This window comes from Pseudophaeobacter sp. 1A16562 (assembly GCF_041008785.1).
Classification (GTDB): Bacteria; Pseudomonadota; Alphaproteobacteria; order Rhodobacterales; family Rhodobacteraceae; genus Phycobacter; species Phycobacter gallaeciensis_A.
On record NZ_JAXGFT010000002.1, the window covers coordinates 280174 to 337306 of the forward strand.

Below are 57133 nucleotides of genomic sequence, written 5' to 3' on the forward strand. Positions count from 1 at the left end.
TGGCCGGGTTTCGGGCCAAAGACGCGCGGCGCCTCTGCCAAATAGGGGTTATCGGCCTTGGCTTCGTCCCGGTTCGCCAGAGCGGCGGCGGCGGTCTCGAACATCTGGGCAAGGCCAGGAAAGACATCGCGGAACAGGCCCGAGACGCGCAGAGTCACATCGATGCGGGGGCGGTTCAGCATGGAAAGCGGCAGCACCTCGAAGCCCGAGACCCGTTCAGAGCCTTCATCCCATTTTGGAGCAAGCCCCGCCAGATGCAGCGCCATGGCGAATTCCTCGCCCGCGGTGCGCATGGTGGCCGATCCCCAGAGATCGATCACCAGCCCCCGTGGCCAGTCGCCGTGATCCTGAAGATGGCGGCGCAGCAGCTCTTCCGCCAGCTTGACCCCCTGCGCATGCGCCGCCCGCGAGGGGACCGCCCGTGGATCGGTAGTAAAGAGGTTGCGCCCGGTGGGGATCACGTCCGTGCGCCCGCGAAACGGAGAGCCAGAAGGGCCGGGGGCCACCAACCGCCCAGAAAGCGCATCCATCACCCCGGCGATTTCCTGCGCACCGCACTGGCCGGTGCCAAAGATGTGCAGGCCCTCGCCGTACTGGCTTTCCTTGATGTCGCAGACAAAGGCATCGATGCGGGTGATCGCCTCGGCAGCGGAGCAGTCGGGGGTGAGGCCGAGATCCGCTTCGACACCGGTGCCTTGCGCCTCGGCGCGAATATCTTCGATCAGACGGTCGCGGCGGGCTGGGTCCAGACCATCGGCGGTTGAATACTCATCCAAGAGGCTTTCCAGCCGTGCCATGCCGTCTGGCAGGGTGGTCTGCGCCAGTGGCGGCGGCAGGTGGCCCACGGTAACACCGGCGATGCGCCGTTTGGCCTGAGCGGCCTCGCCGGGATCGTTGACGATGAAAGGATAGATCACCGGCAGGGCACCGATCAGCGCCTCGGGCCAGCAGGTGTCAGACAGGGCGACCGCCTTTCCGGGCAGCCATTCCAGCGTGCCATGGGCGCCAATGTGGAGGACCGCATCAACCTGCTGCTGGAGCCAGAGGTAGAAGGCCACATAGGCATGGCGCGGGGTGCGGTCCAGATCGTGATAGTCATCGACGCGGGTTATGACCTCTCCGCGTTCGGGTTGCAGAGCGACAATGGTCTTGCCTGCCGGGAGGGCCTTCAGGTGAAAGGCGCCGTCGCGCAGGTCCGGGTCATCTTCGGGGGCACCCCAGGCGGCCTGAAGGTCGGCTTGCAGGGATTCGGGCAGTGATTTCAGCGCTGCCTTGTAGTCTTCACAGGGCAGGGAGATGCATTGCTCTCGGAGGCGGACGCCAAGATTGTCTTCAGCCGTGACGCTGTAGCCCTGATCGGCCAGAGCGGTCAGAAGCTGTTCGCAGGAAGCCAGCGCATCAAGGCCCACCGCATGGGCGATGTTGTAGTCGCGCCCCGGGTAGGTGGAAAGCACCAGCGCGAGACGCTTGTCGCGGTTTCCCAGTTGCGCCAGCCGCAGCCAGCCTTCGATCCGGTCCACGGCGGCGCGCACGCGGCCTAGATCGGCGCGGTGGGCAAAGCGCGAATACTGGAGGTCGGGGTCCTTCTTGGCAGGCGCCTTGAAGCTGATTACGCCCGCCATGATACGGCCATCCACCTCGGGCAGGACCACATGCATGGCAAGATCAGCGGGCGACAGGCCCCGCGCCGCCTCGGCCCAGTCCTTGCGCCGCGCGGTGGAGAGCGCCACCTGGAACACCGGGCAGCCCGTTACACTGAGCGGCGAGGGGCGCCCGTCTGAGCCTTGCGCCGAAAAGGCGGTGGCGTTGATGATGGCGGCGGGGGCAAGCCGGGAGAGTTCCGCTCCCAGCCAATCGGCGGCTGCGGGGGCCTTCAGGCTGGCAGCAAAGATGCCATAGGCGGCGTAGCCACGGGCGCGCAGATCCGCGATCAGCGCATCCACCGGGGCGGTGTCTGCCGAAGTCAGGTAAGAGCGGTAGAAACTGACCAGCACCAGCGGCTTGTCCTCTTGGGGGATGTCCGCGATCACGCCCCGATCAGGGTCGTAGTAGCCATAGTCGGGCGTTGTCTTCATCCCCGGAACCGGGCCCGCGTATAGCCCCGCCGCGAGGGCCATCTGCGCAAGGGCCGCCTGCGCTGCAACCGCGCCGCCTGCATCGCAAAGAGCCTGCAAGCGCCGCAGAGTTGAGACGGGCAGGGTGGAAAGTTCATCAAGCCGTGGATCTTCGCGCCCATCGGCGGGCAGGATTGCCAGCGCAATCCCCTTGCGCCGGGCCAGGTCCTGCAGGGTGGCAAGCCCATAGGACCAGTAGCTTTCGCCGCCAATGAGGCGCACCAGAACACCCTTGGCGCCTTCCAGCGTCTGTTCTGCATAGGTGTCCACCGACAGCGGGTGTTTCAGCGCCACCAGATTGGCGAGGCGGCAGGAGGGCAGCTTACCGCCCGCCCGGTGCCAGCCCGCGGCAAAGGCGCCTAGATCGCTGTCGGAAAAGGACAGAACGATCAGGTCAGCTGGATCCTGCCCGACGTCAAAGGGCGTAGCGATTTCTTCAAGGCCGTGGCTTTCGCGGAAGACGACATGCATGGGTCAGCTCCACCCGATCTGATCGGATACGCGGAGGACGGCCCACTGCCGCGGGTGGGGGCAAAGCCCCCGCCCATGGGGGCGGTCGGGGGCTGTCCGGTCTTTCGACCGGACGAGACAGCTGTTTTTACCCCGGTCTTGCACCAAACTCAGGCTCCCAGATCCGCGTGGATGCCCGCGACGTCGATATCGTCGTGTTCGGCAATCACCACCAGCTGGGTCTTGCGCGGCTGGGCGCCCCAGGGTTGGTCGTATTGGGCGCGCAGCCGTTCGCCCACCGCCTGAACCAGCATGCGCATCGGTTTCCCTTCCACCGCGACATAGCCTTTGACGCGCAGAATTTTTCGGTTGCGGGCCATGTTGATGATGCGGTCCTGCAGGTCCTGCGGATCGGAGACTTCGCCCATTTCAACGACGATGCTTTCAAAGTCATCATGCTCGTGATCGTGGTGGCCATCGTGATGGCTGGGGCGGGCCTCCAGATCGTCTTCCGCCGCCGCGCCGATCCCCAGCACCACACGCGGATCGATCACGCCTTCGCTCATCGGCAGGATCGGCAGTTGGCGCGGGGCTTCGGCTTCGATTACGGCACGGGCCTTGGCAAGGCCTTCTTCCCCGGCAAGGTCCGCCTTGGACAGAAGCACGATATCTGCACACGAGATCTGGTCCTCGAAGACTTCGGACAGCGGGGTTTCATGATCCAGACTGTCGTCCGCTTCGCGCTGGGCCTGCACGGCGTCAAGATCCGGGGCGAATTGCCCTGCGGCGACGGCTTCGGCGTCGGCCAGGGCAATGACCCCGTCTACGGTGATGCGCGAGCGGATCGCGGGCCAGTCAAAGGCTTTCAGCAGCGGTTTCGGCAGCGCTAGCCCGGAGGTTTCAATCAGGATATGTTCGGGCGTTTCCGGCAGCGCCATCAGGGCCTCGATCGTGGGAATGAAATCGTCCGCCACGGTGCAGCAGATGCAGCCGTTCGCCAGCTCCACGATATTGTTTTCTGGGCAGTTTTCATCGGCGCAGGATTTCAGGATGTCGCCGTCCACACCCGCGGTGCCGAATTCATTGACCAGTACGGCCAGGCGTTTGCCCTGCGGGTTCTGCATCAGGTGACGGATCAGCGTGGTCTTGCCCGCGCCGAGAAAGCCGGTCACCACGGTGACGGGAATTTTGTTGAGATCGCTCATCGGTTACTCCTCGGATGGGCATTCACCCGGCTGGGGCGCCGGGGGAATGCGGGCGATGGATTGCTTGCGAAAGACCTGCGGGCGCGCACGCCAGGGCACCAGACCGTCGTCGGTCGCGGCATAGGCAGCCGCACCTTGCAGGATGTCATCAACGTGTTGATCGGGATCCAGATCGCCGTAGATGTAGCTCCAGCGCTCGGTGCCGCCGCTCAGCACCATGGAACACCCGCGCTTGCAGGCGGACAGGCATTCGACGCCGCGCACCGAAACCCCGTCGGGCAGGTCGGCGGCGCGCAGCGCCTGCAGCAACAGGGTGCCGGGCCGGGTGGCTTCGGGATCAACGCCTTCGCGCTTGCAGGTGGTGCAGATGGTCAGGGTGACCTCTGGGCTGCCTTTGGGGGGCTGTTCAGCCGTATCCTTCGCCATTGGCGGGCGTCTCCTTGCGTCCTGTCAGACAGACGGGGAGAGGCCAGAGGGGAGCCGTATGGATGAATCGGCTCTCATCCGGTCGCGGCACACCCCGTCCGCCCGTAGATTAAGTCTGTTGGCAGGTCTCCCGGCTTGCGGATCTCAAGGCCGCCGCATTGCTGCGGGGTCTTTGCGGTTCTCCGGCCTTCCCGGTGTTACCCAGTGGCGTGGAGACCTCTCCGGTCACGGTCGCGGGGGCGGCTGTGCTTGGGCCAGATGGCCGTGTCACATTCCCTCTTCGCCTGCTTTCGCAGGAACCAACAAAATCCCCTTGCGCTATTGCGGGCTTCCTTGTCAAGACATGGTGCCAAACTGCAGGAGGGCACTTGGTGACCGAAAAGTCTGATAACGGCATTTCCGAGGAAGAAGCGGCACGGCACGCGTCCAAGATGGCGAAAAAGAAAGCGGCGCGTGACCGCATGATGGCCAATAAGGACGGTGAAAAGGGGCTGATCATCGTCCACACCGGCCCCGGCAAGGGCAAGTCCAGCTCGGGATTCGGCATGATCATGCGCTGCATCGCCCACGGCATGCCATCCGCCGTGGTGCAGTTCATCAAGGGCGCCTGGCAGACCGGCGAACGCACCCTGATCGAGGAGCATTTCGGCGATCTGTGCCAGTTCTACGCGATGGGCGAAGGCTTCACCTGGGAAACGCAGGACAAGGCCCGCGATATCGCGGCGGCCCGCGCAGGTTGGGAAAAGGCCAAGGAAATGATACTGGATGAGCGCAACGCAATGGTTTTGCTCGATGAAATCAATATCGCGCTGCGCTATGAATATCTGGATCTGGATGAGGTTCTGGAGTTTCTGGTTGAGCAGAAACCACCGATGACTCATGTGGTTCTGACCGGACGCAACGCCAAGGAAGAGCTGATCGAGATCGCGGATCTGGTGACCGAGATGGGCCAGATCAAACATCCTTTCCGCGCCGGGATCAAGGCGCAGAAAGGGGTGGAGTTCTAAGACGGCCAGACCATCTGCAGAGGTGTCACCGGGCAGGGAAGCCCACGCCCGGTGCGTTTTGGATTGCCCCGTCGTTACGCGGCAATCTTGTCCTTGATATAGGCATCGACCGCGGCGCGCTCTTCCTCGGTCAGGCGCAGGCCCAGTTTGGTGCGGCGCCACAGGAAATCATCGCCGCTGCGCACCCATTCGTTGGCAATCGCCCAGTCCAACTCCCGCTCGGTGATGGTGGCGCCGAAATCGCGCCCCAGCGCCTGGGCGGATTTCGCATCACCCAGGATCAGCCGCGCTTCGGTGCCATAGGCGCGGATCAGACGCCGAGCCCAATAGGGCGTCAGGAAGGAATAATCCGCTGCAAGGTCCGCCTGCAGCTTGGTCACATCTTTAACCGCGAAATTGCCGCCGGGCAGGGGCACACCTGCTGTCCAGTTGCCGCCGACGCCGGGCAGGGCCTCGGAGATCTTGGCAAGCGCGGCCTCGGCCAGTTTGCGGTAGGTGGTGATCTTGCCGCCAAAGATGTTCAGCAGCGGTGCATTGCCCGTGTCCAGTGACAGCACGTATTCCCGCGTCGCCGCCGTCGCCGAGCTGGCGCCATCGTCATACAGCGGGCGCACACCGGAGTAGGTCCACAGAATGTCGTCGCGGTGCAGCGGCTTTTTGAAATACTGCGAGGCAAAATCGATCAGGTAGTCCTGTTCCTCAGGGGTGCAGGTGGGGGCGGTCTCTGGGTCGGGATGGTCGGCGTCGGTGGTGCCGATCAGAGTGAAATCCTCTTCATAGGGGATGGCAAAGATGATCCGCCCGTCGGTGCCCTGAAAGAAATAGCAGCGCCCGTGGTCGAAGAGTTTCGGAACCACGATATGGCTGCCGCGTACCAGACGCACGCCTTCGCGGCTGTTCTGGCCCAGTTTCTGGTTCAATACCTCCGCAACCCAGGGACCCGCCGCATTGACCAGCATCCGCGACCGACGCGTGAACACTTGTCCCGTCAGACTGTCCTTCAGGTGGATGAGCCAATGATCCTCGGCGCGTTCAGCCGCCAGAACTTTGGTGCGGGTCATGATTTCGGCGCCGCGCGCCTGCGCGTCGCGGGCGTTGAGCACGACAAGCCGGGCATCCTCGATCCAGCAGTCCGAATATTCAAAGGCGGTCTGGAACTTGTCCTTCAGCGGCGCCCCCGCTTCGTCGCGGCTGAGGTCCAGCTTGCGGGTGCCGGGCAGGATGCCGCGCTTGCCCAGCGTGTCATAGAGAAACAGCCCAAGGCGGATCAGCCAGGCCGGGCGGCGGCCCTTCATCCAGGGCATGATCCGCGTCAGCAGGCGGGAGGTCGGCGTTTCACTGTCGAACCGCATCTCCTTGTGAAAGGGCAGCACAAAGCGCATCGGCCAGGAAATATGGGGCATCGCCTTCAGCAAGACCTCGCGCTCGATCAGCGCTTCGCGCACCAGACGGAATTCGAAATATTCCAGATAGCGCAGGCCGCCATGAAACAGTTTGGTCGAGGCCGAGGAAGTGGCCGAGGCCAGATCGTTCATTTCTGCAAGGCTGACCGACAAGCCACGGCCTGCCGCATCGCGGGCAATGCCGCAGCCGTTGATGCCGCCGCCGATGATGAACAGGTCGATGATCTTTTGATCAGTCATTTTCGTTTCTTTCGTTTTGGCTGGCGGTGTCTCCCGCCACGATGATGCGTGTTCCCGCGGCGCGCGCTGCCTCGGCAAAGGCATTGGGCACCGGCGCATCGGTGATCACTACGTCGAGATCCGCCACATCGCAGATCCGCACCGGCGCGGAGCGGTCGAATTTGCTGTGATCGCAGACCAGAACGCGGGTACGTGCGTTTTTCAGGATGGCGCGGGCGACGGAGACCTCGCGACCGTCGTGGTCCATGATGGCGCCATCCGCATCGAGGGCGGAGGCGCCGATAATGGCGAAATCGACCTTGTAGCGGGAAATGAATTCCACGGCGTCTTCGCCGACGATGGCGCCGTCGCTTTGCCGGACCGCGCCGCCAACCAGGATCAGCTCACGCGCCTCGCCACCCATCATCATATTGATAATGTTTATGTTGTTGGAAATGACTGTCAGGCCGCGATGGCCGGATAGGGCACGGGCCACTTGCTCGGTCGAAGTGCCGATATTGAGCGTGATCGAGCAGTCTTCGGGGATGAGTTCTGCGGCCTCGGCTGCCATCGCCAGTTTCCCCGCCGCGTTCAGCTTGCGCCGGTCCGCGTAGGCGCGGGTGGCGGCTGAGCTGACGCGCACCGCGCCGCCATGCACGCGCGACAGCGCGCCGCGCTGCGACAGCTCGCGTAGATCGGTGCGCACGGTCTGCAGCGACACGCCGAACCGCTGTGCCAGATCCTCGACCTCGACGCGATCCTGAGTGTTCAGCAGCTCTATGATTTCGTTCTGACGAGTCGTGGCATCCATGGGCTTTCCTTTCCAAAGCCCATCTAGCGATTCATTTTCGGTTTGTCATCGTTTGTTTTCGAAAAAGTTCGTTTTGCGCGGAGAACAAAATCCACTTGTCGCGCAGGCTTCATCTCGCCCGCCCCGGCGATATGCGGGACGGGGGGAGTTGTTTCAGACTTCAGAGGAGTGTCAGATGACAGGGATCAGGTGGTTGTCCCAGCGCAGCTCGGCCTGGTTCAGGACCGACAGGCGACCCTTGGCGATCTCGACGATCTCACCGCTGCCCGAACTTGCGATGAACCCATCTGCCGATTGGGTCAGGCCGCAGACATCGGGCAGATGATGTTCCGTGGTGAGCGCGCCGCTTGTGGTGTCCATGACCTGCACCACGCCGCCGCGGGGCGAGGTGACAGCCACTTGTCGGCCATCGGTGGAAAAGGCAATGGAGCCGCCGTATCCATTGAGGTTGCGCAGGCGCGGGTCATCGGCGGCCATCAGCCGTGGTGCACTGCCGGGCTTGTGCAGCCCGACGATCGGCACATCTGCACCCAGATCGCCCTGCCACTGCATGGCAAAGGCAACGGTGCCATCCGCCTTCATCGCCAGATGGCGGATCGAATTCTTGTGCAACTGGGGGTCCAGCTCGACCTGCTCGGTCACCTGGCCGTCAAAATCGAGATAGCTGAGGTTGGGCCGCATGGTGGGGATGTTCAGCTTGGCCCGGCCACTGTCGGGATGGGTGTCGATGCCGCCATTTGCGACGACCAGCCCCGTACCATCTGCGCGCAGCATCATGTCATGCGGGCCGACCCCGCCCGAGGCAAAGCTGCCGATGCGGCGGTAGGGTGCGGTGCCATCCCAGACACCAATGATGCCGCGCCCGGCCTCGAAGTGGTTTTCGGTGGTCAGCAGCAGGCTGCCATCGGGTGTGAAGACGCCGTGTCCGTAAAAGTGATGACCTGCCGGAGGCTCCAGCCGGGCCAGTTGCGCGCCGGTGCGGCAGTCGATCACATCGGCAAAGCGGCCGGGGCGGCGGGCAAAGGCCACCGCGATGGGCCGCGTGGGGTGGGCGGTGGCAGCATGGCCGCGGCCGGGCAGGGGGTGGCTGAACAGGAGGGTGCCAAGGTCCGAAAGACCCGCCAGGAAAAAGCTGCCGTCGGCGGCCTTGCCTGCGGACAGATAGGCGGGCGAGCCCAGATCGGCCCAGCTGGCCGCCGGGGCCATCCCCACCGCCAGAAGCCCGGCCAGAAATCCACGTCTTGAGGGCATGTCTTTGGGTCCTTTCTGTTAATCGCCATCCAGGGCGTTGAAACCGGCCTCGACGCCAAGCGCGGGACCAAGATCCTCACCGATGGTTTCGCGCAGTTTCCGGATGTCCTGCTGCACTGCCTCGATCCGCAGCCGCGTGCCCGGCTCTGCAACGCCTGCAAAGGTCGGATCGTCGAGGCGGCTGGCGTGCTCGACCGCAATGTCAAAGGCTGCATCCAGTTCCGCAGCAAGGTCGGCATCTCCGTCGCTGAGGATACGGGCCAGCGGTGCCAGCGCTTCCAGCGCCAGGATCACGTGGTGCTGGGAGCGCCCCGAACGATAGGCTTCGGCGCGTTTCGGGCGCGGCCTGTCGTAGGTGCCCAGCGGCCGTCCCAGCCGCATATCGATCAGGATCTGCAGGCCGGTATCCAGCGCCTTGAACAGTTCCTGTTTGACCTCGGCCTCGGTGCGGTAACGATCACCCGGGTGGCGCATCTTGTCGGCATAGCTGTCGCGCCAGTCCATCCAGATCACATCGGCTGTGGTGGCGATATCTTCTGCAATGGCGCGGGTCAGCTGGCAGCGGTAGTCGGCGCTGCCCAGCTGCTGCATGTCCTCGTCGTAAAGGAGGAATTCCAGCGCATAGAAGCCGCGCGCTGCAATCGATACGCTGGTATAGGCCGCCGCATCCTTGGCAATCGGATCCTCGGCAGTGATCAGCGCCCGCAGCGCCTTTGGCGTTTTGCCCCGGCTGTCCGGCCAGAAGGCGAGCGCAAAGGCGCGGTTATCCCTTTCGGTCGGCCCGAACCGCAGGTGGCTGACCGCGACCCAGGCATCAAAGGCTTCGCCGTAGGCCTGCTGCAACTGGACCGATCCGGGGTCGCAGACCTCAGCGGCTGTCGCGCTCAGTTGCTGGGCCTCCTGCGCCAGTGTTTCGAAGCCCGGCAGAATGTGCTGCTCCAGGGCCTCATCAATCACCTCCGCGCGTGCAGAAAATGGCGTTAGGGTAAGGGTGACGGCAAGGACAGGGGCCAGCAGGCGGGGCAGGATGGGGCGTGTCATAGGCTCTCCAGAAAACGGATAAGATCGGTGCGGTCCTCGGGGGAGAGGGAGACCACGGTGTTGCGGGCATCTTGCGCCTCGCCGCCATGCCACAGGATCGCCTCCAGCAGGCTGCGGGCGCGGCCATCGTGCAGGTAGGTGGCGCGCGGCGACACCTGCTGCGTCAGGCCAACCCCCCAGAGCGGCGCGGTGCGCCATTCCCGCCCGGTGGCGCGGGCTTCGGGGCGGTGATCGGCAAGACCTTCGCCCATGTCATGCAGCAGCAGGTCGCTGTAAGGCCATATCAGCTGGAAACTGTGCTCGGGGCGACTTTTCAGACGATGGGTCACGAATTTGGGCCGGTGGCAGGCGGCGCAGCCGCCGTTGTAGAACAGTTCCTTGCCGCGCAGCACTTGCGCATCGTCCAGGTCGCGGCGGGCGGGTACGGCCAGATTGCGGGCGTAGAAGGTGACCAGATCCATGTTCGGTTGATCGATCTCGGTGCCGCGGGCGTCATCATTTCCGTGCGGTGCTGCGCGGCAATCCGTTTGCCCGGTGGTGCATTCCCCCCAGGGGGCGGGAAACAGCGGCGTCGAAATGCCGATATCCCCGGAAAAGGCGGCAGCGGATTGTTCGTGCACCGTCGGCATGCCCGCCTTGAGGCCAAAGCGGCCCAGCATGATCTGCTGAAACTCTTCGGACCAGACCAGATTGGCCCGACCGGAAATGCCATCTCCGTCGGCGTCGTCCGGATCGGCAGCAGCAAGGATATCGGCGGTGGAGATCGCCTCAAGCAGGCCAAGGCCAATCATCGGCGGCGCCACGCGGGGGGACAGCATGGCGTTGGTGTGCAGCGGGCCGTAGCCCAGATCTTCGGCGCTGTAGACCGGTCTGCGCAGGGTGGCGGTTTCGCCACCGTTCAGATCGACTGTCTCTTCTTCATATCCGATGCCAAGCCGGTATTCCGGGGAAATGCCTGGGGCCGAGAAATCCTGAAGCTGCTGCCCATAGGTGGGGTCGGGGGCCGTGCCGATATAATCCTTGATTGCCTGAACCTGCTCGGGCACCGGACCGGGAATGGAGACGCGCAGAAACATCGCGGTAGAACGGTAATCCGGCCCCGCAGGCACATGGCCGCGCCCATCCTTCAGATGGCAGCGCTGGCAGGAGCGGGCGTTGTAAAGGGGGCCAAGCCCGTCAGAGGCGCGGGTGGAGGAGGGCGAGAACACCCAGATTTTCTTGAACAGCCCATTGCCCAGTTTGAATTCCAGCTCCTGCTCGAAAGACAGGTTAGCGGAGTGTTGGGAAAAGGCCTCATCGTCGCTGCGGGCGCGTGTTGTCGTCGCGCCAGCAGGATGGGTTTCATAGGCTTCGGGAGCCGAAAAATCCGTGGCAGGGGCCGTCACGGCGCGGATGCGCTGGCTGTCCTTGGTGGTGCGGGGGATCACATCCAGATGCGGATCGCCAAGGGGCAGGCTGGTCAGATCCAGCGCCTGTCCCGTGCTGGCTGCGACAAGCGCCGCAGCCAATAGAAGGTTACTCTTCAGCCTCTTCCATCTTGGTGGCGTTGAGTTGTGCATAGTTTTCGGCACCGATCCGCTCGTGCAGGTCCAGCTGTGTCTCAAGAAAGTCGATATGGCCCTCTTCATCGGCCATCAAGGCTTCGAACAGCTTCATGGTTACGTAATCGCCTGCGGTGTCGCAGGCTTCGCGGGCTTCCTTGTAGAGCGCGCGGGCGCTGATTTCGGCCGCAAGATCGCATTCCAGCGTTTCCTTGGGGTTCTGGCCAATGCGCAGCGGGTCCAGTTTCTGCAGGTTGGGATGGCCGCCAAGGAACAGGATCCGTTCGATCAACTTGTCCGCGTGCTGCATCTCTTCGATGCTTTCCTCGCGGCTTTTCTTGGCCATGCTACCCAGCCCCCAGTCTTCCTGCATGCGGAAGTGAAGCCAGTACTGGCTGACAGCGGTCAGTTCATGGCGCAAGGCCTTGTTGAGGTAGTCGATGACGATTGGGTCGCCCTTCATGGCTGTTCTCCTGTCCGAGTGGCTTGCGTAGGTTCTGCAACTGCGCAGGTACACTTACCTTAGCATTGCCGCGCATCGTGTCGAGGAAGAGCGGCATGCATCCGCCACAATCAGCGGCTTTGCCAAGCGCATGGTAGATTTTGCCGGGGGTGATGATCGTCCGGGGATCTGCGGCGCGCATCCAGTCGATGGCGGCGTGAATGTCGTGATCGGTGATCTGTGTGCAGTGGCAGACGATCATGGCCTGGCTCCCTTAGAGGTGGCAAAGGGGATCTCGATTCCTGACATCAGGTATCTGACAAAAATAGTCAGACGGCAAGGGGTAATGCTGACTATTTTTATCGGAGATTGTCCGTGGCACAGTGTGGCTGGCCCAATGGGGGCAGCAGGGCGCATGAAAAAGGGCCGCAGAAACTGCGGCCCAGTCGGGTTCTGTTGCGAAAAGCAGTCAAAACCGAGGGATCGTTCAGCCGCCAAGCGGAATGATAAGGCTCACACCCAGCGTCGTGTCGGCAACGCCGGTGTCTTCGACCTGGGCCAACGCTCCGGACAGGGTCATGCCGTTCTGGAATTCGTAATCGGCGCCAACCGAGATCAGATCGGTGTCGCCTGCGCTGTCCAGATCACGGTGGGCCAGGGTGCCGGACAGGGTCCATTGGCCAATACCATAGGCCGCGTTCAGCGTGGCATAGGTGGCGTCATCCGCGCCGCCGCCAAAGTTGGAGAAGGAGGCAACCTCTGCGAAGACATCAAACCCGTCTGCAAAGGAATGGCCGATGCCGGCGACGAAGCCTTGTTCGTCATCCACATCGCCAGCGCTTGCGCTCAGGTGGCGGGCGCCAATATGGAACCGGGTTGCGCCGACGCTATGCGCCCATTGGATGGCAAAGTTGTCCAGCTCGCCGGTGTTGCCTGCGCCGCCCGCAGCGGCGGTATTACGGCCCCGGTCGAACCAGGCCGAACGGCTGAGACCGGTGTCATCCGCATAGAAGACGCCAAAGGACAGGGTGCCCGCGCCATTGAGTTCTACATCAGTCAGGACACCGATCTGTTCGGCGAGTTCATAATCTTCGGCCAGGGTGCCGCCAAAGAAACCCGCTGCATCGTCCCATGCGGTGCCGAACACGGGGTGGAGTTTACCAATGGAGACGGTGGTTGCTTCGCCGATGCCAAAGCTGAGGCCGATCTCTTCGACATAAAGGCCGATGTCGTCAAAGCTGCGGTCGGCAGTGGCGTCAGTCACGCTTTCGGCGGTGAGGGTCGAGAACAGCGAAACGCCATTGCCGAAGGTATAGGTGCCGGTGGCGGTGATGGTCGCGTAGGTGTCGCGGATTTCGTTCGCGGCCACGTCCGAAGAGATGATCTGCTCGTTGCCGATTTCGATTTCACCTTCCCAGGTGAATTCGGCCTGTGCCGCCGTTGCGGAAAACACGAAAGGGGCGCCGAAAGCCAGCGCCGCAGCCAGAGTCTTGTTCATAGTACTGTCCTGATATTTGGATACCGGGCGGCGTATCTGGCTGCGGTTGTCGGCTGGGCCGCCCGGTGATTTTTTGAGTTATTGGAAGACGGCGCCCGGGTTGTCGAGCGAGTCGGAGCCTTCGAATTCGACGTCGGTCAGTTGCAACGTCGCAACCGCGCGTTCGATCGAACGGGTCTGGTCGATCAGACCGTTCACACCGCCCATCACCAGCGCTTCGCCTGCGGCATTGCCCTGTTCCAGCATCTGGTCATAGGAGAAACCGGCCTCGGCTGCGGTCTTGATCCGGCCAAGCGCCTGCATGGTGTCGGCCAGCTTGCCGCGCAGTTCCGCGTCCAGATCGGCATCGGCTGAGGCAACAAGATCAGACAGTGAGGCGCCGGAGACGAGCTCACCGTTCACCCGCACGTATTCGCCCAGATAGACGTTCTGAATGCCAAGCCCATCGTAATAGTGGCTGTTGTGGGTGTTGTCGGAAAAGCAGTCGTGCTCTTCCTCGGGGTCGTTCAGCATCAGGCCAAGGCGCATCCGCTCACCGGCCTGTTCACCGTAGGAGAGCGATCCCATGCCGGTCAGCATTGCGACGATGCCTGCGCCTTCATCGGCCATCAATTCGGCGCGGGCGGCGCCACCCTCGGCCCATTGTGAGGCCATCCAGTCCAGATCGGAGACCAACAGTTCGGTTGCGGCCTGCAGGTAGGCGCCGCGCCGGTCACAGTTGCCGCCGGTGCAGGTCTCGCCCTTGGCGTAATCGGTCCATGGGCGGTTGCCCGCGCCATGATCGGTGCCATTCAGATCCTGCCCCCAAAGCAGGAATTCGATGGCGTGATAGCCGGTTGCCACGTTGGCCTCGACGCCGTCTGCCTCGTGCAGGGTGTCTTCCAGTAGTGCCGGGGTGATGTCGCTGGTGTCGATGGTCTGGCCTGACAGCTCAAATGCGGGATTCGCGATCACGTTCAGCGCGGCCAGTGCGTTCTCATCTGACGGGCCACCATAGGAGGCATCCACGTAGTCGATCAGCCCTTCATCTAGCGGCCAGGCGTTCACCTTGCCTTCCCAGTCGTCGACGATGGCATTGCCGAACCGGAAGGCTTCGGATTGCTGGTAAGGCACGCGTGCGGCCAGCCAGGCGGTGCGGGCGGCTTGTAGAGCTTCGGCCGAGGGCTCTGCCACCAGCGCATCAACAGCCGCCTTCAGGCGCTGGGCGGTGGTCAGGCTGTCCTGATAGGTCGCCTGGGCGATATTGGCATAGGTGGTCAGAACGGCGCCTTTTTCGGGGGCCGCTGGTGCGGCCATTGCGGCAGAGCCGTCCATGGCGAGGGCTGTGAGAGCGGTTCCGGTGAGAAACAGCGATTTCATCGGGGTTATCCTTGCTTGGTTGGATTGGAAGATGGAGGGGCGCAGGTCGTGCGTAGGCTGTGGCGAGCCTCTGAGGTTATTTCGTGAGGATCAGCTTCCCGGCGCGGGTGATGCGCAGGCTGTAGATCTGGCCGTTCAGCAGGATGCGTGCCTGAATTCCGCCGCGCGTCAGGTCTTCGGCGTGATATGTGGGGAATGCTTCCGTCGTGGCGGTGGTGGCCACGGGTTCAGATGTAATCTGGTTCATGATGAGTGCCCATTTCTGAAATCCGCCCTGTCAAATTCGGCCCGGTCCAGCAGCCATTCCAGGCAGAACCCCGAAAGGCTGCCGGAGCGCGCAAATACTTCGAGCCAGATCTGGGACAGGCTGTCCTGATCGTCAGGTTCGGATGCGGTGGGCGCGGGGCCAGGAGCGATGTTCGACATGATGACGCAATGTGGTTGTCTCGGTTCGTTCGGGCTGGCCTGACAGATCAGGTTGGCTGGATTGCGTTATACCTGATTTATTTACTCACCTTTGTCAATCCGACTTTTTTACTCGGAAATTTGTGCCGGGCGGCTCGCCTTGGTGTGGATTGTTTCCAAAATCTAGGGAAAGGCGCGGTTTTCGTGCGGTCTGTTGCCGTCACGTGTCTGCCGCCCGGCTGCAACATGGCGCCGCGCTGGCTGAGGTTTGCTAAACTTAGGCCGAGTCGCTCAGGTGGCAGCAGACACAATAAAAAGGCCGCCAATTTGGCGGCCTTTGAAATTTGATAGATTGGGCGTTGCTTAGTCGCGGGTGCCCGAGAACCGTTCCTGCCAGTCTTCGCGCTGCTCGTCTGCGATCTTCGCGAACAGAACCTCCGGCACGGTGAAGCCGTGCCCGGCGGGCAGGGCCGAAAGGGCCGCAGCAACATCGGTGGGCCAGCCCATGTCCGAGCTATTCAGTGCTTCCATCAGCTTGGCGCTGGCCTGCGGGATGAAGGGTGCGCTGAGCACGGCATAGAAGCGGATCAGGTTGAGGCCGAGACGCACCTGCGCAGCGGCGCGCTCGGGGTCTTCCTTGAACACCGACCAGGGCGCAGCCGATTGCAGGTATTCGTTGCCCGCAACCCAGATCGCGCGCAGCTCCTGCGCCGATTTGCGCACCTCCATCGCGCCCATCTTCTGCTCGTAGGCGCGCAGGCGGGTAGTCAGCTCTTCGATCAGCGCCGTTTCCTGTTCACCGTATTCGCCGCCCGCCGGAACTTCTTCGCCGAACTTGGAACGGCAGAATTTGGTGATCCGGGAGACGAAGTTGCCCAGAACGTCGGCGAGGTCCTTGTTCACCGATTGCTGGAAGTTCTCCCAGGTGAATTCGGAATCGCTGCTTTCCGGTGCATGGCTCAGCAGCCACCAGCGCCAGTAGTCGGCGGGCAGGATTTCCAGCGCCTGATCCATGAAGACGCCTCGCCCCTGGCTGGTAGAGAACTGACCGCCATCATAGTTCAGGTAGTTGAAGGATTTGAGGTGATCGACCAGCTTCCAAGGCTCGCCCGACCCCAGAATGGTCGCCGGGAAGGACAGGGTGTGGAAGGGGACGTTATCCTTGCCCATGAACTGGACGTATTTCACATCTTCGGCGCCTTTGTCGGTGCGCCACCAGCGTTCCCAGTCGGCGTCCGTTTTGCCATGGGCATCGGCCCATTCCTTGGCGCAGGCGATGTATTCGATGGGGGCATCGAACCAGACATAGAAGACCTTACCTTCCATGCCGGGCCAGTCTTCGTCGCCCTTCTTGACCGGGATGCCCCAGTCAAGATCGCGGGTGATGCCACGGTCCTGCAAGCCGTCGCCATCGTGCAGCCATTTCTTTGCGATGGAGGTCGTCAGGACGGGCCAGTCGGTCTTGCTGTCGATCCAGGCGTCCAGCTGGTCCTTCATGGCGGACTGGCACAGGTACAAGTGCTTGGTCTCGCGCACTTCCAGATCGGTGGAGCCGGAGATGGCCGAGCGCGGATTGATCAGATCGGTGGGATCAAGCTGCTTGGTGCATTCCTCGCACTGATCGCCGCGCGCCTTCTCGAACCCGCAGTTGGGGCAGGTGCCCTCGATATAGCGGTCGGGCAGGAAACGGCCATCGGCGTTGGAATAGACTTGTTTCTCCACCACTTCACGGATTAGCCCGGCCTCGGCCAGCTTGCCCGCGAAATGCTGGGTCAGCGCGTGGTTCTGTGGGCTGGAAGAGCGCCCGAAGTGATCGAAGCTGAGGCAGAACCCCTTGGCGATTTCGGCCTGCACATCGTGCATCTCGGCGCAGTATTCCGCGACCGGCTTGCCTGCCTTGGCGGCGGCCAGCTCAGCCGGGGTGCCATGCTCGTCGGTGGCGCAGAGGAACATTACCTCGTTGCCGCGGCCACGCTGATAACGCGCGTAAAGGTCGGCAGGCAGCTGGCTGCCCACGAGGTTGCCCAGATGTTTGATCCCATTGATGTAAGGGATCGCCGAGGTAATCAGAATGCGTTCCATACCATCCATCCACATGTCGCTTTGCCTGACCCTCTATCGCATGGCGGGGGCGGCGGAAACCCCGCCTGTGCCATTCGCGCGAAATCCAACAGAAGTCGAAACATGTTCAAGGTTTTTCTTGAGTATCAAACGGTCCCCGGCCATCGTACCCTCAGGTTGTACAGGGTGCGGGATTGAAACGGTCAATAACCCTTCCCATATTCATTGTATACTACTGCATACTTTATGATCCTGAGTTGTGAGGTCGGTTTCTACATGCTGCAATTTCTGCTCGACGGAGCTTTTGCCCCGTTCACATTGGCGCTTGCGCTGCTGACCGGCTTGATGGTGCTGGAATTGGTGGCCTTGCTCTTGGGCGGGAGCCTGATCGGCGCTGACAACGATGCAGATCTGGATATCGATGCGGGCGATGTCGGCGACTTCGATCTTGATCTGGATGGTTCGGAACTGGGCGGGGTTGAGGGCATTGATGCTGCGGATCTGGACCTGCCAGATGCAGAACTGGATCTGGAACTGGCACCTGATGCACCTGCAGATGCAGGTGTTTCGACCCCGACAGGCCTGGCATCCTGGCTGGGGCTGGGCCGCATGCCGACGGTGATCTGGCTTGGGGCTATTTTGCTCGGCTTTGGCCTTTCGGGTATGGGCTTGCAGGTGGCGCTGTCCTCGCTCTTTGGGCTGCTTGCCCCGGCTTGGGGCGCAGCCATTCCAGCAGGCGCCTTTGCCTTTTGGTTCGCGCGGGTTTTTGGGGCTGCCTTTGCCCGCGTCTTGCCGCAGACCGAAACCGAGGCACTGTCCGAGCGCAATCTGGGCCGCCGCCGCGGTATTGTCACCCAAGGCACTGCCGCCAGGGGGCGCCCGGCTGAGGTGCGAGTCATGGATGGCTATGGCAATGCCCACTACTTGCGCGCCGAACCTCTGAAAGATGGCGATACCATCGCTCAGGGCACCGAGGTTCTGGTGATCCGGGATCGGCGCAGGGGGAGTTACGTGCTTGTTGCCGTCTCCGAATAAGCTTGACGATAAAATTCTAACTTTTGTCCCACAGGGAGGTTTCTCAATGGAGTTTGAGTTTCTGTTGATTGTTGTTGTTACCGTAATTATTTTTCTTGCCCTGTTCGGGCTTGTTATTGGTCGCCTCTACCGGCGCTCTACCCGCGAGATCAGTCTTGTGAAAACAGGGGCTGGCGGCAAAAAGGTGATCATGGATGGTGGCACGATCGTTGTGCCCCTGTTGCATGAGGTCAGCCCGGTCAACATGAAGACCCTGCGCCTTGAGGTGAAGCGCGACGGCGAGGCGGCATTGATCACCCAGGACCGGATGCGCGTCGATGTGGGGGTGGAATTCTACGTCTCGGTAATGGCCACAACAGAAGGGATCGCCCGTGCGGCTCAGACCCTTGGCAGCCGGACCTTCGATGTGGAGCAGCTGCGAGAAATGATCGAGGGTAAGCTGATCGATGGTTTGCGCGCCGTGGCGGCGCAGATGACCATGGATGGCCTGCATGAGAACCGCGCTGACTTCGTTCAGGAAGTGCAGAATGCGGTTTCCGAGGATCTGCTCAAGAACGGTCTGTCGCTGGAATCCGTTTCCTTGACCGCGCTCGACCAAACCCCGTTCGAGGCGCTGGATGAAAACAACGCCTTTAACGCGGTGGGGATGCGCAGGCTGGCCGAGGTGATCGCGGTCTCGAAAAAGGAACGCGCCCAGATTGATGCAGAGGCGGATGTCGCCGTGCGCCGCGCCGCGATGGAGGCTGAGCGTCAGAAGCTGTTGATCGAACAGGACGAGGAACAGGCCCGGATCGAGCAGAAGCAGAAGGTGGAAACCCTGCGTGTGGCGCAAGAGGCCGAGATCGCTGCCCGCACCGAGGACAGCGTGCGCGAAACCGAACGCGCCCGGATCGCGCGGGAAGAGGCCATTCGCGCCGCCGACATTGAGCGCGAGCGTAAGATCCGTGAGGCCGAAATCTCCAAGGAGCGGGAGTTGGAGGTCGCTGAACAGGAGCGCCAGATCATCATCGCACAGAAATCCGAAGAGGAAAGCCGCGCCCGTGCCTCGGCGGATCTGGCCCGTGCCGAAGCCACCAAGGCAACCGAAGCGGTGGCAACCGCCCGCCAGGTGGCAGAGGCCGAGCGTCAGAAGCAGATCGTTCTGATCGAAGCCACGCGCGAGGCGGAACGTCAGGCCACCGGCATTCGTCTGGCTGCCCAGGCGGAGAAGGAAGCCGCCGCCGACCGCGCCGAAGCGCGCCGTGAAGAGGCGCAGGCCGAAGCCGATGCACTCAACATCCGCGCCGAGGCCAAGAAGAACGACATGCTGGCCGAGGCGGAAGGTAAGCGCGCCATCGTTGAGGCAGACAATGTCCTGTCTGAGGCTCAGATCCGCTTCAAGGTCGATCTCGCCCGGATCGAAGCGATGCCTGCCATCGTGGCGGAAATGGTCAAACCTGCCGAAAAGATCGACTCGATCAAGATCCATCAGGTCGGAGGCATGGGCGTTGGCGCAGGCGGTGCAGGCTCCGTGGCCGCACAGGCGGGTGGCGGCGACAAGCCCGTCGTCAATCAGGCACTCGATTCCATTATGGGCATGGCGGTTCAGATGCCTGCCCTGAAGAAGCTGGGCGAAGAACTGGGCCTGTCCATGGAGGATGGGGTGGCCGGTATCACCAGCGGCGCTTTGGGGGTGTCATCTGAACCTGCCAAAGAGACGGTGGAGGCCGAGGCATCGGCGGCAGAAGAAGCGGCTGATGAGGTGGAGACGCCGCTGGCCTAGATCGCCTGGTTGCACACATTGTATGAAAGGGCCGGATTTTTCCGACCCTTTTTCGCGGGATCTAGCGTTTTTCGCGCGAGCCTTTCATCAACCGTCCGATGGTAAAGGAGGTGCGCGGGGCGTAGACGTAGTTGGTGCGTTCGTCCGGGGTCGGGCGCGAGCGCATGCGCGACAGGCCGAACAGGATCAGCCCGAAATGGCCAACCGCGATAAAGGCAAACAGCGCCTTGGGGCCATAGCCGCTGATCAGTGCGGAGGATACATAAGGCGCAGCGATGGCGCCGAGCGCGTAAAAGAACATCAGCGCGGCAGAGAGTTCGACCCGCTCGTCTGATGTGGCAAAGTCGTTGGCATGGGCCGATGAGACCGAGAACACCGGGAAGGCGGTGAAGCCAAACAACCCTGCCATCATCATGGTGGCCTCGGTGCTTTGACCCGATATGAGGATCGTCAGGCCGCAAGACATAATGGCGGCTGCTGACAGCCAGATCAGCACCCAGCGGCGGTCATATTTGTCCGCAAGCCAGCCCACCGGGTATTGTGCGAGTGCGCCGCCCAGCACGAAGGCCGCAAGGAAAAAGGCAACCTGGTTCAGCTCCAACCCAACTTCGGTGCCGTAGATCGGCCCCACCATCCGGAACGAGGCGGCGCCGATCGCGGCGACGATGACGCCGACAACGGCCAGTGGCGAACAGCGCCAGGCCAGCCCGGGCCGCAGGCGCGGCGCGGCTGGGGTTGCGGGCTGGCTGTTGCGGGTCAGGGTCAGCGGCAAGAGCGCGGCGCAGCAAAGCAGGGCCAGAAGGTTGTAGGAGACGTAAGAGGCCGGTGGCAGTACCGCGATCATCATCTGTGCCGCAAGGGAGGCGATCAGGTCGGCCAGCCGGTAGGTGCCCATGGCCCGGCCACGGCTTTCGTTGGTGACCTTGGCGTTCATCCAGGCTTCTATCACCGTGTAACAACCAGCCACCGACAGCCCGGATGCGATGCGCATCGCGGCCCAGGCCAGCGGCGCTTCGGTGAGGGTGTGTCCGATCAGGCCCATCGCCCCGAGGGCGGTGCATACGGCAAATGCGCGGGAATGGCCCACCGTGCCCATCAGCCGTGGGGCCCACCAGCAGCCGATGAAAAAGCCCAGAAAATGCGCAGACCCCAGTAGACCGATTTCTTGCTTGTCAAAGCCGAGCGTCAGGCCCGAGATCGCATCCAGCGGTCCGACGCCGCCAGCAGAGAGCTGCAACAGAATGACAGAAAGGAACAGGGCGGCAAAGGAAAGGATCAGGCGCATGGTGTTGCCGACTGTGCCAATGCGCGTGGGGATTGCTAGCCCTTTTCGTCAGATCATGTCGTATTCAGCTAACTTTTTTGATTTGCTTCCCGGCTTCTTCCATTGGGGGCGTGGCTCGGCTCTGGCCTTGCTCCTGTCCGGGGGAGGGAGTGGACGTGTCAGGGGCGACAGTTTCAGTCAAAGGGCCGCCCGGAGCCCGTTGTGTCAGCTGCCAGCTGCGCGGGGGCAGGGCGCGGGCGCGCAGCCGGTCCAACTGCCAGATACGATTGCGGTACTGATGCGCGGGGCGCATGGTCCAGCGGCTTTCGATGCCCTGGGCGCCACCCGCGCCGGGCGTCAGCAGCAGCGCCAGCGGCGCGTTTCCGTCCATCGCCAGAGGCCCGCCCGCCGCAGCTGCCATATGCAGGCGCCGTACCGGGGTGATGGCCGGGGGGGCGGGCAGGTCCGCGATGACAAGCGGGGTGGCGCCGCTACGCAGGGCTTCCTCCATGGTCCAGAGAACATCTTCGGATCGGGGGGCTGTCACCCAGAGAAACCGGGACGGATCCGCAAAATCCACCATGCCGTCGGGGTTCAGTTCTGCGGCGTCCCGGGGCGGAGAGATCCACAGCACTGGCCCGGCCATCGCCCCGGCCAGCCAAAGCGCGAAACTGTACCGGGCGCTGCCACAGGCTTCATGCGCTCGACCGCGCTGCAGGGCGATATCCCCGAGCAGGGTGACGCTGGCCTTTCGCTGTCTTTGGCCTGGGGTGGAACCAGAGGCTAGTCCGGTAGGCAGCTGTGGAGGGATGGGGTGAATCGACATGGTTGTCAGATTACAGTGTTCGCCTTTTGTTCTCAATATTGTTTGGCGGGAGTGCAGCAGAAAGGGCAGGGCATGAAGGAGGGGGAATGGGGCAAAAGGAAAGCGACGCGGGAGGGCCGTGTCGCTTTCCTTTTGCCGCTCAGGGCGGGTGATATCCGGCGGTGGGTCAGCTCTCGCGGGGGACGACGGCGCCGCCCTCTTCGGCCCATTTGGTAAATCCGCCTTCCAGATGCATGACCGGGGACAGGCCCATCTCCATCGCCGCGCGTGCGCTCAGCGCCGAACGCCAGGCACTGGCGCAGTAAAACACATAGGTTTTGTCCTGGTTGAAGATGGGCTTGTGATAGGGGCTGTCCGGGTCGATCCAGAATTCAAGCATGCCGCGCGGGCAGGAAAACGCACCGGGGATCATGCCCGAGCGCTGCAGCTCACGAATATCGCGCAGATCGACAAAGACGTAAGACTCGTCCTGGGCTTTCTCTTTGGCGTCCTCCACGGACATGGTGTCAACCATGGCGTTGGCTTCGGCAAGCAAGGCCTTGATGCCTTTGGTGATGTTCTGTGGCATGGAGACTCTCCCTGATTAGATCCGCCGCAGGCTGTTCTATTTTCACACCCTCGGCAAGACCCTCGGATGCGGCAGGCAGCAGGAAAGCGCAGGGAGACATGACGACGCCCCGGCATTCGGAGGTGCCGGGGCGTCCAGAGAAGGGCGCAGGCCCTCTCTTCACTCAGTGCGGGTAGGCCAGCGTTACCATTTAACCGGACACAAGGCGCCGCCGCTTTCCATCCAAGCGTCCAGGCCGCCCTCCAGATGCCGGACCTCGGGAAGGCCCATTTCCAACGCAGCCTTGGCAGCCAAAGCCGATCGCCAGCCATTGTCGCAGTAAAAGACAAACAGCTTTTCTTCGTCAAAGACCTCCTTGTGGTAGGGGCTTTCCTTGTCGATCCAGAATTCCAGCATGCCACGCGGGCAGGAAAACGCGCCAGGGATCACGCCGGTGCGGTAAAGTTCGCGAATGTCGCGCAGGTCCACGAATTGGGAGCGTGCCTGGCTTAGGAGCGCCTGGGCTTCATCGAGCGTCACGTGTTTCACCACGCTGTCCGCTTCGGCGATGAGTTCCTTGTAACTTTTCTTCAGTGGAAATGTCATGGGGTGCTCCTTCAATTCGGGTTATGTTTCAGGGTCTTGTTCCGGGTCCTTACGTGACTTTCGTTCGGGTCGGGCGGTACCTGTTCGCGTTAAGAGTGTGCCTTTTTTGGAGGCAGCGGGTAAAGCGACCAACGGCATAGGGTTGCACTCCTTTGGGTCAGGAGTAGTGTCTTTTGAAACGTTTGAGACAGGGATCGCGCGATATGAAAATGAACCCTCTGGGCCGCACCGGAATGACGGTATCCGAGCTGTGCCTTGGCACCATGACCTTTGGCACCCAAACCAGCGAGGCTGACGCACATACTCAGATCGACATGGCGCTGGCGGCGGGCGTGAACTTTGTCGACACCGCCGAAATGTACCCGGTGAACCCGGTCAGCAAGGAAACCGTCGGCCACAGTGAAGCGATCATCGGCAACTGGAATGAAAAGACCGGACGCCGCAGTGATTACATCCTGGCCACCAAACACTCGGGTGAGGGGCTTGCCGTGGTGCGCGACGGAGAGGCGATCTCGTCAAAGACCATCGCGCCGACCATCGAAGGCTCGCTGAAGCGGCTGAAGACGGATTACATTGATCTCTACCAATTCCACTGGCCCAACCGGGGCAGCTATATGTTCCGCAAGAACTGGAGCTATGATCCCTCGGGCCAGAACCGGGAGGAAACCCTCGCCAATATGCTGGATTGCCTGGAGGCGCTGCAGGCTCAGGTGGACAAGGGCAATATCCGTGCCTTTGGTCTTTCCAACGAAAGCGCCTGGGGCACAGCCCAATGGCTGCGCCTGTCCGAGGAAAAGGGCTATCCGCGCGTGGCCTCGATCCAGAACGAATATTCGCTCCTATGCCGGATGTATGATACGGATCTGGCCGAACTCAGCGTCAACGAAGACGTGGGGCTGATGGCGTTTTCGCCACTGGGAACCGGACTTCTGACCGGGAAATACCAGGGCGGTGCGGTGCCAGAAGGATCACGCAAGACGCTGAATCCAGAGCTTGGCGGGCGCCACTCGCCACGGGTCTACGCCGCCGTTGATGCCTATCTGGAGATCGCAAAGCGCCACGGGCTGGATCCGGTACATATGGCGCTGGCCTGGTGCCGCACGCGGCCCTTCATGGCCTCGGCCATCTTCGGGGCGACCACCGTTGCGCAGCTGGAGCATGCCCTGCAATCAGTCGATGTGACGCTGGATGCGCAGGTGCTGGAGGAGATCGACGCGGCCCACCGCGCCCATCCGATGCCTTACTGATCGGCTAATACCCGAACCAGAGTGCTCCGCGATCCTTCCTCCCGATCATGGGACCGGGACGGCCCGTTTGCTGCACCCTCAGTGGGTGGTGGGACGGTGATCCGGCGCGGCGTGGTCCGCGGTGGAATAGGCCGTGGATTGCGTTTCGTTCCGCTCCTGACGCAGATCCCGGGCCGAGCTGCCATGCGCCAGCCGGAAGGCGCGGGCAAAGCTCGATTGCGAGGTGAATCCGGTGGCCATGGCCACATCCATTAGCGGCAGATCGGTATCGGTCACCAGCCGCCGCGCCTCGGCCAAGCGCAGTTGCAGGTAATGGTCCTGCGGCGTGGTATTAAGGCGCAAGCGGAATTGCTGCTGCAGGCTGCGCGGGCTGGTGCCGAGGCTTTCTGCAATGCGCGCAAGTGGCATCGGATCATCCAACGCTGCTTCCATCAATGCATTGGCCTTGGCCGTCAGCGCGTTGTGCTTGTGTCCGCCAAGGCGGCTTTGCGGGCGGGCCATGCTGGCAGCCCCGTCATAAAGGAACAGACCAGCGACGCGGGCGGCAAATCCGGCGCCATGACGGGCGCTGATGATATGCAGCATCATCTCGATCGCAGGGGTGGCGCCGCCCGAGGTCATCCGTCCGTCGGACACGGTAAAACGGTCGCTGCGGCAATCCACATCCGGGAAACGGGCCGAGAAATTCTCCAGATCCTCCCAATGGGTGGTCGCGGGGTGATCGTTCAGCAGGCCCGCTTCGGCCATCAGCCACGGACCGCCGTCGATGCCTGCAATGGTGGCACCTGTGCCCGCAATGCGGCGCAGCCCGGCCAGCAGGCTGGGGGTGGCGTGGCGCGCCAGCTGGAACCCGGCCACCACAATCATCAGCTCGCATCCTTCGAGCCGGGACAGCGGCGTGGTCGGCACCGTCAGCCCACTCGTCAGCATCGGCGGCTCATCCGTTGCGCTGATATAGTCCCAGTCAAAGGCACAGCGACCGGCCAGCCGGTTGGCCGCGCGCATCGGGTCGACCGCTGCCGCAAAGGACAGCGTGTTGCATTCGTCCAGCACCAGAACCGCGCACTTCAGCGGGCGATGCTCGGGTTGCAGGATGTTTTTCGCGGATTTCATCAAGTCGGATTCGCTTTGCGTAAACTGTTCCCCGGAAGGCTGAGGCACAGTAGAGGTCAACGCAAACAGGAATCTGGGGAGGAGCCTGGGGATAACCCACGGCAAAACCCTGTACATTGAGGGGAAAACGAAAACATGCCTCTGACCATGAACCGCGACGTCTTTATCACCTGCGCCGTGACCGGCTCTGGCGGCAGCCAGGACCGCAGCCCACACGTGCCGCGCTCGCCCAAACAGATCGCCGACAGCGCCATCGCAGCGGCCAAGGCCGGCGCGGCAGTGGTCCACTGCCACGTGCGCGATCCCGAAACCGGCACCCCGAGCCGCGATCTGGGTCTTTACCGCGAAGTCACCGACCGCATTCGCGACAGCGATACCGATGTGGTGCTGAACCTGACCGCCGGCATGGGCGGCGACATCACCTTTGGCGACGTGGAAAACCCGCTGCCGGTCAAGGACGCGGGCACCGATATGATCGGCGCCAGCGAACGCATGGCGCATGTGGCCGAATGCCTGCCGGAAATCTGCACTCTCGATTGCGGCACAATGAACTTTGCCGAGGCCGATTACGTGATGACCAACACCCCCGGCATGCTGCGCGCCATGGGGCAGATGATGACCGATCTAGGCGTGAAGCCCGAGATCGAAGCCTTTGACACAGGCCACCTGTGGTTCGCCAAGGAACTGGTGAAAGAGGGCATTTTGGACAGCCCGGCGCTGGTGCAGCTGTGCATGGGGGTTCCCTGGGGCGCGCCCAACGACCTCAACACCTTCATGGCGATGGTGAATAACGTGCCGGACGACTGGGACTGGTCCGCGTTTTCGCTGGGGCGTGATCAGATGGCCTATGTCGCGGCCTCGGTTCTGGCGGGCGGCAATGTGCGCGTGGGGCTTGAGGATAACCTCTGGCTGGAGAAGGGCGTGTTGGCCGAGAACTGGCAGCTGGTGGAACGCGCAGGCACCATCATCGAGAACATGGGCGCCCGGGTGATCGGCCCCGAAGAGGTCCGCAAGCAGCTCGGCCTGACCAAACGGGCGCCGGTGGCGAAGTGATCCGCCGGGCTCTGACATCCATGGTCTTTTGCGGCGCGGCGCTGTCTTCCGCCGCAGAGGAGGCACCGCTTTGGGAGGGCTACTGGTCCCCCAATGCGGCCTGGTGCGCCCGGGCCGGGGATGTCGGAGAGCAGACGCCTGACTGGTACGGACGCGAAGGGTTATTCGGCCTGGAATGGAGCTGTGACATCGCGGCGGTCCGCGAGACCGGCGTGGGCAACAGCTGGGCTCTGAAACTGCAATGCCTTGATGCGGGATACGCGTACAGCGATGCGCAGATATTCCTGGTGACGCCGGATGATCGGCTGCAGATCATTGATGAAAACGGGTTCGCGGCCGATCTGGTGCGCTGCGCAGCTCCACAAGACTAAACTGATGGGATGGCGTGCACGGCGCGCCCTGTGAAAGCGTAGGCGTGGCCCGCGCAGAGGCACAGCCAAATGCAAATGGAAATGAGAACATGAAAACAGCAGCAATCATTGGCGGTGGCGTGATCGGCGGCGGCTGGGCCGCCCGGTTCCTTCTGAACGGCTGGAACGTACGGGTCTTTGATCCCGACCCCGAGGCGGAGCGCAAGATCACGGATGTGCTGGATAACGCCCGCCGGTCCTTGCCGGGGCTTGGCAATGTGGCCCTGCCTGCCGAAGGCGCGCTGTCTTTCCATCCCACCATTGCCGAGGCGGTTGCTGGCGCTTCCTGGGTGCAGGAAAGCGTGCCTGAGCGGCTGGACCTGAAGCAGAAGGTCTATGGCGAACTTCAGCAGCATGTGGCGCGGGGCGCGGTGATCGGCTCCTCCACCTCTGGCTACAAGCCGTCGCAATTGCAGGAGGGGTTTGACAATGCGGCGCAGATCGTGGTCGCGCATCCCTTTAACCCGGTCTACCTGATGCCGCTGGTCGAAGTGGTCACGACCGAGGCCAATACGCCCGAGGTCATCGACAAAGCCAAGGCGATCATTACCGAAATCGGTATGTACCCGCTGCATCTGAAAAAGGAAATCGACGCCCATGTGGCGGACCGCTTCTTGGAGGCGGTCTGGCGCGAAGCGCTATGGCTGGTTAAGGACGGCATCGCCACCACCGAAGAGATCGATAATGCGATCCGCTACGGCTTTGGCATCCGCTGGGCGCAGATGGGCCTGTTCGAGACCTATCGCGTTGCGGGCGGCGAAGCGGGCATGAAGCACTTCCTGGCCCAATTCGGCCCTTGCCTTACCTGGCCCTGGACCAAGTTGATGGATGTGCCGGAATACAACGACGAGCTGGTCGACCTGATTGCCGGTCAATCCGATGCGCAATCGGGCAAATACTCGATCCGTGAGCTGGAGCGGATCCGCGACGACAACCTTGTCGGCATGATGCGGGCGCTGGGCAATACCAACTGGGGCGCGGGTGCGCTTCAGAACGCCCATGATAAGGCGCGCGAAGGCGCCATGGGGCTGGCCAGCACCATGCAGGATGTCGCCGACCTGTCGCAGCCGGTTCTGACCCTGAACCGCACCGTTCCGTTGGATTGGACAGACTACAATGGTCACATGACCGAAAGCCGCTATCTGGACGCCTTTGCCCAGTCCACCGACCGAATGATGGCAATCATCGGCTGCGATGCCGACTATATCGCCTCGGGCGGCAGTTTCTTTACCGCCGAGACCCACATCCGCCACATCGACGAGGTGCATGCAGGCCATCCCATTCAGGTCAGGACGCGGGTGATCATGGCCGAAGGCAAAAAGATGCACCTGTGGCATGAAATGTACGAAGGTGAACGTCTGCTGGCGACCGGAGAACACATGCTGCTGCATGTGGATCTGAAAACCCGCCGCTCGGCGCCGCCCGCGCCGCATCTGGCAGCGAACCTGACAAAATTCGCCGAGGCGCATGCGGCACTGCCGACCCCCGAGGGGCTGGGTCGCGCCATCGGCGCGCCGCGCTAGGGCGGCGGCGATGCGGGTTCTGATCACCGCCGGGGCATCGGGCATTGGCCGCGCCATGGGCGAGGCTTTTGATGCCGCCGGGGCCGAGGTATGGGTCACCGATCTCGACCCCGCAGCGCTGGAGGCGCTGCCGGATCACTGGCACTGCCACGCGGCGAATGCCGCGTTGGAGCCGGAGATGCGGGCGGTCTTCGACAAGATCGCCGACGCTGGTGGGCTCGATGTGCTCTGCGCCAATGCAGGCATCGCCGGGCCGACCGCGCTGGTCGAGGATATCGACCTTGAGGACTGGCGCTCTTGTGTCAGCGTCAATCTCGAAGGCGCTTTTCTTGCCGCCAAACATGCCACGCCGCTGATGAAATCGGCGGGGCGGGGGGCGATCGTGCTGACCTCCTCGACGGCGGGGATCTATGGCTATCCGAACCGGGCGCCCTATTCGGCGGCGAAATGGGCGGTGATTGGCCTGATGAAGACCCTCGCGATGGAACTGGGGCCTTTTGGCATCCGCGCCAATGCGATCTGCCCCGGCGCTGTTGAAGGCCCGCGCATGGAGGGTGTGCTGGAGCGGGAAGCGGCGCTGAAGGGCATGAGCCGGGATGCGGTGTATGAGGGGTATGCTTTGGGCACCTCGATGCGGTCCTGGGCGACAGCCGCGGATGTGGCCAATATGGCGGTGTTCCTAGGCTCGGATGCCGCGCGGCTGGTGTCGGGGCAGGTGATCGCGGTGGATGGTCATACCGAAAACCCGGACCCGAAGGTCTGAAGGTGGCTCTGCCTGCTGCCGCAGGCCGAGCCTGAAGCTGCGCCTGGGCGCAGCTGTGCCTAATCGCGGATACCGGTTTTCCAGGCCCGCAGCCGTTCGGGCAGCTGACGGGCGGTCAGATCCGCCTCGCGGATCAGTTGGTCGAAGTGGTTGGTGAAGGTCTCGATCCGTTCGCGGTCGCGGAATGCCATGTAGTGGCTTCCGGCATAAAACACGCAGAGCAGCGGTCCGAAAATGGTCACAGGCGATGCGAACAGGCGTTTTGCATCAAAGAGATAGATCCGTAGCCGCGGGTAGAGTTGAGTGCAAAGCCGTTCGAAATGATCCAGCTGCTCAAGCCGGATATCCAGCGGCAGACCTTCGTAATAGCCGCAGGCATTGGCAAAGCTTTCCAACTCGTACAGCGGCATCGCGATTTCATAGTCGGATTGGGCTTGCCGCATCAGGGACAGGCGGTCTTCGGAGGCGCCGATGGCCTGATCGGCAGTGCGGCCTAGGTGCGGCGCATATTCCCATTCCAGCAGGGCGCGGGTTTTCAGCAGATCGGGCAGGGCGGCCGGCACATGGCGGATCTTGTAACCCGCTGCCTCCCGATGCCATTCGAAAATCCTTTCATCCACCAGGGCGCGTGGGGCCTCGGTGACGGACATGCTGGAGGCCAGCAGCTCTGCCGCGCTTTCGGGGCGGTCCGACAGGCTCAGCAGCCAATCCGCCGATACGCCAAGCGCCGAGGCGCAGGACCCCACCACATGCGCATTCGGCAGCCGGGCGCCGTCATCGGTGAGCAGCTGCGAAATGGTGGACCGGTCCACGCCGGTCTGGCGGGCCAGGGCGCTCTGGCTCATCCCGCGTTCACCAAGCGCCCGGTTCAGCCGTTCGCGGAATTGCTGTGCTCGAACCCGTTTGTCAATTTTGGTATCCATTGGTGATAAATATCACAGATGATGAAGTTTGTTAATTACATTCAGAATGTCGAACGTCCGGTACCGGGCCTAGTCTGAGCGCAGGAGCAGGACAGGGCGCGGCTGATGGCAGCGCCTGCCAGCTCCAGTCAGCACAGTGTAGGAGGTACTATGGAAACGCGCAGGCGTTCTGTCGTGAAAGCGGTGATCTGGAATGTGATTGGCCTGACCGTGATGACGGTTGTGGGCATGCTTGCAACCGGATCGGCGACGGTCGGCGGGGCGATGGCCCTGGTGAACACGGGGCTCGGGTTCGTCACCTACCTGATTTACGAGCGGATCTGGGCCGGGATCGCCTGGGGGCGGGCGCATGTCTGAGGCGCGCGCACAAACGTCCGAGGTACACAGCCAGGGTACGGAGGCGCCGATACTGCCCTCTGACCTGATGCCGCGCGGGGCGGAATGGGGCACGCTGATGCTGATCCTGATCTGCTATGCGGCCTGGTTAGCCACGGTTTTCTGGGTCTCGGCCTTCAGCATGGTGTTGGCGGTTTTATTGGCGGGCGTGTTTATCGCCTTTCATTCCTCGCTATGTCACGAGGCCTTGCACGGGCATCCGTTCCGCAACCAGGTTTTGAACGAGGCGCTGATGGCGCTGCCGCTCAATCTGGTGATCCCCTACGGCCGCTTTCGCGACACCCATCTGGCGCATCATCAGGATGAGCGGCTGACCGATCCGTTTGACGATCCCGAAAGCAATTTCATGTGCCCCGAGGTCTGGCGCGGGCTGGCTCCGTGGAAACGTGCGGTTCTGCGTATGAACAACACGCTGTTGGGGCGGATGCTGCTGGGGCCGCTGATCGGGCAGGTCTGTTTCATGGCAGGGGACTGGCGGCTCGTCCGGCAGGGCGACAGGCGAGTGATTGCGGATTGGCTCCTGCACATTGCCGGCAGCGCGCTGGTGGTCTTGCTTCTGCTGCGTGCGCCGATGCCGCTCTGGGCCTATGCCATCGCCGCCTATCTGGGGCTGGCGCTGCTGAAGATCCGCACCTTTCTGGAGCACCGCGCCCATGAAGAGATCCGCGGCCGCACCGTGGTGATCGAGGATCGCGGGCCGCTGGCGCTGCTGTTCCTCAACAACAACCTGCATATCGTGCACCACATGCACCCGGGCGTGCCCTGGCACGCGCTGCCGCAGTTGTACCGCCGTCACCGAGATGCCTACCAGGCGGCCAACCGCGCCTATGTGTTTCCGTCCTACCGGCAGATTTTTCGTGACTATTTCTTCCGGGCCAAGGATCCGGTGCCGCATCCGCTCTGGCAAAAGGGGAAATAAGCGCTCATAAGCTGTGCATGCTGACCTGGATTCCCGTTTCAATCGCCGCCGCGAGCTTTCAGACCGTACGCTTCATGCTGCAAAAGGTGCTGAGCAGCGTCACCCTGTCCCCGGGCGGGGCGACCTTTGCCCGTTTTGCCTATTCGGCGCCGATCATTCTGGCGGCGCTGGCGGGCTATCTGGTGGCGACGGGGCAGAGCCTGCCGCAACTAGGCCCCATGTTCTGGGTATTTGCCACCATCGGCGGTACGTCGCAGATTCTCGCCACGGTCTGCGTGGTGGCGCTGTTCAAGCAGCGCAATTTTGCCGTTGGCATCACCTTCAAGAAGACAGAAGTCATCCAGACCGCCCTTGTCGGTCTTGTGGTGTTGGGGGACGGGATCAGTCCCTGGGGCTGGGCGGCGATCCTGATCGGCCTTTCGGCGGTGTTGGTGCTGTCGAAAACTCCAGAAGTGAAGGGCGCCTGGTGGCAGCATCTGACCAACAAGGCATCATTGCTGGGGCTCGGCTCTGGCGTGCTTTTCGCCTTTTCCGCCGTCAGCTATCGCGGGGCCTCGCTGCAACTCGGTGATCTGGACCCGATTTTTCGCGCTGGTGTAACGCTGGCTTCGGTTGTCTCCTTGCAGACGGTGCTGATGCTGATCTGGCTGGCGCTGAAGGAAAAGGGTGAGATTACCCGCGTCTGGCAGGCGCGCCGGGTTGCGGTCTGGGTTGGTTTGACCAGTATGGGCGGTTCGTTCTGCTGGTTCTGGGCCTTCACCTTGCAAAACGCTGCCTACGTCAAGGCGCTGGGACAGATCGAACTGGTGCTGTCGCTGCTGGCCTCGGTCCTGTTCTTCCGGGAGAAAATCACCGTCCGCGAAATCACCGGCATGGGACTGCTGATCCTGTCGATCCTTGCGTTGGTGCTGGCGATCTGACCTTCCGCCGTCACGGAGGGGTGAGCAGGTTCAGGAGCTTTCCGGCATCGGATAGCCCTTCAGCCGCAGGAACAGGCTGGTTTCATCATCGTTGCGGAAATAGGGTACGCTGTCCGGCGGATTGGTGTCGCGGATGCGGCCAGTCACCTCGGCCAGAACCACTTCGGTGATAAAGGGCAAATCGAAGGTACGAACCTCGCTGAGCGGGATCCACTGCAGATGCGACAGCTCGTCCGAGGCCTGTGAGAAATCATCGAGATCGCCGACAATGGCATCGGCATCGATCAGAAAGAACCGCGCATCAAACCGACGGGGGCGGCCCGGCGGCGTCAGTGCCCGGAACACGAATTGCAATGCCCGCGCCGAAGGCAGATGGCCGCTTTGCGCAAAGGCCTGCCAATCTTCGGGAACCGGATCGCTCCAGTCCCCCGGCGTACCCAGCAAGAGCCCGGTTTCCTCCCACAGCTCGCGGATCGCGGCAATGGCCAGTGCGTGGTGCAGATCGTGCGGCGCCTGTTCGGACAGACGGTCGCGGCAGACTGCGGGCAGAGGATCGGCCAGCGGCACGGAACTGTCTGCCAGATCCACCGCGCCGCCGGGAAAGACGAACTTGTTCGGCATGAAGGCAGCCTTGGCGCCACGCTGGCCCATCAGGACCTGCGGGTCATCGGCCATCCGATCACGTACGGCGATCACCGTCGCCGCGTTGCGGATTGCCGTTTTGTCCTGACTTGTTACGCCCTGAACCTCTGCGCTGCTCATCTGCCTCTCCCCTTTGTTTCCAAAGGGTTCAGGTTCTGTCTTCGAACCCGTGCATCCGCCGCGCCCATTGATAGGCGACGACAACCCCCTTCAGTCTGGGGAGAAGATACAGCGACGAAGCCAGACAGCCAATCGAGAAAACTGTGAACGTTACGAGAGGTGCCGGCCGCCAGGCGAAATAAACCACATGCAACAGCGGCGCCATCAGATGGCCCACCACCAGAATGGTCAGATAGGCGGGGCCGTCATCGGCGCGGTGGCCGGACAGATCGAGGCCGCAGTTGCTGCAGCTGTCGTTCACCTTGAGGTAGGAATGCAGCAGTTTGCCTTTGCCGCATTCGGGGCATTTCTGACGCCAGCCTTTCAGCAGGGCAGGCATCGTCTCGCGTTCGGTATCGGTGTCGGGGGCCATCACGGCTTGGGACTCAGTCATGAAATATCCTGTGTTGCAAACGCATGTTTGCGCGCTTCTTGCCCGAGGGAAAGGGGGGCGCACAAGGTCTGCGGCTGGATGCCGCAAAAATAGCAGGCAAAAGTAAATCACATTTTTGCGACGGAAAGATCGGGCTGCGGCGTTTCTTCTATGCATCGGGCAGCACAGGGCTGCTACCAATCAAAGGGAAGATGACATGAAACATACGCAGTTCATCGCCGCTATCGTTGCAGTTGCCGGCCTGGCCGGAGCTACGGCTGCTCTTGCTCAATCGGGTCCCGGTCGTCACGGCCCCAAAGTGTCGTTCGAGGAACTGGATGCCGATGGCAATGGCGCGGTGTCGCCCGAGGAAATGACCGCCCACCGTGCGGCCCGTTTCGCGCAGGTCGACGCGAATGGGGATGGCAAACTGTCGGTCGAGGAAATGCAGGCCGAGGGTGCGCGGCGCGCAGCCCAGCGTGCGGCGCGGATGATGGAACGGTTCGACAGCGATGGCGATGGCGCGCTCAGCCAGGATGAGTTGCCTGATCACTCCAAGCGTGGTGATATGTTCTCTCGGATGGACAAGGACGGCAATGGCGCTGTGTCAAAGGAAGAGTTTGACCAGGCCCGGATGAACCGTGGTGGTATGCATCATGGCGGCAAGGGCGGCAAGAATTGCGGTCAGAAACAGGGCATGGGGCAGAACTGATCCTTCAGGCGTGCTGCAAAGAATGGATACATCAGCGGGCAGGGCTTCCTTGGAAGGCCTGCCCAAGGTGAGCGCGACGCCGGATGACGAGGTGCTGCTGGAGCTCTTTGCCCAGGGCGACCAGCGTGCGGCGGCCCTGCTGACCGAGCGGCTTGGCCCCCGTGCATTCGGGGTGGCCATGCGGGTTCTGGGCAACCGGGCCGAAGCAGAGGACGTGACACAGGAGGCGATGATGCGCCTGTGGCGGATCGCTCCGGAGTGGCGGCGCGGAGAGGCGAAGATCTCGACCTGGCTCTACCGTGTGGTGATGAACCTTTGCATCGATCTGAAACGTCGCCAGCGCGGCGGGTATCTGGACCTGGACGCGGTCCCCGACCCGCCAGATCCGGCGCAAAGCGCGCCCGAGGCGATGCAGGACGGGGCCCGCCATGATGCGCTGCAGGAGGCGCTGATGCAATTGCCCGAGCGGCAGCGTCAGGCAGTGATCTTGCGCCATCTGGAAGAGCTGGCAAATCCGGAAATCGCCGGAATTATGGATATTAGCGTTGAGGCGGTCGAAAGTTTGACTGCCCGGGGCAAGAGGGCGCTGGCGGCACTGCTTGCCGGGCGCCGGGAAGAGTTGGGGTATCACGATGGCTGACACCGAAAAAGATATCGACCTGCTGGAGGCGCTGTTCGAAGAGGCGCGGCGGGACCAGCCGACATTGCCGGATGACCTGAGTGCGCGCATTCTTGCGGATGCAGCGGATGTGCAGGCCCGGCAGGCGGCGGCTTTGGCCGTGCCCCCCGCGCAAAACCCCGCCGCGACATTTGCCGCATCCGCAATCGGGATGTGGCGCCAGTTTCGCGCTGCGGTTGGCGGATGGCCGGCCATGGGTGGCATGGCGGCCGCCTGCGCTGTCGGGCTGTGGATCGGACTGGCGCCGCCGTCTTTCCTACCGGACCCGGCCGAGTTCACGCAGCTGTCCGTGGATACGACAGCACTGCCATACGATAGTTACGACCTGGCCGTGATGCTGGGTGAGGAGACAGAATGAGCACTGACGGACAAACCCCGGCCTCTTCGAATGCAGCGCGTCCCGGCTCCTCTGGCGGTGGAACGGGTGAACCCCGGACTGGAATGCGGCTTTGGTTGAAGGTGCTTCTGGCCGTGTCTCTTGCTGCCAACCTTGCGGTGGCGGGGCTCGCGATCGGGGCGTTCATGCGCTGGCATGACGGATCGCATCCGGGCAAGCGTCCACCCTCGGTCGGGTCGATGATCTTCCGCGACCTGGACCGGGAGACCCGGACAGAACTGCACCGTCGCGCCGAAGGGGATCATGGCAGCTATGGGGCCCGCCGCCGCGCCGAGGGCGAGGCGGTCATCGCGATCTTGCGGGGGGATCCCTTTGATGCCGGGCAGTTGGCCAGGGTCCTGGAGCAGCAGGCCGACAACCGGCGGGCCTTTCAGATCTCGGTGCAGCGGGCCTGGATCGCCCAGGTGGAGGCCATGACTGCAGATGAACGCGCCCGCTATGCCGAGCGGATGCGGGAGATGCTGCGCCGACATGCGGAATGGCACAAGGCGCATAGGTCCGGGAAACCCTGATGTTGCTGCGCAACGTAGGCAGTGCTGGAAACTAATAGCAGCGATGAGGAGCGCTCAGGCGACTGCTGTGTCGGGCCGTGACAGGGTGACCTGGTTGCGGCCTGAGTTCTTGGCACCATAGAGCGCCTGATCTGCCTTGGCGATCAGAGAGGTGACATTTGTCATCTCCTTCTCAGCACCATCGCCAATGACCGCGCCGATGCTGATTGTCACGGCAATCGGCTCATCAATCTCCGGCACATCAAAGGGAGTGCTGTTGATCGCGTTGCACAGGGCAACTGCGGCCTCGCTCGCCTCGTGTTCATTGGCCCCGGGCAGGACGATCATGAATTCCTCGCCGCCAACCCGCGCCAGCAGATCCACCGGGCGTAGGTGGCTTTGCAGTCTCCGGGCGGCTTCGATCAGCACCGCGTCGCCGGCTGGGTGGCCATAGCGGTCGTTGATCTGCTTGAAGTGATCGAGATCTGCCAGCATCAGGGCGAATTTATCGCCGCTTTCGGCGGCGCTGCGGGCGGTGCGGTCCAGAAATGGTTTGGCATAGCGGCGGTTGAAAAGCCCGGTCATCGGATCTTCGACAGCGGCGCGCAGCCCGTTACGGACGCTGTCGCGCAGCAGGTCGTGGCGGTGCTTGTATTGCAGTTGCGTGCCAAGACGCAGCGCCAGTTCCTCGACGTTGAACCCGTTTTGCAGCACATCATGGGCGCCGCGGTCCAACGCTTCGGCCGCGATATGCGCATCGGCCGGATTGGGCACTGCGATGACCACCGACTGACGGGTGGTGGCACGGGCTCTCAGATCGGCCAGAAGCCGCAGGCCGACGCCCGACGACATTTCGTTCAGCTCGATAATGAAAACATCGGCGACGGGATCGCTCATCAACGGTTGGATGTCACCGATCTGATGGGTGCGGATGTCATGCGGCACGTGGTGGGACAGACGGTCCTGCCAGTCCCGCGCGGTCTGGATATCCTCGGCCACCAGCGCCACCGTTGCCTTGATGTTGTGGGGGGAGCGGCTACGGTCGGTCAGGGGCAGGACAAAGCCATGCGAGGCATCGCGCTGGAGGTTCAGTTCTTCATTGGCGCTGCGGGTGCGCAGCAGGCTGCGGATCCGAGCCTGCAGGATCACATCGTCCAGCGGTTGCGGCAGCACGTCGTCGATCCCTGCCGAAAGCGCCTCAAGCCGCCGCATGGGGTTATCCGTGCGGCTGACGGCGATCACCGGCACATCCGCCAGGCTGTCGTCGCGGGTCAGTTCCCGTTTCACATCTGCGGCGCTGCCATCGGGCAGGGAGTTGGCGGTCAGAACCAGATCGGGGCGGCAGCCACGGGCAATTTCCAGCACACCGGAGACCTGTGTCGCCAGCACGACATCATAATAGGCGGCAGCAAGCTGCACCTTCATCATGATGCGATTGGTTGATACACCGTCTATGACCAGAATGGTTCCCTGCACGCGCAATCCTTTCGAGGCATGCGTTTCGATGACTAGAAGTTTTCACCTCTGCTGGTTAATAAACCCTTTCATATTTTCATTAAAATGGCCACAAAGTGTCAGGAAGGTGCCGACATGCAGTTTTCCGCCGATCAAGCTGAAACCATTGCCTTGCAGGCCCTTGCCTGGCTGTCCGGAAATGACGAATTATTTCCGGTGTTTATGGGCGCAACCGGGGCCAGCGAGGATGATTTGCGCAGCCGCGCCACCGATCCGGAATTTTTGGGCTCGGTGCTCGATTTCTTAACGATGGACGATTCCTGGGTTATGGAATTCTGTGACAGTCTGGGCCTCAGTTATGAGACGCCAATGCACGCGCGGATGGCGCTTCCGGGTGGTGCGCAGGTTCACTGGACCTGATATGCAGTGCTCTGACCCTATTCTGATCAGGACCTTGTGATGCCGGTAGATGCTTTTCTGTTCGACAAGGACGGAACCCTTTTTGATTTTGCTGCCACCTGGAACAGCTGGGCGGCCGGGGTGCTGAAAAGCCTCGCGGGCGGGGATGTGGCCCTCGCAGGCGCCATGGCCGACACGCTGCGGTTTGATCTGGAGCGGGAGTGTTTCCATCCGGACAGTTTCGTGATCGCGGGCACCAACGGTGAGGTGGCGGCGGCCCTGGCGCCCCATATGCCGCACATGAGCGAGGCCGAGCTGGAGCGGTTTCTGGCCGAAGGCGCAGCCAATGCGGCGCTAGCCGAGGCCGTGCCGCTTGCCGATTTCCTGGACGGGCTGCTGGCGCGGGGCAAGGTGCTGGGGGTGATGACCAATGATGCCGAAGTGTCGGCGCTGAGCCAGCTTGAGCGGGCAGGGGTTCTGGACCGCTTCACCTTTGTCGCCGGGTTCGACAGTGGCCATGGTGCCAAACCGGATGCCGCGCCGCTCTTGGCATTCTGCAAGGCCTGTGGCGTCGCCCCAGAACGCACCGCGATGGTTGGCGACAGCCTGCATGATCTGCAGGCGGGGGCGGCGGCGGGCATGCGCCGTCTTGGGGTGCTCACCGGAATGGCCAGCCATCAGGATCTGGCGCCTCACGCCGATGCGGTCTTGCCGGACATTGGCCATATTCCCGAATGGCTCGACCGCGCGGGCCAGCCAGCGGCGCAATAACCTGCGATCCTGACGTGATGTTGCTGTGCGGATCTGTCCGCGCAGCCAAAAATTTGGGCTGAACTGTTCACTTGTGTCCAGAAAATGCCTCCATGCACCCCGGGGAGTGAAAAAACGACAGCGGATGTCGTGAACGGAAAGGTTGCAGGCCTCGTTCTCGGGCCAGTTGAACGGCGCAAGAAAACACAGACGCTTCAACAGGACGGAGGTCATCATGGCACGAGCAACAGCGGGACGCAGGCGCGGCGGCGGCAGAGCAGGCGCGGCGGCCCGGCGCGGAGACGCGGCACTGGCGCAGATGCCTTGGTCGATCCCGGTGAACATTGACCGTCCCATTGAGCCGCTTAGCCCGGAAGGTGTTGAAGCCATCCACGATGGCGCCATGCGCATCCTCGAAGAGATCGGTATCGTCTTCCTCAACCCTGAGGCGCTGGAGATTTTCAAAGAAGCAGGCTGCCGTGTAGAAGGCGATCTGGTGCGGATGGACCGCGAGTTCGTGATGGAGATGGTGGGCAAGGCGCCGGACAGCTTTGACATCACCCCGCGCAATCCAGAGCGCAGGATCCCCATTGGCGGCAATCATATCCTGTTCGGTAATGTTTCCTCCCCGCCCAACTACTGGGACATGGAGCTGAACAAGAAAGTCGCGGGCACGCAGGAGCAGTGCCGGAACCTTCTGAAGCTGACGCAGTATTTCAACTGCATCCATTTCGCCGGTGGATATCCGGTGGAGCCCGTGGATATCCATGCCTCTGTGCGCCACCTTGATGTGCTTTATGACAAGCTGACGCTGACCGACAAGGTGATGCACGCTTACTCGCTGGGCAAGGAGCGGGTTGAGGACGTGATGGAAATGGTGCGGATCGCCGGGGGGCTCAGCCATGAAGAGTTCGAGTCCCGCCCGCATATGTACACCAACATCAACTCGACCTCGCCGCTGAAGCATGACTTCCCGATGATCGACGGCTGTCTGCGGTTGGTCCGCAAGGGGCAGGCGGTGGTTGTGACGCCCTTTACCCTGGCCGGGGCGATGGCGCCTGTCACCATGTCGGGTGCAGTGGCGCAATCGCTGGCGGAATCGCTTTGTGCCATTGCGTTGTTCCAATATGTGCGGCCCGGTACGCCCTGTGCGATTGGCACCTTCACGTCAAATGTGGACATGAAATCCGGTGCTCCCGCCTTTGGCACGCCAGAATACATGCGCGCCACCCAGATGACCGGCCAAATGGCGCGCTACTACGGTCTGCCGATGCGCTCTTCCGGGGTCTGCGCGGCCAATGTGCCGGATGGGCAGGCCATGTGGGAAACTTCGAACTCCCTCTGGGCGGCGGTGCAGTCGGGCACAAATATGGTCTACCACGCCGCTGGCTGGCTGGAGGGCGGTCTGATCGCCAGCCCGGAAAAGTTCATCATGGATTGCGAGGTGCTGCAGCAGATCCAGCGCTACTTGCAGCCGCAGATCTGCGCCACCGGCCCCGAGGAGATTGCTCTGGATGCCATCCGGGAGGTCGGCAACGACGGGCACTTCTTTGGCCTGAAGCACACTCAGGACCGCTATACGGATGCATTCTATCAACCGTTCCTCAGCGACTGGCGCAACTATGAAGCCTGGGAGGCGGCAGGTGCAGTCTGGACGCCGGAGCGGGCGCATAAGATCTATAAGGACATTTTGGCCGATTTCGAGGCGCCGCCGATGGACGACGCGATCCGCGAGGAGCTGGGCGATTTCGTGGCCCGTCGCAAGGCCGAAGGCGGCGCACCCACAGATTTCTAATCAAAATCGGCGACAGGGAGTCATAAGGGAAACGCCAAGCGTGGGGTCAAAATGACCCGTGGCCCTCTGATTCCCTGTCATTTTGTCCAAATGGCCAGAAAGTTTGCATGCGCAGATTTTCTGATTGCTGCTGTCTGCCCGGATTGTGAGCCGCAGGTCGGAGACAGAGCGCGGCGGTCTCAGTTTTGTTGACCGAGATAGCTTGTGTTTTCCTTGCAGTCTTCGTGGTTTACGCAGACTCTCTTGGCAGAGTTCCGTGTCAGAATAGTGAAAACCTGGGGTGGTTTTCCGACTGGTTTCCTGAGGTATTTGGCCGAATTTCGTGCGCTTTCAGGGCCGCGTTGGCTAAAACCACCGACGTTAATCTAAGAGAAAATTAGGGAAGTATCTCTAACCTTGCATGTAAATGAGCGTCACTAAAGGACCAGTCTACTATGCCTACGTTTCTCTACCGATTGCCGGCCCGTATCTATGCGCTGGCAGGATTGGGGGTTGCTCTTGCCGCCGCTTTGACCTTTGTGCTCCTGACCCGCGCTGTCGACAACGCCTACGAGATGCGGGAAAAAGAACTCGACAGCCTGACCGATACCATGGTCAGCGTGCTGGCCGATCTGGAGGCGCAGGTTCAAGCAGGTTCCCTGACCCCGGAAGAGGCCCAGGAACGCGGGATCGCTGCGGTTGAGACGCCGCGCTTTGGCACGGCAGGATATTTCTTTGCCCTGAACCGGCAGAACTACATGGTTGCCCATCCGGTCGCCAAGCAACTGATCGGCAAGGATCAGACCATGTTCGAAGACGTCAATGGCGTCCTTGTGTTTCAGGAATTCCAGAAGATCGCGGATTCGACGGGCCACGGTCCGCTCATTTTCCATTTCAACAAGCCCGACTCGGACATCCCCGAGGCAAAGATGGGCTATGTGAAGCTGTTCGAACCTTGGGGCTGGATCGTCGGCACTGGCGCTTATGTTGCGGATATCGAAGCGGATGTTGCCGCCATGCGTAATTCTGCCCTGATCGCGCTGGTGATCGGACTGGCAGCCATGGGGGTTGCAGCCTTCTTCTTGGCGCGCAGCGTGATTAAGCCGGTTGAACGGATCAAAGACCGCATGCAGTCCATGGCCGAGGGTGACACCAGTGCCGAGATTCCGGGATTGGCGAGCCACAGCGAGATCGGCGATATGGCGCGCACGCTGGACGTGTTCCGTACTTCTCTGATCCGCCAGAAGGAACTTGAAGCCGAACAGAAAGAGCGGGATCAGGCGCAGGCTCAGGTGGTGCAGACGCTGACCAGCCGTCTGTCGGTTCTGGCCAATGGCGATCTGACGGTGCGTATCGACAGTGCTTTCCCCGAGGACTATGAGGCGCTGCGACTGGACTTCAACCGGACGGTCGAGAACCTCAGCGAAACCGTGTCGAAAGTGGTTGAATCCGCGTCCAGCATCCGCAATGGCGCGGCCGAGATCAGCCAGTCTTCGGATGATCTGTCGCACCGCACCGAAAGTCAGGCCGCGACTCTGGAAGAGACCGCCGCCGCGCTGGATGAGCTGACGGCATCGGTCAAATCCGCCGCCGATGGCGCCCGCAGCGTCGAGAACATCATGGATGAGGCCAAGCAGGAAGCCGAAAACAGCGGTGTTGTGGTGCAAAGCGCAGTTTCGGCGATGACCGAGATCGAGCAATCCTCGACCCACATCGCCCAGATTATCGGTGTGATTGATGACATCGCCTTCCAGACCAATCTTCTGGCGCTGAATGCCGGGGTCGAGGCAGCTCGCGCTGGCGAAGCAGGTCGCGGCTTTGCGGTGGTTGCCTCCGAAGTGCGCGCGCTGGCGCAGCGGTCCTCCGACGCGGCGATGGAGATCAAGACTCTGATCGGCGACAGCTCGAAGCAGGTGGAACGTGGTGTGGATCTGGTCGGCAAGGCCGGCGATGCGCTGCAGAACATCGTCGAACGGGTCAACCACATCTCGAAACTGGTGACCGATATTGCTGAAGGCGCGGCCGAGCAATCGACCGGTCTAGGTGAGATCAACACCGGTGTGGTGCAGCTGGATCAGGTGACCCAGCAAAACGCCGCCATGGTGGAAGAGGCAACCGCAGCCGGGCATATGCTGAACAGCGATGCCACCAAACTCGCCGAACTGGTCGCCCACTTCAAGATCACGGGCGGTGGCAACATCACTGCAATGCCGCAGCCCTCGGCGCCGAGCACGCCGACCGCCCATGGCGAAGATGACTGGGATCTGGAGGAGATCACTCCGACTCCCGTCGCCGCGACGGACGGAAATGCCGCCATCGATAAGTGGCAGGATTTCTAAGGCGAGCGATTTCCGTCTCTGAGAGGGGAGACCGGGCCTTGTGAACTGGTTCTCCTGCTCAGAAGGCACGCAAGGCGCAGAACATAGATCAAAGAAAACGCCCGGCATAAGCTGCCGGGCGTTTTTGTTTTGCGATACCGCAGTGCGGGGACAATCGCCCCCGCCGCAGTGTCAGGTTCAACCGATGATGGCGTTCAGCGTAGCGCTGGGACGCATCACGGCAGCTTTCTTGGTTGCATCGGGGTGATAGTAACCGCCGATGTCCGCCGGTTTGCCCTGAGCAGCGGCAAATTCAGTCACGATCTGCTCTTCCTTGGCGGCCAGAGTTTCGGCGATCGGTTTGAACTCGGCTGCCAGATCCGCATCCTCGGTCTGCGCGGCCAGGGCTTCGGCCCAGTAGCGGGCGAACCAGTAGTGGCTGTCGCGGTTGTCCGGCTCACCCACTTTGCGCGAGGGCGATTTGTTGTTGTCCAGAATACCCTGAGTCGCCACTTCGGCTGCGCTGCCCAGAACGCCTGCCTTGGCGTTGCCCTTGGCATCGGCAAGGAAGTTCAGCGACTCGCCCAGTGCGCAGAATTCACCCATGGAATCCCAACGCAGGTGGCTTTCTTCGACCAGCTGCTGCACGTGTTTCGGAGCCGAACCACCGGCGCCGGTTTCGAACAGACCGCCGCCATTCATCAGTTTCACGATCGACAGCATCTTGGCCGAGGTGCCCAGTTCCAGGATCGGGAACAGGTCGGTCAGATAGTCACGCAGCACGTTGCCGGTGATGGCGATGCTGTCCTTGCCTGCGGTGATGGTGTCCAGCGACTGGCGGGTCGCTTCGCGCGGCGCCATGATCATGAACTTGTCGGCTACGCCAGCGGCTTCGAGCGCCGGTTTGACGTATTTGATCAGCTCGGCATCATGGGCACGGTTTGCGTCCAGCCAGAAGATCGCCTCGGAACCGGCCAAGCGCTGACGGTCGATGGCCAGCTGGATCCAGTTCTCGATCGGCGCCTTGTTGACGGTGCAGGCGCGCCAGATGTCACCGGCCTCGACGTCCTGGCTGTGCAGGGTGTCGCCATTGGCAAGCACGATGCGGATGGTGCCGTCTGCCGGGGCTTCAAAGGTGGTGGGGTGGCTGCCGTATTCTTCGGCTTTCTGCGCCATCAGGCCGACGTTGGCGACGGAACCTGCCTTGGTCACGTCGAGCGCGCCGTTTTCTTTGAAGTAGTTGATCGTCTCATCATAGACGGTCGCGTAGCAGTTGTCGGGGATCACGCAGTTGGTGTCGCCCTTGTTGCCTGCTTCGTCCCAGCCTTTGCCGCCGGCACGGATGACTGCAGGCATGGAGGCGTCGATGATTACATCGGACGGCACGTGCAGGTTGGTGATGCCCTTGTCGCTGTCGACCATGTACATGGAAGGACGGTCGAGCGCTGCGATCTCGGATTTGATCTCAGCCGCGTTGGGCAGCGTGTCGATGGCGGCCAGAACGGCGCCCAGACCCGAGTTCGGCGAACCACCGGCAGCCGCGATCGCCGCGCCGTGTTTGTCCCACACCGGCCCGAGCCAGGCTTTGACGGCATGGCCAAAGATGATCGGGTCCGAGACCTTCATCATGGTCGCTTTCATGTGCAGCGAGAACATGGTGCCGTCGGCCTTGGTGTCCTCAATGGCATCGGCCAGGAAAGAGGACAGCGCCTTGGCGGACATGAAGGTTGCGTCGGTCACGGTGCCTTCACCCAGCGACCAGCCGTCTTTCAGCACGGTGACAGAGCCGTCCTTGGCGACGAACTCGATCTTCGCGTCACCGGCCTGTGCGGCGGTGATGGTCGCGGATTTTTCGTTCGCATAGAAATCGTTGCCCGGCATCGAGGAGACTTTGGTCTTGCTGTCTGCCGACCATGTGCCCATCGAATGCGGGTTGTTTTGGGCGTAGTTCTTTACCGCCTTGGCCGAACGGCGGTCCGAGTTGCCTTCTCGCAGGACCGGGTTCACGGCAGAGCCTTTGAGGGTATCGTAACGCGCGCGGATCGCCTTTTCGGCGTCACTCTGCGGGTCTTCGGGGTAGTTCGGGATGTCATAGCCCTGCGCCTGCAGTTCGGCGATGGCAGCGGTCAGCTGCGGCACCGAAGCAGAGATGTTCGGCAGCTTGATGACATTGGCGTCGGGGGTTTTGACCAGCTCACCGAGGGCCGCCAGATCGTCGCTCTGGCGCTGCTCTTCGCTCAGACCTTCGGGGAAGGTCGCGATGATGCGGCCGGCCAGCGAGATATCCTTGGTTCCGACAGAGACACCAGCAGCCGAGGCGAACTTGCGGATGATCGGCAGGAAGGACGCCGAGGCCAGCTCGGGCGCTTCGTCTACGATGGTATACAAAATGTCGGGGTTTGAATTTTCTGTCATATTCCACAACCTTTCAGCGATATCGGAAGCTTTGTTGACTTTGGGCGGCGGCGCTTCACCTCCCGGGTTTTGGTGATGTCCCGGGCGCGTTGCCGTACATATCGCCCCCCGTGTAAAACACGCGGCGCCGGGGCGCAATTGCCTGCTTGGATTTTCAAGGGCGCAGTTTGACGCGGGGTCGCGAATTCCCGCGGATATTGGGTTGAAACGCCCGAATGCGAGGCATTTTCCAGTGTTCGGACGCCGGTCTGCACCAATTGTAGTGCGGAGAGTGTCGTTGGCCTGCCTTAGAATCGCGGACCTGGCCGTGCAGGCGGCGGGGCTGCAAAGCCGCGTTGACCCTGTCGGTCGGCTCTGCCACCTATGACAGTGAACACTGCCCCGGTCCGGAGACCTCAATGCCGTCCATTCGTTTCCTGCACACCTCTGATTTGCACTTAGGCAAACGGTTCGGGCGGTTCGCAGAGGAAACGCGGATGGCATTGCTGCAGGCGCGGCAGGAGATTCTGGCCCGGCTGGCAAAGCTGGCGCAGGCACATGACGCCACGCATGTGCTGATTGCCGGAGATATGTTCGACACCGAAACACCATCGGATCGGGTGCAGCGGCAGGCCCTTGCGGCCATGGGCGCGGCGCCGGAGCTGCAATGGTGGATCATCCCGGGCAACCACGACAGCGGCGCGGCAGAACCGCTATGGGCGTCGCTGCGCAGTCATTTGCCGGAAAATGTACATCTGCTGATGACGGCTGAGCCGGTGCAGATGGCGCCCGGGGTCATGTTGCTGCCCGCGCCCTGTAGCCATCGGTTTCCGGGGCAGGACCTAACCGCCTGGATGGACGAATGCGAAACCGGGGATAACGCGCTGCGGATCGGACTGGCCCATGGTGGTGTGCTGGAATTTGGCAGCAGTGCGGCGGGCGGCGGCGACAGCGCCGAGACGATCTCACCGCAACGGGCCCAGGCGGCGCGGCTGGATTATCTGGCGCTTGGCGACTGGCATGGCCGGTTCGAGGTCAATCCGCGCACGCAGTACAGCGGCAGCCCCGAACCGGACCGGTTCAAACACGCCGGGCGTGGCCAGTGCCTGCTGGTCGAGCTTGCAGGTCCCGGGCAGGCGCCGCTGGTGCAGCCCATTGAAACCGGTCAGTACCATTGGCAGGAGGTGGCGCTGGACCTGACGCCTGAAACAGATCCAGAGGCGGCGATCACGGGCCTGTTGCCGCCGGAGCGGGCCGACTGGCGGTATCATCTCATGTTGATGCGAGCGTCGGGCTGGGTGACGCCGCCGCAGCGGTTGGCGCTGGAACAGGCGGTGGCGCGCTATGCGCCGGAGTTCTGCCACCTGGAGCTGGATCTGTCCGCAGTGGGCACCGAACATCAGGCCAGGGATCTGGATCTTATCGCCCGGGGCGGCGCACTGCGGGTTGCCGCGCAAGAGCTGATGCAGGCCGCCGAGGATCCGGCCCTTGCCGAACAGGACCGCAGGGTGGCCAGCGCAGCGCTCAATCGGCTTTTTGCCTATACGCAGGATGATGGTGACGGGGGAGAGCGCGCATGAAACTCTGCTCTATCCGGCTGGAGAACCTGCGCCGTTTTACCGATCCGGTGGAAATCACCGGTATCGGGCCGGGGCTGAACGTCCTGGCAGCCCCGAACGAACAAGGCAAATCCACTATCTTTGATGCGCTTCACGCGCTGTTTTTCAAGGACGCTAAGGCCTGGGACAAGGAGATCCGCGGGCTGGTGCCGCACGCAGGCGGTGATCCCCGGGTCGAGGTCGAGGTGGACCACGAAGGCGCCCGCTATCGCATCGCCAAGCAGTTCTTCAAAACATCCGGCAAAGGCGAGGTGCGGATCTGGCGCGAGGGGACGCTGCTGCATCAGGCCGACGCGGCAGAGGCCTGGCTGAAGGCGCTGATCAAACCGCCCAAGGAGGATGGTCCGTCGGGACTGTTGTGGGTGCGGCAGGGGCTGACCTCGTTCGAGGATGCCAAGGAAACGCTATCCGCGCGGCGGGATCTTTTGTCCTCGGTCGCGGGTGAGGTCGAGATGGTGACCGGCGGCCAGCGCATGGATGCGATCCGGCGGCAGGTGCGCGAGGCGCTGGATCAACTGGTGACCACGCGCGGGGCCCGCAAAGGCGGTGCGCTCGATCTGGCCGAACGCGCCGTTGCCGATCTGGTGCAGCGCCGGGATCAGCTGAGCGCGCAGGTGCAGGAGCTGCGACAGCTCCTGGATCAGCGGCGGGCTCTTCAGGTCGAGCAGGCGGCGCTGAATGACCCGGAGGAACGCGCAGAACTACAGGCGCGGATTGAGGCGGCAGAGGCTGCGATGGAGGCCGCCAACCGGCATCAGGAGCAACTGGCGCAGGCCTCCCACGCGGTGCAGCTGGCGGAAACCGTGCTGGAAAACCATCAGCGCAAGATCGCGGAGCTGACCGCGCGGCTGGAGGAGGCGAGCGCGGCGAAGGCAGCCGTGGCCGAGACATCAGAGGCCGCAGCGCGGGCGCACGTCACGTTCGATGCGCAAGAAGAGAAAAAGCGGCATCTGACCGAGGCGGCCACACAGGCCCGCGCGGGCGCGAAAAAGGCGCGGGCCGCTCTGGACGCGGTGCAGCTGGCGATTTCAGTGGCGCAGGCAGAGGGGCTGCGCCGCGATCTGAGCGACCGGCTGAAACAGGCGCGGGCGCAGGCAGAACAGATCGACAGGCTGGCCAAGGCTGCCGCATGCGGACCTGATGAAGCGGTGTTGCGCCGGATCGAGGCTGCGCGCGAGGCGTATAATCTGGCCCGGCGGGCGCAGGAGGCGACCGCGACTGCGGTGACCGTGCACTACCAGGCGGGTCAGGAGGGCGGCATCCACTTGGAAGGCGCCGGGGTTCCGGACGGGAAGCGGTTGCCGCTTCCGGGCGGTGGGCGGCTGGTTGTGCCGGGGGTAGCAGAGATTGACATCCATCCGGGTCAGGCTGGTGGCGCCGAGGCGCTGGAGCAGGCACAGGCCGCGCTGACGCAGCTCTTGGAGCAGGCCGGTTGCACCAGCGTCGAGGAGGCCCGCACGCGGCACAAGGCACGGCAGGAGGCGCAACAGCAGCGGCAGGAGGCGCAGACCCTGTTGAAGGTACTCGCCCCGGATGGGATCAAGGCGCTGATCGACCAGCTGGAGGCGCTTCCACAGGCACCTGAGGCGGACACACCGGAGGAGGGGGGCGCTCCCTTGCCAGACCGGGCAGAGGCCGAAGCTGCCTTCCGCGCCGCCGAGCAGAAGGCCGAGGCGGCGGAAAACGCGCTGGAGGCCATTCACAGCGCGGCAGCAGACTCCCGTCTGGCGATGGAGAGCGCCTCGACACGCGCAGATGCGGCGGCGCAGCGGCTGGCACGGGCCATGGCTGCGGTCGAAGGGCAGGAGCAGGCGGCAGAGGTGCTTCAGCGCCTGTCGCAGGAGCTGCCCGCTCTGCAGCAAAACCTGTCACAGGCCAATGCCACCGAAACCGCCCTGCGCCAGGCAGCCCCGGATCCGGCGCAGACCCGTGCCATTCTGCAGCGGGCGAAATCGGCTCAGGAGGCTGCACGCCAGCGGGCGCAGGATGTTGCGCGAGATCTGGCCGTGTTGGAAACCCGGATCGCCACCCACGCCAGCGCTGCAGTCGAAGAAGAACTGGCCGACACCGAGGGGCAATTGGACCGGGCGCAGCACCGTCTTGCGGCGGTTGAATTCGAGGTTGCGGTGCTGCGCCGTCTTGATGCGGCGCTGGAACGTGCAAGATCTGAGGCGCAGGAGCACTATGTCGGGCCGGTGATGGCGGAATTGCGCCCCCTGTTGCGGATGCTCTGGCCAGAAGCGGAACTGTCGGTGGATGCCGGTAAGGTGCTGCCCGAAGAATTGCAGCGCGGCGGTGAGACGGCGGCCTTTGACAGCCTGTCCGGGGGCACGCAGGAGCAGATCGCCCTGCTGGTGCGACTGGCTTTTGCCCGGTTGCTGGCCCGTTCAGGCCATCCTGCGCCGGTCATTCTGGACGATGCGATCGTCTATACCGATGATGCGCGGATCGAGAAGATCTTTGATGCGCTGACCATGCAGGCGGATGAACTGCAGATCTTGGTGTTTTCCTGCCGTCAGAAAGCCTTTCGCGGGCTCGGGGGAACGCAACTGACGATCCGGCCCGTAGAGCCGGGCAGCCAATAGCAACCAGGACCCGCCCAAGGCTCGCTGGGGTTATTCGCGAATTTCCTCGGGGTAAACGCCCCAGATCGTGGTCTTTGGCGTCCAGCCACTGTAACCACCGGCAGAGATTTCGCACCAGTCGATGGTGCATTCTCCCAGACGCGCAACCACACCCAGTTCAAAGGCGGCGGTCACCGGTGCTGCCTTGTCCGGCCGGGAATGAACCGTCAGCAGATCCTGCTGCACCAGCGCCATGCGCACGCCGGAAATCAGCGTGTAGTGCACCCATCCGCCGGCGTTGTCATGGTCCCGCACGCGGCGCCAGTGCCCGTATTCGGCGGTCACCTCCAGAGGCATGCCGCGCCGTTTGAACACCCAGTCGATCCGGTGGGTCAGCGAAGGGCCGCGCCGGATGTTGGCCTCGGAAGCTTTCATCGAAACGAAGCGGGGCAGGGGTAGATTCGTGACCGGGCCACGCGCGTCCTTGGCCATTGCCCCATGCGCAGCTGCCACAGTCGCGCAAATGGCCACCGCAAGAAGGCGCAATTTCAAAGCCGTCATATTCACCGCCTGCTCGTTCTGTGCCGGTTCCGGCGCCGGTCCGGGGGCTGGCCTGCCGTGTCAGCCCGGTTTCTTGTCCGGTCGCGTCCGCGTGTCCATAGGTCATAGGATCAGATGATCTGGAGGGAAAGACCCGAATGTCGCGTCACTTGGACCGAGGAGGCGGAAGGGTTCTTGTGCCTGCCTGCATCCTGCGCCACGATGCCATGGAGGTGCAGGAACTGAAAAGCCATGGGAGAGCGCAAGTGGTAAGAGAACGTCTGACTGTTGTCGTTACGCGACGGTTGCCGGAACCGGTCGAAACACGGCTGAGCGAGCTGTTCAACGTGCGGCTGCGCAGCGATGACACACCGATGACGCGCAGCGAAATGGCCGAGGCGATGCAAGAGGCCGATGTGCTGGTTCCGACGGTGACCGACACCATCGACGCGGCACTTCTGGCGCAGGCCGGGCCGCGGCTGAAACTGATTGCGAATTACGGCGCCGGTGTCGATCACATTGACGTGGCCACGGCGCGGCAGCGCGGGATTCTAGTCTCCAATACGCCGGGCGTGCTGACCGATGATACGGCGGATATGACCATGGCGCTGATCATGGCGGTGGTACGCCGGATTCCCGAAGGTCTCGCCCTGATGCAAAAGGGCGAATGGGACGGCTGGGCGCCGACCGCGATGCTGGGTGGGCGGCTGGCGGGCCGTCGCCTGGGTATTCTGGGCATGGGCCGGATCGGTCAGGCCGTTGCCCGCCGGGCCAAGGCATTCGGCATGCAGATTCATTATCACAACCGCCGCCGCCTGCGCCCGGAGATCGAGGAAGAGCTGGAAGCTACCTATTGGGAGAGCCTGGATCAGATGGTCGCGCGGATGGATGTGATCTCGGTCAATTGCCCGTCCACGCCCTCGACCTTTCACCTGATGAACGCGCGACGTCTGAAGCTGATGAAGCCGGATGCGGTGATCGTCAACACATCGCGCGGCGAGGTAATCGACGAACACGCGCTAACCCGGATGCTGCGCGCCGGAGAAATCGCCGGGGCGGGGCTGGATGTCTATGAACATGGCACCGACATCAACCCGCGCCTGCGCGAGCTGCCCAATGTGGTGTTGCTGCCGCATATGGGGTCGGCCACCATCGAAGGGCGGATCGAGATGGGCGAGAAGGTGCTCTTGAATATCAAGACATTCGAGGATGGCCACCGCCCGCCGGATCAGGTGGTTCCGGCCATGCTGTAACATAGGATTGATCTTTGCGACGCGGGCCAGTGGCCCGCGTTTGCGTTTTGGCCCGCGCCGGTATTTTGGGGTGGGGTCATTTCTTGGAGGAGGCGATGGTGAAGAAGATCTTTTTGATGTGCCTGTGCATGTCCGCAGGCACGTTGAGCGCGCAGCAGGCTGCAGATGCGGTGGCGCCGGAACCGGCTGCAAAAGGCGGGGCCGAGGCGCTGTCGCCCCAGGTGGCTTCTGCGCTCAAGTTCAAAGACGCCGGTCTGCCGGTCGAGGCGGACAACTGGATGGTGGCTGCAGCCAATCCTCACGCGGTGGAGGCCGGGGCGGCCGTGCTGCGCGCCGGGGGCACGGCGGCGGATGCCATGGTTGCGGTACAGGTGGTTCTGGGACTGGTCGAACCGCAATCCTCAGGGCTGGGCGGTGGTGCCTTTCTGGTCTGGTACGATGCGGAAACCGGCGAGATGACGACGCTGGATGGGCGTGAGACCGCGCCGCTGGCGGCCACACCGCGGCTGTTTCAGGATGACAGCGGCGCGCCGCTGAAATTCTTCGACGCTGTTGTCGGGGGTCGCTCTGTGGGCACTCCCGGCACGCCTGCGTTGTTGGAAGCAGCCCATCGCCGCTGGGGCAAGGCCAACTGGCCGTCACTGTTCGAGGCCGGAATTTCGCTGGCCGAGGAAGGGTTTTCTGTGTCGCCGCGTCTGGCCGGGCTGATCGAACGGGACGCCGAGCGCCTGTCGCGGTTTTCCGCAACCGCCGAGTATTTCCTGCCGGGGGGCAAGCCGCTGAAGGCGGGAGACAGGCTGGTCAACCCGGCCTATGCCGAGGTGCTGCGAAAACTGGCCACAGAAGGCGCGGATGGGTTCTACACCGGGCCGGTTACAGCGGATATCGTGCGCACGGTGACCGGAGCCGTTGGCAATCCCGGCGTTCTCTCCGCTGTCGATCTGGCGCTTTATCAGGTCAAGGAACGCCCGGCGGTCTGCGCCGAATACCGCGCGTTTGAGGTCTGCGGCATGGGGCCGCCGTCCTCCGGGGCGCTGACCGTGGGGCAGATCCTTGGCATGCTGGGGCAATACGATCTGGCGGCGCTGGGCGCCGAAAGCCCCGAGGCCTGGCGGTTAATCGGCGATGCCTCGCGGCTCGCCTTTGCTGATCGGGGCCGCTACATGGCGGATAGTGATTTCGTGCCGATGCCCACCAAAGGTCTGGTCGATCCCGCCTATCTGGCAGAGCGTGCGAAACTGCTGGCAGGCGACGATGCCTTGCCCGAGGTGGCGCCGGGCGCGCCGGAATTCGACCACGCGGGGCTGACGCCGCAGTGGGCCGATGATGCTTCGATCGAGTTCCCTTCGACCTCGCATATCTCGATCGTGGACCGCTTTGGTAACGTGCTGTCGATGACCACCACCATCGAAAACGGCTTTGGCTCGCGGCTGATGACCAACGGGTTCCTGCTCAACAATGAGCTCACTGATTTCTCCTTCCGCACGCACCGGGATGGGGTGCCGATTGCCAACCGGTTGGAGCCGGGCAAACGGCCGCGCTCCTCAATGGCGCCCACCATCGTGACCAAGGACGGCGCGCCGGTGCTGGCCATCGGATCGCCCGGCGGCAGCCGGATCATCGGCTATGTGGCCTCCTCGATCATTGCCTGGGCTGATTGGGGCATGGATGTTCAAAAATCCGTGTCCCTGCCGCATGCGGTGAACCGGTTCGGCACCTATGATCTGGAAGAGGGCTCGGCAGCGGTTGGATTGGAAGCACCGCTCACGGACATGGGGTATAAGGTCAATGTCCGGGGGCTGAATTCAGGTCTGCACGCGATTGAGATCGGTGAACGGTTGAAAGGCGCTGCCGATCCCCGCCGCGAAGGCATTGCCCTGGGGGAGTAAATAATGCGGACCGGGGCGCGAATGGTCCATCACCGCGCCCCGTCAGCCCCACTTGCGTCTGCAGGTGTTGAGACTATATTGCCGCTCGTGTTGACGTGACAACACGAGCCTGGAGGAGAAAGGACGACCCATGGTGCAAGCCACTTCACTGCCGCGGAACGAGCCGGGGATCAAAGCCGCCATAGGCGTTCTGAAACAGACATTCGGTGACCGGCTTCAGACCGGGCAGGCCATCCGTGAACAGCATGGACACACCACCACCTGGATCGAAACCCAGGCGCCGGATGCGGTTGTCTTTCCCACCTCGACCGAAGAGGTCGCCGCCATCGTAAAGACCTGCGCCGAATATGGCGTGCCGGTCATTCCCTTTGGCACCGGAACCTCGCTTGAGGGCCATGTGAACGCTCCTGCAGGCGGCATTTCCGTGGATATGGCCCATATGGACAAGATTCTGGCTGTCCACGCCGAGGATTTGGATGTGGTGGTGCAGCCAGGGGTGACGCGCGAGCAGCTCAACACCTTTCTGCGCGATCAGGGTCTGTTCTTTCCCATCGACCCCGGCGCCAATGCTTCGCTTGGCGGGATGGCTGCGACGCGGGCCTCGGGCACCAACGCGGTGCGCTATGGCACGATGAAAGACAACGTGCTCGCGCTTGAGGTCGTCATGGCTGACGGCGAGGTGATCCGTACCGCCCAGCGGGCCAAGAAATCCTCTGCCGGATACGATATGACCCGGCTGATGGTTGGCTCCGAAGGCACCCTTGGCCTGATCACCGAAATCACCCTGCGCCTGCAGGGCATCCCAGAGGCGATCCGCTCTGCCCGCTGCGCCTTCCGCTCGGTGGATGATGCCTGCCGCGCGGTGATGATGACCATCCAATACGGCATTCCCGTCGCCCGGATCGAAATGCTGGACGCGATGAGCGTCAAGGCCGCAAATACCTATTCCAAGCTGGACCTGCCCGAAGTGCCGCTGCTGCTGCTGGAATTCCACGGCTCCGAAGCGGGCGTAGTGGAGCAGGCCGAGATGTTCAGTTCCATCGCCGAAGAGTTCGGCGGTTTCGATTTCGAAGCAACCTCCACCGCGGAAGAACGCAACAAGCTCTGGCAGGCGCGCCACGATATGTACTGGGCCTGCCTCGGCCTGCGCCCCGGTGCCAAGGGGATTTCAACCGACGTCTGCGTGCCGATCTCGCGGCTGGCCGAATGCGTCTCTACCGCCCGCGAAAAGGCAGAGGAAATGGGACTGATGGCGCCCATGGTCGGCCATGTAGGCGACGGCAACTTTCACGCGCTGCTGCTGATCGACATGGACAGCGCCGAGGAGCGCGTCAAGGCGGATGAATACGTCGGCTGGCTCAACGATCTGGCGATTTCCATGGATGGCACCTGCACAGGTGAACATGGCATCGGGCAGGGTAAACGCCCCTATCTGACCAAGGAACTTGGCGCCGCGACCCGCTATATGGCGGCGGTCAAGGCAGCACTGGATCCGGATAATATCCTGAACCCGGGTAAGATCATTTCCGATTGATCAAAGCGATTAAAATCACGACCCTTGAAGGGCGGTGCGGGCGTGAACCTGCGCCGCCCTTTTGCGTTCGGCGCGGGGCAGGGCTTCTGTCGCGTAGCGAAGATTCCGCACGGCAGGGCGCGAAAGGTCGGTTTTGTCGACTTTTGCGTCGGATGGATTTCGCGGTGATTTCAGGAATTCCGGCATACCATTGCCAAACCTTAGTCATTTCTTCCGGAGAAGCGGGATATGAAAACCCAAGTCAAAGCACTGGTTGTCGGCGGTGGCGCCGTCGGGACCTCGATCGCCTATCATCTGGCCAAGGCGGGCTGGGACGATGTGATGCTGATCGAACGGGACGAGTTGACCTCGGGCTCTACCTGGCACGCGGCCGGCCTTTTGCCGCTGTTCAACATGTCCTATGCGACCACCCACATCCACAAGTACTCGGTCGATTTTTACAAGACGCTGGAAGAAGAAACCGGCCTCAACGCCGGGTTTGCTGTGGTGGGCAACCTGCGTATGGCGCAGACGCAGGAGCGTATGGATGAATACATGCTCTATGCCTCGACCGCCGAGACCTGCGACGTCGATTACGAATGGCTGACCCCGGAGCAGATCAAGGAACGCTGGCCGCTGATCGAGACCGGCGACCTGAAGGGCGCGATCTACCACACCGAGGATGGTTATATTAACCCCGCCGATGTGACCCAGGCGATGGCCAAGGGCGCCCGTCAGCGCGGTGTCGAGATCGTGCGCAAACTGCAGGCCGATGCCTTTCACTGGAATGGCACCCACTGGGAAGTCACCTGCACCAAGATGGTCGAAAAGGGCGGCAACCTCGTCGAGAGCGACGAGCAGGTGGTGATCACCGCCGAGCATGTGGTGACCGCCTCCGGCAACCACGCGCAGCGCACCGCCAAGATGCTGGGTATCAAGATGCCCGCGATCCCGGTCGAGCACACCTTCATCGTCATGGACAAGGACCCCGAGCTGGTCAAATGGCGCGAAGCGGGCAACCCCGAGCACCCCGTCGTGCGTGATGCCGACAATGAATCCTATGCCCGTGAAGAGCGCGGCGGCTGGATCCTCGGCATCTATGAACATGGCGCGCCCGCGCGGTTCGAGCATGGCGTGCCGGACAGCTTCCGCGCTGATCTGTTCCCGTTGGATCTGGACCGGATCGCCGATCAATACATGGCGATGGCAGAGCGCGTGCCCTCCTGTGCCGAAAGCGGCCTCAAGGACGATTTCAACGGCCCGATCTGCTATACGCCCGACGGCAACCCGCTGGTCGGCCCGGCGCCCGGTCTGCGCAACATGTGGCTGGCCGAAGGCTTCTCCTTCGGCATCACTGCTGCGGGCGGCACCGGCTATTACCTGGCGCAGATGATGGTCGATGGCGAGGCCGAGATCGACATGGCGTCGCTCGACCCCAAGCGGTACTCCTCCAACTGGATGACGACCGAGTTCGCCGCGCGCAAGAACGAGGAAGCTTACGAGCACGTCTATATCCTGCACCACCCGGACGAAGAGCGCCCGGCCTGCCGCCCCCTGCGAACTTCGCCGGCCTATGACCGCCAGGCGGCCCGCGGTGCGCAATTCGGCTGGGTCAACGGCTGGGAACGCCCGAACTATTTCGGTCCGCTGGACGCGCCGGAGAACTTTGATCACGATGCACGTTCGTTCCGCCGTGGTGGCTGGTGGCAATACGCGGTCGAAGAGGCCAAGGCGATCCGTGAAGGCGTCGGCCTGATCGACGCGACCGCTTTCACCAAACACGTGGTTAAGGGCCCCGGTGCCACTCAGTTCCTCGACTGGTTCACCTGCAACAAGCTGCCCAAGGTGGGCCGTATCAACCTGACCTATGCGCTGACCTCGGCCGGGACCACCCGCACCGAATACACCATCGTGCGCAACGGCGAGAACAACTATTACCTCGTCTCTGCGGGTGCCTGGACCGAATATGACGCGGATTACCTGCGCAAAGCGGCCGAGGACAAGATGGAGGAGTTCGGCTATATCGAGATCCAGGACGTGACCACCCAGTGGGGCGTCTTCGCCATCGCCGGGCCGAAGTCCCGCGATGTGCTGAAAGAGGTGATCAAGGACGCCGACCCGGAGACCGCGCTCAGCAACAAGCGCTTCCCCTGGCTGTCGGCCAAGCAGATCGAACTGGGCATGTGCCCGGTGAACGCGATCCGCGTGGCTTACACGGGTGAGCTGGGCTGGGAGCTGCATCACCCGATCGAGATGCAGAACTACCTGTTCGACCTCTTGGAGAAGGCAGGCGAGAAGCACGGTATGAAGCTGGTCGGCGCCCGTGCCCAGAACTGGCTGCGTCAGGAGAAGAGCTACCGCGCCTTTGGGCACGAGCTGGGCCGCGACGCGACCCCGCTTGAGGCAGACCTGCCGCGCTTTGTCGATCTGGAGAAGGACTTCTACGGCAAGGACGAAATGGTGGCCAAGGGCATCCGCTCCAAATGCTGCACCATTCTGATCGACGGTCCGTCCGACACCGATCCCTGGGGCCGCGAGGCGCTCTATGCCGAGGATGGCACTCGCGTCGGGCGTCTGACCACCGGCGGCTATTCGGTGGCCTTCGAGAAGAGCATCGGCATGGGCTATGTGAAGCCCGAGTTCGCGGTGGAAGGCACCAAGCTGAAGGTCAA

At 62.6% G+C, this 57133-nt stretch carries 50 protein-coding genes and 1 riboswitch (2 of these 51 running past the window's edge); of the genes, 25 read left to right on the forward strand and 25 right to left on the reverse strand.

Translation table 11 applies throughout. The features are described 5' to 3' along the window. From cobN to SM764_RS03720, 3 genes are all read right to left on the reverse strand, one after another. A protein-coding gene (gene cobN / locus SM764_RS03710; RefSeq protein ID WP_369001035.1) for a cobaltochelatase subunit CobN crosses the window boundary here: on the reverse strand, positions 1 to 2585 show its 5' portion. The gene continues 661 nt to the left of window position 1, outside the view; 2585 of the gene's 3246 nt are visible here — the first part of the coding sequence; it begins with the start codon at positions 2583 to 2585; its stop codon lies beyond the left edge, outside the window. Between the two features lie 149 nt (positions 2586 to 2734). Beyond that, positions 2735 to 3769, reverse strand: coding sequence for a cobalamin biosynthesis protein CobW (cobW, locus tag SM764_RS03715; RefSeq protein ID WP_369001036.1), 1035 nt, complete (start codon positions 3767 to 3769; stop codon positions 2735 to 2737). Positions 3770 to 3772: 3 nt separating this feature from the next. Further along, the gene (locus SM764_RS03720) at positions 3773 to 4195 is read right to left on the reverse strand and encodes a DUF1636 family protein (protein WP_368948641.1); all 423 of its coding nucleotides are present in this window, start codon (positions 4193 to 4195) and stop codon (positions 3773 to 3775) included. A 103-nt stretch (positions 4196 to 4298) separates the two neighbouring features. Then, positions 4299 to 4514, reverse strand: a riboswitch (cobalamin riboswitch). 52 nt (positions 4515 to 4566) lie between these two features. Between SM764_RS03720 and cobO the strand changes: the two genes are divergently transcribed. Continuing rightward, positions 4567 to 5202 (forward strand): cob(I)yrinic acid a,c-diamide adenosyltransferase, encoded by a 636-nt coding sequence (cobO, locus tag SM764_RS03725; protein WP_369001037.1) that lies wholly within the window; start codon positions 4567 to 4569, stop codon positions 5200 to 5202. Positions 5203 to 5276: 74 nt separating this feature from the next. Here cobO and glpD read toward each other — a convergent pair whose 3' ends face one another. The 11 genes from glpD to metG form a co-directional block, all read right to left on the reverse strand. Continuing rightward, positions 5277 to 6845 (reverse strand): glycerol-3-phosphate dehydrogenase, encoded by a 1569-nt coding sequence (gene glpD / locus SM764_RS03730; RefSeq protein WP_369001038.1) that lies wholly within the window; start codon positions 6843 to 6845, stop codon positions 5277 to 5279. Beyond that, on the reverse strand, positions 6838 to 7635 hold the full coding sequence (locus SM764_RS03735) for a DeoR/GlpR family DNA-binding transcription regulator (RefSeq protein WP_065271142.1): 798 nt from the start codon (positions 7633 to 7635) through the stop codon (positions 6838 to 6840). The genes glpD and SM764_RS03735 overlap by 8 nt, the downstream gene beginning before the upstream one ends. Before the next feature lie 171 nt (positions 7636 to 7806). Then, positions 7807 to 8886, reverse strand: a complete 1080-nt coding sequence (locus SM764_RS03740; protein WP_369001039.1) for a DUF1513 domain-containing protein — start codon at positions 8884 to 8886, stop codon at positions 7807 to 7809. An 18-nt stretch (positions 8887 to 8904) separates the two neighbouring features. Then, positions 8905 to 9927, reverse strand: a complete 1023-nt coding sequence (locus SM764_RS03745; protein WP_368948638.1) for an imelysin family protein — start codon at positions 9925 to 9927, stop codon at positions 8905 to 8907. Next, positions 9924 to 11486 carry a di-heme oxidoreductase family protein gene (locus tag SM764_RS03750; protein WP_369001040.1) on the reverse strand — a complete coding sequence of 521 codons (1563 nt, stop codon included), beginning with the start codon at positions 11484 to 11486 and terminating at the stop codon, positions 9924 to 9926. The genes SM764_RS03745 and SM764_RS03750 overlap by 4 nt, the downstream gene beginning before the upstream one ends. Continuing rightward, on the reverse strand, positions 11443 to 11931 hold the full coding sequence (bfr, locus tag SM764_RS03755; RefSeq protein WP_065271139.1) for a bacterioferritin: 489 nt from the start codon (positions 11929 to 11931) through the stop codon (positions 11443 to 11445). Before bfr ends, SM764_RS03750 begins: the two co-directional genes overlap by 44 nt. Beyond that, positions 11879 to 12172, reverse strand: coding sequence for a (2Fe-2S)-binding protein (locus SM764_RS03760; RefSeq protein ID WP_082996010.1), 294 nt, complete (start codon positions 12170 to 12172; stop codon positions 11879 to 11881). Before SM764_RS03760 ends, bfr begins: the two co-directional genes overlap by 53 nt. Before the next feature lie 225 nt (positions 12173 to 12397). After that, a complete protein-coding gene (locus SM764_RS03765; protein WP_369001041.1) occupies positions 12398 to 13408 on the reverse strand; it encodes a porin in 1011 nt (336 codons plus the stop codon). Positions 13409 to 13486: 78 nt separating this feature from the next. Beyond that, positions 13487 to 14767: an imelysin family protein gene (locus SM764_RS03770; RefSeq protein WP_369001042.1), complete on the reverse strand. Its 1281-nt coding sequence runs from the start codon at positions 14765 to 14767 to the stop codon at positions 13487 to 13489. Between the two features lie 76 nt (positions 14768 to 14843). Continuing rightward, positions 14844 to 15014 (reverse strand): hemin uptake protein HemP, encoded by a 171-nt coding sequence (hemP, locus tag SM764_RS03775; RefSeq protein ID WP_065271136.1) that lies wholly within the window; start codon positions 15012 to 15014, stop codon positions 14844 to 14846. Positions 15015 to 15535: 521 nt separating this feature from the next. Beyond that, entirely contained in the window at positions 15536 to 17254 is a 1719-nt protein-coding gene (gene metG / locus SM764_RS03780; protein WP_369001043.1) for a methionine--tRNA ligase, read from the reverse strand. A 255-nt stretch (positions 17255 to 17509) separates the two neighbouring features. Between metG and SM764_RS03785 the strand changes: the two genes are divergently transcribed. Next, positions 17510 to 18268, forward strand: a complete 759-nt coding sequence (locus SM764_RS03785) for an OB-fold-containig protein (RefSeq protein WP_368948632.1) — start codon at positions 17510 to 17512, stop codon at positions 18266 to 18268. 46 nt (positions 18269 to 18314) lie between these two features. Further along, positions 18315 to 20030: a flotillin family protein gene (locus tag SM764_RS03790; protein WP_368948631.1), complete on the forward strand. Its 1716-nt coding sequence runs from the start codon at positions 18315 to 18317 to the stop codon at positions 20028 to 20030. Between the two features lie 61 nt (positions 20031 to 20091). Here the strand turns inward: SM764_RS03790 and SM764_RS03795 are convergent, their stop codons facing one another. The 4 genes from SM764_RS03795 to SM764_RS03810 all read right to left on the reverse strand — a co-directional run bounded on the left by SM764_RS03795 (position 20092) and on the right by SM764_RS03810 (position 23273). Beyond that, positions 20092 to 21315 (reverse strand): MFS transporter, encoded by a 1224-nt coding sequence (locus tag SM764_RS03795; protein WP_065273556.1) that lies wholly within the window; start codon positions 21313 to 21315, stop codon positions 20092 to 20094. Between the two features lie 64 nt (positions 21316 to 21379). After that, positions 21380 to 22120, reverse strand: a complete 741-nt coding sequence (locus SM764_RS03800) for an ImuA family protein (RefSeq protein WP_368948630.1) — start codon at positions 22118 to 22120, stop codon at positions 21380 to 21382. Between the two features lie 166 nt (positions 22121 to 22286). Then, positions 22287 to 22688 carry a rhodanese-like domain-containing protein gene (locus SM764_RS03805; RefSeq protein ID WP_065271131.1) on the reverse strand — a complete coding sequence of 134 codons (402 nt, stop codon included), beginning with the start codon at positions 22686 to 22688 and terminating at the stop codon, positions 22287 to 22289. Between the two features lie 183 nt (positions 22689 to 22871). Continuing rightward, positions 22872 to 23273, reverse strand: coding sequence for a rhodanese-like domain-containing protein (locus SM764_RS03810; RefSeq protein WP_065271130.1), 402 nt, complete (start codon positions 23271 to 23273; stop codon positions 22872 to 22874). A gap of 203 nt (positions 23274 to 23476) precedes the next feature. Between SM764_RS03810 and SM764_RS03815 the strand changes: the two genes are divergently transcribed. Next, on the forward strand, positions 23477 to 24520 hold the full coding sequence (locus SM764_RS03815; protein WP_368948629.1) for an aldo/keto reductase: 1044 nt from the start codon (positions 23477 to 23479) through the stop codon (positions 24518 to 24520). A 78-nt stretch (positions 24521 to 24598) separates the two neighbouring features. On the opposite strand, the gene SM764_RS03820 is transcribed toward SM764_RS03815, so the two are convergent. Continuing rightward, complete coding sequence (locus SM764_RS03820; protein WP_274829560.1) at positions 24599 to 25633, reverse strand: GlxA family transcriptional regulator; 1035 nt, start codon at positions 25631 to 25633, stop codon at positions 24599 to 24601. 135 nt (positions 25634 to 25768) lie between these two features. Here SM764_RS03820 and bcoG point away from each other — a divergent pair, with 135 nt between their 5' ends. From bcoG to SM764_RS03840, 4 genes are all read left to right on the forward strand, one after another. Beyond that, entirely contained in the window at positions 25769 to 26686 is a 918-nt protein-coding gene (bcoG, locus tag SM764_RS03825; RefSeq protein ID WP_274866651.1) for a 3-dehydrocarnitine:acetyl-CoA trimethylamine transferase BcoG, read from the forward strand. Beyond that, complete coding sequence (locus tag SM764_RS03830) at positions 26683 to 27057, forward strand: hypothetical protein (RefSeq protein WP_369001044.1); 375 nt, start codon at positions 26683 to 26685, stop codon at positions 27055 to 27057. Before bcoG ends, SM764_RS03830 begins: the two co-directional genes overlap by 4 nt. 89 nt (positions 27058 to 27146) lie before the next feature. Continuing rightward, positions 27147 to 28619: a carnitine 3-dehydrogenase gene (locus SM764_RS03835; protein ID WP_369001045.1), complete on the forward strand. Its 1473-nt coding sequence runs from the start codon at positions 27147 to 27149 to the stop codon at positions 28617 to 28619. A gap of 10 nt (positions 28620 to 28629) precedes the next feature. Further along, positions 28630 to 29382 (forward strand): SDR family oxidoreductase, encoded by a 753-nt coding sequence (locus SM764_RS03840; RefSeq protein ID WP_369001046.1) that lies wholly within the window; start codon positions 28630 to 28632, stop codon positions 29380 to 29382. 59 nt (positions 29383 to 29441) lie between these two features. On the opposite strand, the gene SM764_RS03845 is transcribed toward SM764_RS03840, so the two are convergent. Beyond that, positions 29442 to 30305, reverse strand: coding sequence for a helix-turn-helix domain-containing protein (locus SM764_RS03845; protein ID WP_065271123.1), 864 nt, complete (start codon positions 30303 to 30305; stop codon positions 29442 to 29444). 150 nt (positions 30306 to 30455) lie between these two features. On the opposite strand from SM764_RS03845, the gene SM764_RS03850 reads away from it, so the two are divergent. The 3 genes from SM764_RS03850 to SM764_RS03860 all read left to right on the forward strand — a co-directional run bounded on the left by SM764_RS03850 (position 30456) and on the right by SM764_RS03860 (position 32540). Beyond that, a complete protein-coding gene (locus tag SM764_RS03850; RefSeq protein WP_065271122.1) occupies positions 30456 to 30662 on the forward strand; it encodes a DUF2061 domain-containing protein in 207 nt (68 codons plus the stop codon). A 67-nt stretch (positions 30663 to 30729) separates the two neighbouring features. Then, positions 30730 to 31620, forward strand: coding sequence for a fatty acid desaturase (locus SM764_RS03855; RefSeq protein WP_490363066.1), 891 nt, complete (start codon positions 30730 to 30732; stop codon positions 31618 to 31620). 17 nt (positions 31621 to 31637) lie between these two features. Continuing rightward, positions 31638 to 32540 carry an EamA family transporter gene (locus SM764_RS03860; RefSeq protein ID WP_369001048.1) on the forward strand — a complete coding sequence of 301 codons (903 nt, stop codon included), beginning with the start codon at positions 31638 to 31640 and terminating at the stop codon, positions 32538 to 32540. Between the two features lie 30 nt (positions 32541 to 32570). Here the strand turns inward: SM764_RS03860 and SM764_RS03865 are convergent, their stop codons facing one another. Together SM764_RS03865 and SM764_RS03870 are read right to left on the reverse strand one after the other, a co-directional pair. Next, positions 32571 to 33302, reverse strand: coding sequence for an NUDIX hydrolase (locus tag SM764_RS03865; protein WP_065271120.1), 732 nt, complete (start codon positions 33300 to 33302; stop codon positions 32571 to 32573). A gap of 28 nt (positions 33303 to 33330) precedes the next feature. Further along, positions 33331 to 33735 (reverse strand): DUF983 domain-containing protein, encoded by a 405-nt coding sequence (locus tag SM764_RS03870; RefSeq protein ID WP_065271119.1) that lies wholly within the window; start codon positions 33733 to 33735, stop codon positions 33331 to 33333. A gap of 196 nt (positions 33736 to 33931) precedes the next feature. On the opposite strand from SM764_RS03870, the gene SM764_RS03875 reads away from it, so the two are divergent. Genes SM764_RS03875 through SM764_RS03890 form a run of 4 tightly spaced genes read left to right on the forward strand, consistent with a single transcriptional unit; the run spans position 33932 to position 36014 of the window. Beyond that, positions 33932 to 34426: an EF-hand domain-containing protein gene (locus tag SM764_RS03875; protein WP_369001049.1), complete on the forward strand. Its 495-nt coding sequence runs from the start codon at positions 33932 to 33934 to the stop codon at positions 34424 to 34426. Between the two features lie 22 nt (positions 34427 to 34448). Then, entirely contained in the window at positions 34449 to 35066 is a 618-nt protein-coding gene (locus tag SM764_RS03880) for an RNA polymerase sigma factor (RefSeq protein ID WP_369001050.1), read from the forward strand. Then, positions 35059 to 35463: a hypothetical protein gene (locus tag SM764_RS03885; RefSeq protein WP_369001051.1), complete on the forward strand. Its 405-nt coding sequence runs from the start codon at positions 35059 to 35061 to the stop codon at positions 35461 to 35463. The genes SM764_RS03880 and SM764_RS03885 overlap by 8 nt, the downstream gene beginning before the upstream one ends. Beyond that, positions 35460 to 36014: a periplasmic heavy metal sensor gene (locus SM764_RS03890; RefSeq protein WP_368948623.1), complete on the forward strand. Its 555-nt coding sequence runs from the start codon at positions 35460 to 35462 to the stop codon at positions 36012 to 36014. The genes SM764_RS03885 and SM764_RS03890 overlap by 4 nt, the downstream gene beginning before the upstream one ends. A gap of 54 nt (positions 36015 to 36068) precedes the next feature. Here SM764_RS03890 and SM764_RS03895 read toward each other — a convergent pair whose 3' ends face one another. Next, positions 36069 to 37469, reverse strand: a complete 1401-nt coding sequence (locus SM764_RS03895) for a diguanylate cyclase (RefSeq protein ID WP_369001052.1) — start codon at positions 37467 to 37469, stop codon at positions 36069 to 36071. Positions 37470 to 37583: 114 nt separating this feature from the next. Here SM764_RS03895 and SM764_RS03900 point away from each other — a divergent pair, with 114 nt between their 5' ends. The 4 genes from SM764_RS03900 to SM764_RS03915 all read left to right on the forward strand — a co-directional run bounded on the left by SM764_RS03900 (position 37584) and on the right by SM764_RS03915 (position 42710). Continuing rightward, on the forward strand, positions 37584 to 37868 hold the full coding sequence (locus SM764_RS03900; protein ID WP_274834746.1) for a DUF3572 domain-containing protein: 285 nt from the start codon (positions 37584 to 37586) through the stop codon (positions 37866 to 37868). Positions 37869 to 37907: 39 nt separating this feature from the next. Further along, complete coding sequence (locus SM764_RS03905; RefSeq protein ID WP_369001053.1) at positions 37908 to 38618, forward strand: HAD family hydrolase; 711 nt, start codon at positions 37908 to 37910, stop codon at positions 38616 to 38618. Between the two features lie 214 nt (positions 38619 to 38832). Further along, positions 38833 to 40392, forward strand: a complete 1560-nt coding sequence (locus SM764_RS03910) for a trimethylamine methyltransferase family protein (RefSeq protein ID WP_274837437.1) — start codon at positions 38833 to 38835, stop codon at positions 40390 to 40392. A gap of 434 nt (positions 40393 to 40826) precedes the next feature. After that, positions 40827 to 42710 carry a methyl-accepting chemotaxis protein gene (locus SM764_RS03915; RefSeq protein WP_369001054.1) on the forward strand — a complete coding sequence of 628 codons (1884 nt, stop codon included), beginning with the start codon at positions 40827 to 40829 and terminating at the stop codon, positions 42708 to 42710. A gap of 177 nt (positions 42711 to 42887) precedes the next feature. Here SM764_RS03915 and SM764_RS03920 read toward each other — a convergent pair whose 3' ends face one another. Beyond that, positions 42888 to 45104 (reverse strand): NADP-dependent isocitrate dehydrogenase, encoded by a 2217-nt coding sequence (locus tag SM764_RS03920; RefSeq protein ID WP_369001055.1) that lies wholly within the window; start codon positions 45102 to 45104, stop codon positions 42888 to 42890. A 398-nt stretch (positions 45105 to 45502) separates the two neighbouring features. On the opposite strand from SM764_RS03920, the gene SM764_RS03925 reads away from it, so the two are divergent. Further along, positions 45503 to 46663, forward strand: coding sequence for a metallophosphoesterase family protein (locus SM764_RS03925; RefSeq protein WP_369001056.1), 1161 nt, complete (start codon positions 45503 to 45505; stop codon positions 46661 to 46663). Next, positions 46660 to 49287 carry an AAA family ATPase gene (locus SM764_RS03930; protein ID WP_369001057.1) on the forward strand — a complete coding sequence of 876 codons (2628 nt, stop codon included), beginning with the start codon at positions 46660 to 46662 and terminating at the stop codon, positions 49285 to 49287. Before SM764_RS03925 ends, SM764_RS03930 begins: the two co-directional genes overlap by 4 nt. Positions 49288 to 49317: 30 nt before the next feature. Here SM764_RS03930 and SM764_RS03935 read toward each other — a convergent pair whose 3' ends face one another. Continuing rightward, positions 49318 to 49827: an SH3 domain-containing protein gene (locus tag SM764_RS03935; protein WP_425537296.1), complete on the reverse strand. Its 510-nt coding sequence runs from the start codon at positions 49825 to 49827 to the stop codon at positions 49318 to 49320. Positions 49828 to 50072: 245 nt separating this feature from the next. Between SM764_RS03935 and SM764_RS03940 the strand changes: the two genes are divergently transcribed. From SM764_RS03940 to SM764_RS03955, 4 genes are all read left to right on the forward strand, one after another. Next, positions 50073 to 51059 (forward strand): 2-hydroxyacid dehydrogenase, encoded by a 987-nt coding sequence (locus SM764_RS03940; RefSeq protein WP_065273552.1) that lies wholly within the window; start codon positions 50073 to 50075, stop codon positions 51057 to 51059. A gap of 95 nt (positions 51060 to 51154) precedes the next feature. Further along, complete coding sequence (gene ggt / locus SM764_RS03945) at positions 51155 to 52948, forward strand: gamma-glutamyltransferase (RefSeq protein WP_369001058.1); 1794 nt, start codon at positions 51155 to 51157, stop codon at positions 52946 to 52948. A 130-nt stretch (positions 52949 to 53078) separates the two neighbouring features. After that, positions 53079 to 54482, forward strand: coding sequence for an FAD-binding oxidoreductase (locus tag SM764_RS03950; protein ID WP_369001059.1), 1404 nt, complete (start codon positions 53079 to 53081; stop codon positions 54480 to 54482). A 228-nt stretch (positions 54483 to 54710) separates the two neighbouring features. After that, positions 54711 to 57133 carry the 5' portion of a GcvT family protein gene (locus SM764_RS03955; RefSeq protein WP_274836274.1) on the forward strand. 85 nt of this gene lie beyond the right edge of the window, so the window shows 2423 of its 2508 coding nt (coding positions 1-2423); the start codon lies at positions 54711 to 54713; its stop codon lies beyond the right edge, outside the window.

Coding starts and splice junctions, on each gene's coding strand:
- cobW (WP_369001036.1), bottom strand. CDS start 3,769: ATGAGCGATCTCAACAAAATTCCCGTCACCGTGGTGACCGGCTTTCTC.
- SM764_RS03720 (WP_368948641.1), bottom strand. CDS start 4,195: ATGGCGAAGGATACGGCTGAACAGCCCCCCAAAGGCAGCCCAGAGGTC.
- glpD (WP_369001038.1), bottom strand. CDS start 6,845: ATGACTGATCAAAAGATCATCGACCTGTTCATCATCGGCGGCGGCATC.
- SM764_RS03735 (WP_065271142.1), bottom strand. CDS start 7,635: ATGGATGCCACGACTCGTCAGAACGAAATCATAGAGCTGCTGAACACT.
- SM764_RS03740 (WP_369001039.1), bottom strand. CDS start 8,886: ATGCCCTCAAGACGTGGATTTCTGGCCGGGCTTCTGGCGGTGGGGATG.
- SM764_RS03745 (WP_368948638.1), bottom strand. CDS start 9,927: ATGACACGCCCCATCCTGCCCCGCCTGCTGGCCCCTGTCCTTGCCGTC.
- SM764_RS03750 (WP_369001040.1), bottom strand. CDS start 11,486: ATGCACAACTCAACGCCACCAAGATGGAAGAGGCTGAAGAGTAACCTT.
- bfr (WP_065271139.1), bottom strand. CDS start 11,931: ATGAAGGGCGACCCAATCGTCATCGACTACCTCAACAAGGCCTTGCGC.
- SM764_RS03760 (WP_082996010.1), bottom strand. CDS start 12,172: ATGATCGTCTGCCACTGCACACAGATCACCGATCACGACATTCACGCC.
- SM764_RS03765 (WP_369001041.1), bottom strand. CDS start 13,408: ATGAACAAGACTCTGGCTGCGGCGCTGGCTTTCGGCGCCCCTTTCGTG.
- SM764_RS03770 (WP_369001042.1), bottom strand. CDS start 14,767: ATGAAATCGCTGTTTCTCACCGGAACCGCTCTCACAGCCCTCGCCATG.
- hemP (WP_065271136.1), bottom strand. CDS start 15,014: ATGAACCAGATTACATCTGAACCCGTGGCCACCACCGCCACGACGGAA.
- metG (WP_369001043.1), bottom strand. CDS start 17,254: ATGGAACGCATTCTGATTACCTCGGCGATCCCTTACATCAATGGGATC.
- SM764_RS03785 (WP_368948632.1), top strand. CDS start 17,510: ATGCTGCAATTTCTGCTCGACGGAGCTTTTGCCCCGTTCACATTGGCG.
- SM764_RS03790 (WP_368948631.1), top strand. CDS start 18,315: ATGGAGTTTGAGTTTCTGTTGATTGTTGTTGTTACCGTAATTATTTTT.
- SM764_RS03795 (WP_065273556.1), bottom strand. CDS start 21,315: ATGCGCCTGATCCTTTCCTTTGCCGCCCTGTTCCTTTCTGTCATTCTG.
- SM764_RS03800 (WP_368948630.1), bottom strand. CDS start 22,120: ATGTCGATTCACCCCATCCCTCCACAGCTGCCTACCGGACTAGCCTCT.
- SM764_RS03805 (WP_065271131.1), bottom strand. CDS start 22,688: ATGCCACAGAACATCACCAAAGGCATCAAGGCCTTGCTTGCCGAAGCC.
- SM764_RS03810 (WP_065271130.1), bottom strand. CDS start 23,273: ATGACATTTCCACTGAAGAAAAGTTACAAGGAACTCATCGCCGAAGCG.
- SM764_RS03815 (WP_368948629.1), top strand. CDS start 23,477: ATGAAAATGAACCCTCTGGGCCGCACCGGAATGACGGTATCCGAGCTG.
- SM764_RS03820 (WP_274829560.1), bottom strand. CDS start 25,633: ATGAAATCCGCGAAAAACATCCTGCAACCCGAGCATCGCCCGCTGAAG.
- bcoG (WP_274866651.1), top strand. CDS start 25,769: ATGCCTCTGACCATGAACCGCGACGTCTTTATCACCTGCGCCGTGACC.
- SM764_RS03835 (WP_369001045.1), top strand. CDS start 27,147: ATGAAAACAGCAGCAATCATTGGCGGTGGCGTGATCGGCGGCGGCTGG.
- SM764_RS03840 (WP_369001046.1), top strand. CDS start 28,630: ATGCGGGTTCTGATCACCGCCGGGGCATCGGGCATTGGCCGCGCCATG.
- SM764_RS03845 (WP_065271123.1), bottom strand. CDS start 30,305: ATGGATACCAAAATTGACAAACGGGTTCGAGCACAGCAATTCCGCGAA.
- SM764_RS03850 (WP_065271122.1), top strand. CDS start 30,456: ATGGAAACGCGCAGGCGTTCTGTCGTGAAAGCGGTGATCTGGAATGTG.
- SM764_RS03855 (WP_490363066.1), top strand. CDS start 30,730: ATGCCGCGCGGGGCGGAATGGGGCACGCTGATGCTGATCCTGATCTGC.
- SM764_RS03860 (WP_369001048.1), top strand. CDS start 31,638: ATGCTGACCTGGATTCCCGTTTCAATCGCCGCCGCGAGCTTTCAGACC.
- SM764_RS03865 (WP_065271120.1), bottom strand. CDS start 33,302: ATGAGCAGCGCAGAGGTTCAGGGCGTAACAAGTCAGGACAAAACGGCA.
- SM764_RS03870 (WP_065271119.1), bottom strand. CDS start 33,735: ATGACTGAGTCCCAAGCCGTGATGGCCCCCGACACCGATACCGAACGC.
- SM764_RS03875 (WP_369001049.1), top strand. CDS start 33,932: ATGAAACATACGCAGTTCATCGCCGCTATCGTTGCAGTTGCCGGCCTG.
- SM764_RS03880 (WP_369001050.1), top strand. CDS start 34,449: ATGGATACATCAGCGGGCAGGGCTTCCTTGGAAGGCCTGCCCAAGGTG.
- SM764_RS03885 (WP_369001051.1), top strand. CDS start 35,059: ATGGCTGACACCGAAAAAGATATCGACCTGCTGGAGGCGCTGTTCGAA.
- SM764_RS03890 (WP_368948623.1), top strand. CDS start 35,460: ATGAGCACTGACGGACAAACCCCGGCCTCTTCGAATGCAGCGCGTCCC.
- SM764_RS03900 (WP_274834746.1), top strand. CDS start 37,584: ATGCAGTTTTCCGCCGATCAAGCTGAAACCATTGCCTTGCAGGCCCTT.
- SM764_RS03905 (WP_369001053.1), top strand. CDS start 37,908: ATGCCGGTAGATGCTTTTCTGTTCGACAAGGACGGAACCCTTTTTGAT.
- SM764_RS03910 (WP_274837437.1), top strand. CDS start 38,833: ATGGCACGAGCAACAGCGGGACGCAGGCGCGGCGGCGGCAGAGCAGGC.
- SM764_RS03915 (WP_369001054.1), top strand. CDS start 40,827: ATGCCTACGTTTCTCTACCGATTGCCGGCCCGTATCTATGCGCTGGCA.
- SM764_RS03920 (WP_369001055.1), bottom strand. CDS start 45,104: ATGACAGAAAATTCAAACCCCGACATTTTGTATACCATCGTAGACGAA.
- SM764_RS03925 (WP_369001056.1), top strand. CDS start 45,503: ATGCCGTCCATTCGTTTCCTGCACACCTCTGATTTGCACTTAGGCAAA.
- SM764_RS03930 (WP_369001057.1), top strand. CDS start 46,660: ATGAAACTCTGCTCTATCCGGCTGGAGAACCTGCGCCGTTTTACCGAT.
- SM764_RS03935 (WP_425537296.1), bottom strand. CDS start 49,827: ATGACGGCTTTGAAATTGCGCCTTCTTGCGGTGGCCATTTGCGCGACT.
- ggt (WP_369001058.1), top strand. CDS start 51,155: ATGGTGAAGAAGATCTTTTTGATGTGCCTGTGCATGTCCGCAGGCACG.
- SM764_RS03950 (WP_369001059.1), top strand. CDS start 53,079: ATGGTGCAAGCCACTTCACTGCCGCGGAACGAGCCGGGGATCAAAGCC.